We start from the raw sequence: 57,488 nt of genomic DNA, 5'->3' as shown, positions 1-57,488 counted from the left end.
ATGTGTAAATAATAGAACGATAGAAGAAGATAATGATAAAAGGGTAACGAGCGCAAATAGTTGTACACTTGAATTACTCGTAAACTCTTTTCCATTTTCGAAATTAATAAAACCGTTCGGGGCCGCATACGCTGGATTTACAAAAATAATTGAAAAAACGATAGAAAATACGAAAATAACGGCTAATAATGATAACTGTTTCTTTATTCTCATGATGGATCCTCTACTTTTTTCGTTTCAGTCTTCACCGCGTCTTCTAGTGCTTGTTGAAACTGATTTCCTGTTCCGGTTAATTGCACAGACTGCACACCGTTATTACTAATAACAGTGAACACTTGCTTTCCGTCCACTTCAAATAAAAAGGCACTCGTTTGATGATTTAAATACACGCCGTCTTTTACTTGAATATGGCCATTTTCACCCTGCTTAAAAAACTGCTGTTTGCGCGTCTTTTTCGTCATATAATATGCACCGTAACCGAGCGCACCAAACAGTAAAACGACTTGAAATAAGGTCGTCATATACGACATATGACTCCTCCTTTACTCTTTATCTTGCATTTGACTTTGCGCTTTCATAAGCGCCGCTTGTTTCTTGTCAGCTTCAATTTCAGAAATGATAATACCGAATTTCTCGTCCATTACGATTGCTTCACCGATGCCGACTTTCATATTACTTAAATACACATCTACTTTATGTCCTAAGTTTTTCTCTACTTCCAGAACATCGCCAACTTTTAACTGCTTCACATCACCAAGCGTAATAGATGACTTTCCAAGCTTTACACCAAGTTCAATCGAAATATCTGAAACAGTATCAATATGTGCTTTACCTGCTTCATTTCGCTTTCCTGCAAAATCTTCTAATCCCATTAATGACACGGGAGATACTTCATGCTTCATATGGATCCTCCTACTCTACAAAACTTTTAAATAGGAGCGCCTTACGCGTTCCATCTTTTCCAATAAAACAATTAAATTTATGCTTTCCATCTACATAACCAAGTAATTCATCCGAAACTTTCGTATGAAGCGGAATAATATCGCCTTCTTCAATTTGTTCAATCTCACTCATTGTCATTTTCTGCTCACCAATTGCAACGTGAACAGGTTTGTACACTTGATTTACTTTCACTTCCACTTCAGACGTATACTTCCTACGTTTGTCCGAAGAATGTTCGACAATATTTTCAGACGTTAACTTATCCATAATTTCTTCAACAGATAAGAACGGAATCCCGATACGCACCGTCGTATTCCAAAAATCTGTTTTCATATTTACATTAAGTAATGAAATGATATCGCTCGCTGTCGTAATCTTTAATGCATTCGGATCTGTTTCCGTCGTTACAAATTTCGGTTCAATCGCAACAACACTTTCAAATGATTGCTCTAAATTTTTACAAAGAAGCAAGAATATATTATCAAGCGTTAAAAACTCAAATGCTGTTAACGGTCTGCGCATCGTAAAGTTACGCTTACTATCTCCGCCAAGCCAACATTCATGAATATAAATAACGAATGCTAAATCAATCTCAATAACAATTTCTCCAAGCTCTGGTAAACCGAGATCAATTACGCAATATAAATAATAATCTTTCGGCATTTTCTCCACATACTCACTCGTAAATGGAACTTGTTCAACTGTTGAAGGCTCTAGTTCAATTGGAATACGCATACGCGCTGATAACGTCTGTGACGTCTGTTTTCCAAACGTAGAAGCAATCGCTTGCAAACTCCGTAAATGCTCAACACCGAACTTCTCTGGTCTATTAAAATCATACTCTTGAAATTTCTCTTGCTTTCCTGCTTCTTGTGCGAAAGCTGGCATTTCCTCGCCTTCATTTACCGCCTTCAGCAGGGCATCAATTTGCTCTTGGCTTAATTTTTCGCCACTCATGACAATCCCCTTCCCTACCTTTTCAATTCAACGATTTCAACGTACATCTTCCCATTCTTCGTCAAAATCTTTCCGGTTCCAATCTCTTCATTCTCAAGCATAAGACGCACCGTATTTTTCGTTGAATTTTCAAGACGATACAATGTACCTTTCGTAATATGAAGCAGATCTTCAATTTTCTTTTTCGTATTTCCGATTTCAAAATAAATTGTTAACGGAATATCATCTTGTAATTTCAAATCTAGCCAACTCCCATATCATGTTCACGAAAATTTCATGTTCTCTCTATATATGAAACTTCTTATTTTGAAACGTCGATATTTAATATTTTTTTAATATATCCTTGCGTTTCTTTAAATGGCGGTACGCCTCCGTACTTCCTCACATTCCCAGGACCAGCATTATAAGAAGCAAGCGCCAATACTAAGTCGCCGTTATTTTTCTTTAAATAACCGCTTAACTCTTTTACGCCACCTTCAATACTTTCAGCTGGTGAAAATGGATTCTTCACACCCATCTCCTTCACATTCGCTGGCATAAGCTGCATAAGACCCATCGCACCGGCATGTGACACCGTTTTCGGATTAAAATTAGACTCTACTTCAATCATTTTTTGAATTAACGTTTTCGGAATTCCGTATGTACGGCTAGTGCGATCAATAATATCCTCATACTTCCCTTCATTGAAAGAACGTATTTTTTGAATATTATACTTCTTCGTTAATTCCCACGTATCAACAGCCTCATTTTTCGTTTCTGGGAAACGTCGTTCAAACTCTTTTTGCGCAACTTGCACTTCATCTGCTTTCTTCGCTTCAGCCTTTTCTTCAGACTTACTCGCTTCCTCTACTTTATTAATAGTTTCTACCGGCTTATTAACAACCGCTTCTATTTTCGTAGATTGTACCGGCTGACTCATATCTTCTACTTTTGCCGGCTGCGTAGTTTCTTTCGTCTCCTTCGCAGGTTCACTCTGCAACTTCTCTTGAAAACGACTACTAACGAATGCTTGTGGACTACTTAGCTTTTGCTGAATTTGCCCTTTCTTATATGCAAGCACTTCTTTTACTATATTTCCAACTATCATAATATCACCTTTTCGGTAAACAAAGATAATCTAATATTAGAGTTTTTTTTTAAAGTTTGCAATAATCCTTTTAATAATTATGTAATAAAAAAATGAATATATTGTTAAACTGTTATTTTTTTATATTTATTAATTCGAATTTTTAGTTGACACCCGTTGTAGCAAGGATTACAATAAATCTCGAAATTGATTTTTTCGCATATTACCGTTTTTCAATTTGCAGAAAAGTCAATATAAAAAAATGGGGGTTTCTTAACATGAGAATTAATACAAACATTAACAGCATGCGTACGCAAGAGTACATGCGCCAAAACCAAGCTAAAATGAGTACTGCTATGGACCGTTTATCAAGCGGTAAACGTATCAACAACGCTTCTGACGATGCAGCAGGTCTTGCAATCGCAACTCGTATGCGTGCACGTGAAAGCGGATTAGGTGTTGCAGCTAACAACACACAAGACGGTATTTCTTTAATCCGTACAGCTGATTCAGCAATGAACTCAGTATCTAACATCTTACTTCGTATGCGTGACCTTGCTAACCAATCTGCAAACGGCACAAATACAGATAAAAACCAAGGCGCACTAGACAAAGAGTTCGCTGCGTTAAAAGAACAAATTGATTACATCTCTAAAAACACAGAATTCAATGATAAAAAATTATTAGACGGCAGCAACAAAGCTATCGCAATCCAAACACTAGATTCTGACGATAAAGGTAAACAAATTGACATTAGCTTATCTGACTCTTCTACTACTGCATTAAAAATCAACAACCTGAGTATTGCTGCTAATGGACTTGGTATTGGTTCTGGTAACAAGTTAGTTGGTGTTGCTGATAACACTATAGCTAACGCATCTGCAGATGCACTATCAAAATTAGATGGTACTACTGGTGATACTGATACTAAAAGAACTGCTGCAGTAAAAGCATTCACTGATCAATACAAAGATCTTAAAGTGGCTATGAATGCTAAAGATGTTGAAACAATTGATGCTGCAATTAAAAAATTCGAAGGTGAAAACACTCTAGAAAACGCTAAAGCAATCGGAGCCGCTTTCAAAGGAGCTGCTAAAGCTACATTAACAGCAGACATCACTACTGCTGATACTGCATCAAAAGCTTTATCTGATTTAGATACAAATTCTACTACTGATAGTAGAAAGACTGCAATGAAAGCTTTCGTAGCAGAGTTTGATAAAGTTAAAGGTTCTATGAATTCAAGTGATGTGACAAGAATTTCAGATGCGATTGATCGTTTCAGTAAAACTGATGATTCTGGTAATACATTAGAAGCTGCTCGTGCAATTGGTGATGCATTTAAAGCTGCTACTACAGATGGTAAAACTTCAACAGCTACTGATGCTAACTCTGCAATCAAAGCAATTGACGAAGCTTTAGAAACAATTGCTTCTAATCGTGCAACTTTAGGTGCTACGTTAAACCGTCTTGACTTTAATGTAAATAACTTGAAAAACCAAGCATCAAGCATGGCATCTGCCGCTTCTCAAGTAGAAGATGCTGACATGGCGAAAGAAATGTCTGAAATGACTAAGTTCAAAATCTTGAACGAAGCTGGTATCAGCATGCTTTCTCAAGCAAACCAAACTCCACAAATGGTTTCTAAATTATTACAATAAGCCATTTGAGTTAGTTTCCTGAATAAACCTCTCTGCTTGCGGAGAGGTTTATTTTTTCTATATAGATAGATTATTTATAAAAGCTTTCTTTTTTTATGTGGAAGAGAGCATCTGCGACGCATAGAAGCGGTTAGTGCTTATCTTGACCCCCTCTTATTCTAAAACACAAATAGCAAATAAGCATAAGTCTTTTTTTCTTTTCATGACCTTTTATTAGCTTTAGAACACTAACTATATCAATCTATAAGGAGTGTCTATTATGCGTATTGGTACGAATGTTTTGAGTATGAATGCTAGGCAGTCGTTGTATGAGAATGAGAAGCATATGAATGTTACAATGGAGCATTTGGCGACTGGTAAGAAGTTGAACAACTCTTCGGATAATCCCGCTAATATTGCAATTGTGACTCGTATGCACGCGAGAGAAAGTGGTATGCGCGTGGCGATTCGTAATAATGAGGATGCAATATCGATGCTTCGCACAGCCGAAGCTGCACTTCAAACTGTGATGAATATTTTGCAGCGCATGCGTGATTTAGCCATTCAATCCGCAAACAGTACAAATTCAAATAAAAACCGTGATTCACTGAATAAAGAGTTTCAATCTTTAACAGAACAAATTAGCTATATTGGCGAGACGACTGAGTTTAATGATTTATCCGTATTTGACGGTCAAAACCGCCCTGTTACATTAGACGATATCGGTCATACGGTACATATATCAAAGTCTATTCCACCACCTTCCCCTACACAACACGACATCAAGATTTCAACAGAACAAGAAGCAAGAGCGGCAATTCTTAAAATTGAAGAGGCTTTGCAAAGTGTGTCACTTCATCGTGCTGATCTTGGAGCTATGATAAATCGTTTACATTTCAATATTGAAAATTTAAATAGCCAAAGTATGGCGTTAACAGATGCCTCATCTCGAATTGAAGATGCGGATATGGCGCAGGAAATGAGCGATTTTTTAAAGTTTAAATTGTTAACTGAAGTTGCCCTTAGTATGGTTTCACAAGCGAATCAAATTCCGCAAATGGTTTCTAAGTTACTACAATCGTAAAAATTCATCTTCCATCTTTGGAACGATTCCATACAAAACAAAAGGGAAATACATATAAACTATGTATCTCCCTTTTATTTTGTACCCAAATTTTATTACTGTGTTACCGTCATAACTTGTCCGCTACGGTCAACCATTATTTTCATTTTTCCGTCTTGTGCATTATATAGCCCAAGTTTATGTAATTCCATTTTACAATCTTGTACGAAAGTTGGTAATTTACGAATTTGATCAATATCAGAACTTGTAATGAAATGAATTAAAAGCTGCGTCATACCTTTAATATCTTGTACAAGCTCTTCTTTCTCTCGTTTTAGCCTTTCATTTTCTAGTTGTAACGACTGCAATTCACCTTCTAGACTACGTGTATTCTTTGCTTCTCTAGAACGCCCTGCTGCCATGCTAGAAAGCTTATAAATACCTTCCATAAACTGATGTAGTTCGTCTTCTTTCCTTTCACTACATTGATTAATTGTTTCAAAGTTATCAACGATACCAGATATAACTGTTACAAGATTTTTTTCATCCTCTTTATGCTGGATTTCTTCTTTTAATTCGTACTCGTTTTCTTGCTTTCTTGCAACGATTGTCTCTTTTACTGGTATATATTTTCGCTTTCGTCCTGGTTTTTGTTTTTCAATATTTTCAAACGGTATTTCACGTTTTTTCAATTTATAATACGTATTTTGCAATTGACTTTCTGTTTTCGGAAAAAGATTTAGTTCATTTTTACTTACGTATTTTGAAATATTTAAAATGTTTAAACCGTGACGTTGACAAAATTGATACACTTCATAAAGTAGCTCTAGTTCAGACTTCAGCCATGTAATTGCTGATTTTTCATATGCTCGCATCCCGCCATTTTTTTCTATATCTATTTGAAATAATACCATTCTATTATGTAAATCAACTAACTCTTCATACTTTACTTGGAATTCTTTTTCTATTTTTTTTAATTCCACCTCTAGTTGCATATCGTTCATTTTATTATTTGACATGTTTTGTAAAAGACCTAATACATTAATTGCTGTGTGGTGATACATAATCTGTGCCACTCCCCCTCATCCTTTCACAATTCTCATCTGACTCCCATGTCTTTTAAGAAAATAGCAATTTTTACATATCCATATTATAACAGTTCGAAATTATCTGTCAAATAATAAACATACAAAAATATATAGAAAGTATAAAAATTTGGAAAATGTTTTTTATTAATATGTAAAATTGCATATTAATTACATTTAATTATATTATATGGTATTTTGAATATTTTTTCACCGAAAAAATTTGCGTTACCACGAAATATAACTAAAATAATCCCAAAAATACGTTCACTTATATTTTTAAATCAAAAATCTTCAAATGAAGATTTTACTTACATACAGCGACAAACACCTCAGAAACCTTTCATTTTTTTGCCAGCTTAAAGTATAGAATACTAAAAAGGAACTAACCAATGCTTACACATGGCTAATTCCTTCCTCTCTCTAACAGAATAGAGTTATAAACCCAGTCTTCAAATCCTCAATCGAAGTCTCGCTTCTTCTTACCTAAAACTACTTCATACCTCTGAACTCACATCGCATAAGACTCTATTAAGCACTGAAAACTTCCTTACATAAGTAGTTCCTCTATTCCTACTAAATAGAAACATGTTATACACCAGCTCTTCTACTTACCTATAACCATTCCATATCTCTGGTCTCAACATCGCATAGGACTCTATTAAGCACTGACCCGCTCAACACTTGGCTAGAGCTTCTATTCCGGCTAAATAGAAGCTTTTAAAGTACTAACTTATCAACTAAACCAATTAGCTCTTGAATATCTGGCTTACTTACTTGAGCATTTGCTCCTACAGCTTCACCTTTATGGAATAATTCATTTGTAATTAATGAAGAGAAAATAATGACAGGTAAACGATTCATTACTTCACTATCCTTAACCACTTTCGTTAAATGATGTCCATCCATTTTTGGCATTTCAATATCCGTAATTAGCAAGTGAATATGTTCAAACATTTTCTCGCCTTGCTCTTTCGCTAATTTTTCAATTTGCGCTAACGCTTCTGCCCCATTGCTGAAGAAGTTCATTTTCGTATATCCAGCTGATGATAATGTTTCTTCTAATATTTGGCGAAGCATCGCTGAATCTTCTGCAATATAAATTACTTTTTCAGCTCGATCTGTTTTTTGTTCTAACCCTGCAATTGATTTATTGTCATAACCAGTGCCGCTAATTTCACATACAATTTTTTCATAATCTAATAGTAAGATGATTTTTCCATCTAGTTTTACAATACCAGATGTCGTTTCTTCTAGTCCCATAGATAATGAAGCTGGTTCATCAATTTGTTCCCACGAAATACGTTGAATACGATGCACCTCATCAACGCGGAAAATAACTTTCATTTGGTTTAATTCTGAGATGATAAATTTCGTTTGATCAAGTGGCTTTGTTGACTTTAAATTAAGAGCCATTGCCAAGTTAATAACAGGTAAAATTTCACCACGTACTTGAACAACACCTTCAACTGCATGATGAGATTCTGGCACAGTTGTAACAGGGAATGGATTAATGATTTCACGTACTTTCATTACATTAATACTAAATAGGTTTTCACCAACAGTGTACGTAACAATCTCTAATTCATTTGTTCCGCTTTCTAATAAAATACTTTGTGCTTGTGACATAAAGGTGTCGCTCCCCTTCCATTAATTCCGTATATCTAATTATTAAGCTTTATAAAAGCGAAAAAGTCAACTACCTATATAAAAAATATAGATAGTCGATCGATTCATTTTACAAAAAAAACAATTAATCTTGTATAAACGAAGCAAGTGCCTCTAATAACACTTCTTGTGCTCCTACAACTTCCGTCGGCATTGCTTCCCATTTTTTCGAAAGCTCCGTCTCTACTCTTATTCTCAGCTCAGAATTCATTTCTGCTAGCACATATTCTTTCGTTGCTATATCAACATCAAGTAGCGCGAGTGCATATAATTCCGGGTCATTTATTTTTTCGAATAATCGTTTTAATACCACCGGTGCTATATGTTTTAATTTTTCAATATGAATTTCCTTATCCGAAAATAGTAACTCATATTGAATAAACGTAACATTTTCTTTAATCACTTTAAAATAGCAATTATTTTTTTTATCATTCACAAAATAACCGTTTGGATCGGCAATAATACTCTCTACTTTACGGATTAAATCTGGCAAACTATTCGCCGCCATTACAGTCCGCTGCTCAACCTCACTCGGCGAAATGAATGTAACGCGATACTTATTTTGCGCCATCCTCCTCACCTCTCCTTTTATAGAAATTCAGTCTAATTGTATACTACAACTACCTTAAATTAACTTAAAGCTATTTTATATTACCACTTCTTACACTACCACACTACTCTAGTAACGCTACATATCTCTGGTCTTACACATCGGTCGGGACTCTATTAGGCACTAACCGCTCCAAAACATCGCCAGGTCCTCTCTCAAAACCTAAAAAGTGCTTTTAAGAACCTTTCAATAACTCTATGTTATTAAACCAAAACGCTATCTGCTGATCCGTAATATTTGGCAACATAACAAAAAACTCACGACACTTCATCTCATCCTTAAACAGTTGATACTTCCAAACGCTATCGCTACCAACACTTATGAAATAAAACTCATGGATACGGCCAATGATTGCTTGTTTTTCGCCAAATGAATACGGAGGCACTTGCTTAATTTCAAATTGATCTGGTAAATATACATGCTCTTCTCGTTCTATTTTTAATACTTGCTCGGCAAGTTCACGTTTATTTTCGAAAAAAGGCAATTGTAAAATTCGCTCTTGTCTTGTCATACGAATAAAAAACCCTTCCTACTCCATTACATTTTTTCCATGCGATATATTATCGAATTAAGTTTACAACTTCATTTAATACTTCATCTGAAACTTTAATTACTTTCGCATTTCCTTGGAATCCGCGTTGGTATAACATTAAGTCAACGAACTCTACAGATAAATCTACGTTTGCACCTTCTTGTGCACCACCGCGTACTTTACCTGCACCATTTTGACCAGATGCACCAAGTGCTAAAATACCTGTTGTATTCGTCGCTGTATAGTTACCATTACCTGTTTTCATTAGTCCGCCTTCGTTCGGGAACATCGCAACAGCTAATTGACCAGCTGATTTCATACTTCCATCAGAATATTTTACCATTACATATCCACCGTCAGCAATGAAGCAATCTTTAACCGTCGCTGCTGCTCTACCATCTACGTCTGTTACTGATAATGTTTTATCTGTTGGATGGTTTGTTAAATGACTTAAGTCTAATTTTATAGAGCCGCCATCAAATGGAATATTGGCCCCTTGCTCTTTCGGATTTGGATTTCCAACAGCATCAAATGTCATATTACCACCTGCACCTGGAACATCCTTAAACTCTGTTTCTTTTTTCGAGTCATTACGCATTTGTACTTTATATGTATAATTATGTTCGCTCGTTTGTTTAAACTCGACACGCATTGTCCATGTATTCCCCGCATTATCATATACAGGTAAATCTTGTGTAATTTGTTTTTCACCAGTTGGAATATTACCTTTAATTGTCCCTTTCGATGTTCGAATACCACCAATTGCTGTTCCCATTGGAATTTGCAACGGTCCTGGAATTCCAGATAAATCAACTTCACCAGTTGCCTCATTCGCAGGGTATGCAAATACATATTGACCTTCAGTATTCGTAATATAGTAATCTGAAGATATCCCAAACGTACCTTTACGAGTAAATTCCATATTTCCGCCTTTTGAATCACCTACAACGAAGAAACCATTACCTTCCATTGCGGCTTGTGTTTTGCCACCTGTTAACGTAATTGTACCATCACTATAATCCGTAACTGTACCACTCATTTTCACACCGTTACCAATACTTTTCGGATTTGTTCCTGCGTATTTACCGTCACCTTTTGCACCAATCGAATTGTTATATAGTAAATCATCAAACATTGCTTTTTGTTTTTTATAACCTACTGTTTGTGCATTGGCAATATTATTTGAAGTTACACTTAATGCATTTTGTGTTGCATTCATCCCTGTAATACTTGTATATAACGCTTTAATCATAACGTATGGACACTCCTTATGAATTTGTAGTTTTTACTTCTTCAGTTACTTTTTGATCGTCTTTCTTTGCGTCTTCTGGGTTCGTTTCCCCAATCGGTTTATCAGACACTCTCTCAACGAAACGAAGAGATACAACCTTATTATTAATAACGAGCTGTACATCGTTATTTTCCGCAAGGCGAACTGTTTCTACTTGACCGGTTACTTTGTTTCCGTCACCGTCAACACCTCTTACGTATTTACCTAAAAACTTCATTCCACCATCAAGTGCTGTTGAATACATCGTTGATTGCAGCTTATCTACTGCTTTCGTCATATTCTGTACTTGTTCCATAAGAGATAACTGCGCTGTCTGATTCATCATTTGATTCATATCCATCGCATTAAATGGATCTTGATGTTGGAAACTTGATAAAAACAATTTTAGGAAATCATCTTTCCCCATTACCCCAGGAGTCTTTTGCGCTCCTGCCGAAACTCCATTACTTTGTTGCACTGGCGATTGTACACCATTAACAGGTACATTACTTTTTTGCGCTCCTGCTTGTAACGGAATATGATTTGTACTCGTTGTATTTAATCCAACTGTTGGCACGCTTTATTCCTCCAATAATCCCGCAAATTCTGTTGATTGTTGTTTTTCATGATTTGTATTTGCTAATTTCTGTTTTTGCCTTTGCTCTTGTTCTCGCTGTTCTTTACGATTTTCATCTTTATCTGAATAGCTAATTTGAATATTGATTTCTTTTTCTTTTAACTTTAATTTCAATTCATCAAAAATGATTTCAACACGTTTTTTCGCATCGTGTTTTTCCATTTCTACGTGAACATCAATTCGATCTCCGTGTTTTTTCATAAACACTGTTAATGTACCAAGTTTTTCTGGATTTAACTGAAATAAAACACGTTCTTGTTTCACTACAAATTTTTGCAGCGCTTCTACTTGTGCTTCCATTTTCTTTCCTAAGTCAGGTAATGAAACTTTCTCAGCACCACTATTTGATTTCCCTACTTGTTCGGTACTCGTCGTTTTATTTAATAACTCTGCACCTGTAGAGCTCGAATCATTTAATGCATCAACCTCTGGCAACTCTACCTTTGCATCATCGCTCTCACCTTTCGGAAGATCTACGTCTTTAAACTCTTCTTGTTTCTTTGCAATATTACAAGTTTCTGTTTCTACAACCTTCAATGCTTGCATCGTTTGCTCCGGCATCTTCATTTTGTCTAATACCATTTGCATTGTATCTTCTAAACATATAGCATTTTTGATATTCATATTTGAAAGAAGTTCTTGTAATTGTTGTAATTCAGCTGCAGGTAATTCATTAAGTTTAATATTGCCATATTCTTTATATAGCTCTTGTATTTTTTGTATGTATTGATATAACAATTCCGGCTGCACATGTAATTGCTCAATTGCAACCATTTGCTCAGATACAGCTAATAACAACTGTTCTGTCTCTTTTTTTTCTTCTTTCTTTACATTTGGTTCTTCTTTCGTTACCGATTTTTTAGAAAGAATATAATCTTTTTTCTCTTCTGGTGGTGCTTCTTCTCGTTTCGTTTTCTCCGTTTGCGGCTGTTTTTTATTTTCCATTCTCATCGTACGATCGAATGAAGAATCTTCATTTTTTGATTGTACTTCTAGCCCTTTTTCTTTTTGCGGAGGTAAACTTTGTTGCACCGGTAATACAGACTGTATCACTACATTCACCTCATCCATTCATACACATTTTCAAATCCAGAAGCATTTTTTCTTCCAGCTTTTCTTGTGCTTTCGCAAGCTTTTTACAATTTTCTTGATACATCTCATCAATGACACGTTCTTTTTCTTTTACTTGCTCTAAAAGGCTTTCATTTTTTTGAATAAAACCTTCCGTTTTTTTAATTTTTCGATTCCATTCTTCTATTCTTTCAGGTGAAAACGTATGTGAAGAAAGCATGCCCGCCATAATACGTTGCCCAGTTTGTACGACTTTACTACGCGATTTCACAACATATAAATCATATTCTTTTTTTTGTTCTATTTTTCTTTTTTCAGCTGTTAATTCATACACTTCTTTTAAAATATGTTCTTTTTCTTGATTTATTTGCAATTTTATTGTGTCGTACTGCTGTTTATCCACCTGTTTTCATAGCCCCTTCCTATTATAACGTTCTCTTTTTCTATTATATAGTTTTTTTCCAAAAAAATCTGTGAAATATTAAAAAACAAAAAAATAAGACCTCTTAGGCAGAGGCCTTATACTATATGGTGTATCGCTTCAACGATATCATCAAATTGGAAACTATCCGATCGACCTTGCTTTAAAAATGTATTTATACCTTCTACTTTATTTTTACATTCAAAAATATAAGCATTTTCTTCATTTTCTTGAATCGTTCCTAACTTAAAATACAATTCATTTTCTTTATAAATTGATAAAATTTTCCTCATTTCATTTGCAAGTTGCCAATGATGTGGCGACACGATTTCTTCCATAATCCTACTTACTGAATCTAATACTGAAATTGCAGGATAATGACTAAGCGTTGCAAGCTCACGCTTTAATACAATATGTCCATCTAAAATACCACGTGCTAAATCTGGTACAGGGCCATTTAAATCGTCCCCATCAACAAGCACCGTATAAATACCTGTTATAGATCCCTTTTGTGTTTTCCCGGACCGTTCTAACAGCTTCTTCATATAACTTTCCATTAACAGTGTTTTACCACCAATCGGTAACTCTTTAACAGCAATATCAACACTTCTTCGTGCATCGGCGAAACGAGTAACAGAGTCCATCATAAGTAATACGTTATTGCCTTGATCACGGAAGTATTCAGCAATAGACGTTGCAAGCTTCGCTGCACGAAGTTGCATAAGATGACTTTCATCTGACGTCGCTACAACAACGACGCTTTTTCGCATCCCTTCCTCGCCTAACTCTTTTCGAATAAAGTCTTTTACTTCCCGGCCACGTTCTCCTACTAAACTAATAACGTTTATATCAGCTTTTGCATTTTTTGCTATCATTCCAAGTAAAGTAGATTTACCAACACCTGACCCAGCAAAAATACCAATCTTTTGACCGATACCAATTGTTAGCATAGAATCAATTGATTTTATTCCTGTTTCAAATACATCGGTAATCTCTTCACGTTCAAATGCATGTATAGGCGGTGCATCTAGTTTTATTTTCTGTAATGGAATGTTTTCAGCTTCCTCATTTAATACTTCACCATTTGCACTTAACACTTTTCCGAGTAAGTGATTACCACGTGGTACAACAACATCTTCTGAAATTAAAGTCACTGAATCTCCATAACATACTTTTTCTGTCTGTTCAAATGGAAGTAGCATATTATTTTCTTTTTCAATGGCAATCACTTCACATAAGACCTTATGTTCTCCAACGAAGCAAACATCTCCAATCTTCGCTTTCGGCCCTTTTGCTACGAAAAACTGTTCTTGTACACTATGAACTTTGCCTACTTTCGTATACAGTGGTGTTTCAATGAACTTATTCCATTTTTCGTTCTCATTCATTAACAGACGGCTCATACATTTTGCTCCTCAAATAACTTCTCTTCTTCCCATTTCTGACGAAGTTTCGCAAATATAGGTGCAAATTTAAATTCAAAGAACTCTTTCTCTTCTTCCAGAACAAATTCACCAAACTGCAAGGAGAAATCATATTTCCATTCTACTAATTGTAGTAACCAATATTCTTTCGTATTTTCCTTCTCTTCTTGAATACGTTCAAACGTTTCTGGATGTACTGTAATGATTAATTTTTCAAATGAAGTTGGCAATGTTTGCACGATGCCAGTTAAAATAGGTAACACATCAAGCGATCGTGAATCTACCGCTTGATTCACGATTTTTTCTGCTAGATGAAAAGATTGATCCCATAATAACTCTGTCCATTCATATGCTGTTTCTTGTTGTTCTTTTTGAAACTGCACACGCGCTGCTTCCATCTGTTCCATTTGTTCATGAATATGCATTTGAAATTGTTCTTTATCTTGTAATAACTGCTGCCGCTCTCGTTCTAGCATTTGCTTCTCTTGCCTTAGCTGATTCATTTCCATATGTAATGACTCTTGCTGGGCGCGAAGCTCTGCATGATCAGCTTGTAATTCTTCCTCTTCTATTTGAACTGAAGCTGGTTTTGGAAATTGTAATTCATACGTTTCTTCAGAAAAAGAAACAGAATTCTTCGGAATTCTGTTTTTAAATAAGGACATCCTCTTCACCTCTTTGAACGATAATTCTTCCTTCTTTCTCTAGCTTTTTCACTGTACCAGTGATCGTTTGCTGTGCTTTTTCAGCATCCGTCATCTTAAGCGGTCCTAAGCCATCTAATTCTTCTAGAATCATCTCTTTACGGTTTGAAGACATACATGTAAATAGTTTCTCTTTAATTTCTTCTTTTGCAATTTTAAGTGCTTTCGCAAGAACACCGTTATCTGTAATTTCTTCTAATACACGGCGAAGCGCAAGATCTTCAAGACCAAGTAAGTCTTCAAAGACAAACATATTTTCTTTAATTTTCTCAGATAACTCATAATCGACTTCATCCAGCTTTTGAAAGACTGTTTTTTCAACACCACGTGAAACATTATTTAAAATGTTTACGATTGTTTTCAAGCCATCAGTTTTATTAATTGCACTGAATGCCATATTATTTAATTTCGATTTTAACAACTCACCAATTTGATTAATTAATTCACCATCAACTTGTTCTAACTTCGCAATACCCATTACCGTCTCTACTCGTTTATGATCTGGCAATCTCTCAATTAATTGAGAAGCAAGCTGCGGTTTAATATAAGAAGCGATAATTGCAATTGTTTGTGGTGATTCATCATTAAGCACTGTAAGAAGTGGCTCTAAATCTGTAAGTGAATTTAAGAATTCAAATGGATTATCTTTGTTATACCAAAGGTCTTCCAATAATTTTTCCAGTTCGTCTTCTGGCATGTTTTTAAATATGCGACGAATGTATTCTTTATCTGGAGTGACTAAGTTCAATTCTTTTACATTTAGTTCATATAAGAACTCTCCCAGTACATTTTCTAACGTTTCTGGTTTATATACACGAAACTTCGCGATTTCACGAAGTAATACTTCTTTTTCCTCAGCTGTCATATATTCAATGACTTTTGCTGCCACCCCTTCTTCTAATGTACGAATAAGGATGGCAGCTTTTTCTTTGGAGGAGATTTCATCTAACATCGTTGTTCCTCCCTTACTGTCCGTTTAGCCATTTTTTAATTACTTTTGCAGTACCTTCTACATGTTCTTTCGTAGCATCCTGCACTTGTTCATCTAACGTTGGTTCTTTCGGTTCTTCTGGTTCAGGTTTTGGCTCTGGCACTATTTTTTCTTCAGGAATTTCCAAGATACTTTCATTACTTGCAGCAATTTCATCTTCTGCTAAGTATTCTTCATATTCCTCTTCTTCTTCTTTCTTTCTCTTACGTCTTGCTAATAAGAACCATACTAGACCACCGATCGCTAATAAGCCAGCTGTAATTCCACCGAATAACCACCAGTTCATGCCACTTTTTTCTGGCTCTTTCTCTTTTTCGACTTTCGGCTGATCGAACTGAACAGTTACAACGTTAACTTGACCATTTATAAAGTTACCGTTCGGATCAGCTTGAAGTCCTGCCGCTGTTCCGATTGCTTCTTTAAAAGTTGTCATATCCATTCTACGTTTTACTAGCGTATCATTATCTACCCATACAACAACATTTGTTTTCGTTAATTCTGGGTGTTTCTTAATTGTTTCAACTGTTTTATCTATTTCATAGTTTTCGATTTTGTTACCATTTTTATTATCATAGACAACTTTACCATTTTGATTATTGTTCGTACCGTAGTTTGGCACTTCACCGTTCGCTGTAATACCAGCACCTTGCTTCGGATCTGCCCCTTCTTGCGCAGTAGAGCTTTCCTCTTGCTCTTGTTTACTACGAAGTACACCTTTATCACCATATTTCTCTGACTGACGTGTAACTTCATCGTAGTTTACAGATACTTTCGTATTCACTTTATATTCATTCGGTTTAAACATCGTCATTAACGTTGCATCAATATCTTGTTTTAATTTACCTTCAAGTTGGTGCTGCATCTCTACTTCTTTCTCATAAGAAGAAGAACTACTAGAATGTGCTTCATCTGTCCCTTTTGAGATAACACCTTTTTTACTATCAATAACGCTTACTTCTTCTGCCTTTACACCAGGAACTGCTGCACTTATCATTTGCTGTATACCTGCAACTTGATCAGCTGTTAACAACTGGCCACGCTTCACCCCAATTGTAATCGCCGCTGTTCCTTTTGCTTTTTCTTCATCAAAAATTGTCTCTTTTTCAGGCAATGTAATTTGAACATTTGCCGTTTCAACTGTCGCAAAGTTTCTTACAATATCTTGCTCCAATTGCTTCTTCGTACCGACAATTTGCTTCATTTTTTTATCTTGCTCACTTGAACCGAGCGAGCTTTCTAATAAAATTTCCTCACCGCTTTTAGAATTAAACGGTAAGCCCATCCCATTCATTTCTTTTCGAACCCATGGAGCATCATTCTTTTGCACACGAATCGAACCATCGGCCGCTAATTGATAATCGACACCTAACTTCGATAATTCTGCTGTAATCTCTTGTTTATCTGTATCATTTAAATTTTGATATACAACAACATATTTATCTGGCAAGGTGAAGTATAAAAGTGCTCCTGTTACAATCGCTAAAAGCGCAGCACCAATTACTAACTTATGCCACGTTTTTAACGATTGGATAACATTTTTCATCTTTTCCATTTAAACACACCCGTCCACTTTCCTAAATTTGCATATTAATTAGTGACTTATAATTTTCAATAAGATTATCACGTACGAGAGCAGCCGTTTTCATTTGAGACTCAGCTTTCTTTTGCTGAATTAAAACGTCATGTGTTTCTCCTACCCCTTTAGTTAGTAAATCATATACTGCTGTTTGCGCATTGTTTTGCGTTTGATTCATATCTTCCAATAAATCAATAAACTTTTTCCCCTCAACTACAGATGTTTGAGAAGTTTTCGGTGCACCAATTGACTGAATTGCTCCAAATGGTTGTGTATGTAACATTGGTTGGATTTTCATATTACTATCTTCCCCCTTATCCTCGGCCGATTTCTAAATCTTTATCAAGCATTTTTTTATTCGCATTTAATACACTCGTATTTGCTTCATACATTTTTTGAGCAACCATAACATTCGTCATTTCAGCAGTTACATCAATATTTGGATAACGTACATATCCTTCTTCATTTGCGTGCGGATGCGTCGGATCATACACTAAATTTTCCGTTTTGTCTGCTTCAATACTTTTTATCTTTACTCCGTTAGTAGGAGCCCCATCTAACATACTTGCAAAACTATTGTTTGATTCTAGCACCACACTACGACGCTCATATAAATCTGTCCCCGGAGCCGCCGTCGTATTTGCATTTACAATATTGTTAGAAGTAACTTCCATCCACTTTCTCGCTGTCGTTAGCCCTGAGCCACTTGCATTAATTGCCTGAAACATCCGTTGTCTCTCCTTCTACCTTTAACGTCCGCGTGCCGCTTGGTTAATTGCATATTGTGTATTAATTGCGTTAACTGAAATACCGTATAACTGATTTGTTTTCATTAAATCTAGCATTTCTGTCGTTACATCCACACTATTTCCGTCTTTATTCGTTTGCATTGATTTTGTTTGAATCTTTGCATATGTATTTTTCGTATTTACTGTCGGCAAGTGCATTTCATTCGTTTGATATAAATCTGGATTGCTCTTTAAATCAGCCGCATTGTTTTTATATAATGCACTACTTTTATTCATCTGCTCAGCAAATGTTACATCTTGTGCTTTATAGCCAGGTGTATTTGCATTTGCAATATTACTAGAAACAGTATTTCGTTTCGTCACTAAATAATTCATATAATGGCTTACATCACTCACTAAATCTGGCATATTCCACACCCTTTCTTTTCTAAATTAATGATCCACTGATAGAAGTTTCACTTCATTATTTATTTTCTTATATGCATTTATTAAAATATTTACTTTTATGTACCCCTACATATTTTATTCCATTTTTCCATTGTTGTCTTTAGAAAAATACAAAAATATAAAAAAGAATGCAAAAAACTGTATACACACAGTAATCTATACAACATTTCAATATATGAACTATAAACTAAAGTCCATTTTTCTATTATTTAGATTACTATTATTTTTCATCACAGTCATAAAATGAAACCTCAATCAGCGGAGTTCTTTATGTAAACGAAGGAATAGACCCCCTTTTAAAAGGGGAATCTGTTTCCAAACGTTATTATTAATATTTACCGTAAAATGAATTAGCCTTCATTCGTCCATCATTTGTCATAATCATTTCTTCCAAAATCTTTTGCTTATCCCGAATATGCTGTGCTGCCTTAATAATAAATGGGCTTACTTCTGCTGCAACTTGCGTACGCGTTTCTTCATCCAATGTCATCATCCAGCGATTTAACATCTCACTCTTCTCAGCAAACTCTCTGTCTGACACTTGCAATTCACCGATTTCATTAAAACAGCTGACAAACGTCCGATAAATATCATTGTTCATTTTCAAGTGCTCCGCGGTAACCGTCTATTAAATCTTGCAACACTTTCACAATTGCATCAATATCTTTCGCTTCACGCGTTACTTTCATCGTTTGAATTTGAATGCTAATCCAATCGTATAAACCATATAAGCTATCATATAAATCTTTCGTAATTTCAGGATTCAATTGAAGTTTTAATTCTTCAAAAATACGTTCTAACTTTTCAAGAAGTGCGTCCCCTTCTTGTAAGTTAAAAGTATGTAAAAGTTCTTCTAAATTACGAAACTCTACAATACACCTTTCATAAATAAAAATTGTATTTTTAATCGGATTACTCGTCATAATATCATTTTGCATATAACGTTGCCATGCTTGCATATGATCACTTCCTCAACTTTCATTAATCATCACTTTTTTGTTTTGTCATTGCTTTAATTGTTTTTAGTTGGCTATCAAGCGCCGCCAATGTACTTTCTAGCTTTTGATACTTCTTCACAATTTCATCTTGCTTTTGCAAGTTTTGCGTCTCAATATCTTTAATCTTTTTATCTAAATCACTTACACGTGAATCAATGTTTTTAACTCTCTCGCCCACTACGCCTTTATCACCGAATAGTTTATCAAGCGGTTCTTCCATCATTTTTCCTAAACCGTTAGAACTAAAGAAAAATTGCTTCGCTGCATCTGGCTTCTCTTTTAATGCTTTCGTTAACTTTTCGTCATCAATTTCCATCGTTCCATCTTGCTTTAATTGAATACCAAATGTGAATAAATAATTACCATCTTGAGAAAATGTTACGACATTGTTCATCGCTTGACGTACACTTTGCATAATAGCTTGACCTTGGAAAGCTCCACCTTTTCCAGCAAAGATATCTACTGTAGAAACAGCTTTATTATAATCAGCTACCATTTTTTTAATAACATTCGATGCATCTGTTACGTTTGAGTCATTTACTGTAAATTTTAGGTCTATACCTTTTGTTTTGGAATCTGTTGTTGTACCAGCATCTGGCGCTCCTTCTACTTTCGGCTCAGTTACCTTTAACAACTCAATTTTTACACCAGGAAGAGCTTCAATTGTATTAGTAGAACTTTCATCTGTAATACCATTAATACTATATTTAGCATTTTGTGCTTCATTGATTGTATTGAGCGCTTTGCCATCCGCGTTAGCTAAACCAATATCTTGAAATAGCGTAGATGTGTTCGCCTCAAACTTAATCTGTCCATCTGTTCCCTCTTTTTTCGAGGTCATGAAAATTTTATTTCCAAGTGTATAAGCTGATACGCCATAATCTCCATCATTAATCTTATTAATTAAATCTTTATATGTCATATCTGTTGTTACTTTTAATTCTTTACCGCCTAGTTTTAATGTTTCATCTTTAGGAAGCTTTGCATTTATATCTTTAATTTCATTAGAAGCTATTTGATGACGTTGCGCGAGCTGTGTAATTGTCATATTAAAAGTTCCTGCAATTGCACCACCATCAGCTTTTACATTAATATAACCGTCTTGTGATGTTGTTACTTTTTTCTCATTCCCTTTAAAAGCCGCTAAGTTTTTAAAAGTTTGCGTGAAAGAGCTAAATTCTGATTTCAAACTTGTATATAATAATTTATCATTTGTAAGGTCGTTCTTTTCTTTCGTATACGGTGTCTTTTTCATATCTAACGCATTCATTTCTAATTCAACGAAGTGAGAAGTATCGATCATATTATTTCCAAGATTCCAAATCTGTTGTCTACCACCAATGCCTGTCATCGTTCCTGCCATATTTATCACTCCTTATTATTTACATATAATCTAAGATGCTCGTTTTACTCATCGTACTAACAGCTTTAAGCGTCGCTTCATACGTTGCATTTATATATGCTAAGTCAGAAATTGCGACCGCTAAATCAACATCCTCAATTTCTTTACGGTTTTCTTGAAGCGCTAAGTTTTGCTCGCTTAAAATTGTTTTAAACGTCTCCATTGTATTCATTGTTGAACCAACTTCAGTTGTACGGTTAATGATGCCATCTAAGTTTGTCTTATTTTCTCCTAATAACGGTTGTAACGCTTTTTGATCACCTTTTTGCATCGCTTCGCTCATCTGTTTTAACGTTTTTATAACCGGAGATAATAATGCTTCTCCGTTACGAAACGCTTTTAATTCATAACCGTCATTTAGTTGCCAATTCACATCATCTTTTCCACCTTGATATGTACCATCTTCTGTAAATGGTTGCTTCTCCGCGCTATCACCACCGAAAATATAACGGCCTTGCTCTTTCGTATTCGCTAAATATACAACTTGTTTTAAAATTTGATCAATCTCTGCACCGATGGCTTTCAATTCTTTTTCACCATTTGGCTCATTTAATGCCTGTACCGTTAATTGATCTGCTCTCGTTAAAGATTTAAAAATACCTTGTAAAGTATTTTCAGTTTGTGTTAATACATTTTTTGAGTCAGCTAAATCTTTTTGCATTTGTTCAATATTCGCCAATGAATGTTGAATCGCAAATGATTTACTCGCTGCAAGTGGATCTTCACTCATAAGAAGGTTTTTCTTCCCTGAAGTTACTTGGTTTCTATGGTATTGTTGTTGCACATTCAAATCCATTAACTGATTCTTTGCCCAGTTTGCATTTTGAAATGTAGATACTCTCATTTCTATCTCCTCCTTATATATTTCCAATCAATTATTATCACTTATCGAATAATCGAAAATAGACTATCAAACACTTCATTCATCGTAGTAATAGCTTTAGAGTTTGCGACAAAATATTTTTGGAAGGCCATTAAATTTACCATTTCCTCTTCCATATTTACACCTTCAACGCTCATTTTTTCTTGTTGAATACCTTCTAGTAAGTCGCCATGAATTTTTTGATAACCATTTACTGCACTTTTATCAGATGCAACACGAACTATAAATTGATCTAATGCTTGTTTATAAGAAAGACCTTCTTTATAATCGTCTTCTGTAACTGCTGCTAGTTTATTTGCTGTTTCAGCAGATATTTTCATTTTCGAAATATCTTTTTGGAATTCTGGATTTAACTTCATATCTTTCGCATGATCTCCAACGAAGAAATCTTTTCCCATCACTGTATTCACTTGATTTTTCATCGAACTCATTAAGTCTTCAAGATTTTTTTTATACTCAACAATCTTCGCTTTCGTATCAATCGCTGATTTTATCGCCCCGCTAGTTACGGAGATTTCTGAACCGTAAATCTCAACTGACATTGGGTCTTTTTCTTTATTTAATTGAAGTGGATATGTATCTTGTCCATTTACTGTTAAAACACCATTCATTCTAACACTCGCGATATTAGGATTCATAGATTCATAAGATACTTCTATATTTGCATACTTAGACATCTCTGTAACGATACGATCTCGTTCGTCTAAAAGTTGATTCGGCACTTGTGTACCTGCTTGTCCAATTTTATGATTCGCTTCTGCTAAACTAGCAGCAAGACGATTAAATTCATTAACATGCGCTTCAATATCTTCTGCCGTCTGTGCTTCCACTGTATCTAAGTTTTTCGCAAGACGATTCACTTGACTTGTGAACTTCCCAGTTTCAGAAATTAATGTATCGTAGTAGTTTGGTTGTTCTGGATTTTTTGCCACTTCACGAAAGGCATTAAAGAAACCGTCCATTAAACTAGATAATGAATTCTTTCCTGTCGTTCCAACCATAGACTCTACACGTGATAAAGTCGAATTCATGTAGTTATAGTAAGAGAGCTGAGATAATTGATCATTAAACTGCTTCGTCTTTACCTCATCAGTAATACGGTCAACACCTAGCGTTTGTACACCGTAACCAATTCTCTGTTCTGGCGTATGACCATTACTTGCTCCAACAGATCCGTAATTCACCATTTGACGCACATAACCCGGTGTATGAATGTTAGATAAGTTTTGTTTCGTTGTTTGTAATCCCATTTGAGCCGCTAGCATCCCTGATAGCGGTGTATTATAATCAGATAATCTCATAAAGCTTCACTTCTCCTTTACAATAGTTCATTCATAAAGATTTGCGAATTATTGTTTCGCTCTAAATTATATTCAGAAACAGAATCCACAATACTTTCTGTAGTTTTTAATAGTACGTTTAAGTAATATTGATTTTTCAAAAGAATCATTTTTACATTCTCTTCTAATTCAGTTACGTTTTTTTGTAATTCTTCCATTTTTTCAATTTCTTCTTGAGAAAAATACGAAAATAACGCACTTACACGAAACGATTCAACTCCTTGTTCTTTACAGAACTGAACAACCATTTCTTCAAATGAGCTTGATAACCCTTTTAAACCATCAATGTACTGCAATTGTTCTACTTGTAACTTTTGAACTGCATTTATATCTTTATTTTTTAAATTCTCATATATTTGCTCTCCAAGCGCTTGAATATTTTCATACGCCTTTTGTATAATAACGAGCTTTTCATATAATTGTATGTACATATAGCTTCCTTCCTTTTACAAGACTAAATTCACAATTAAACCATGGATTTCTCCAATTTGATTTAACATTTCTAAATGTCCTGTTTTCGTATTAATTAAATTCATAACATCTTCTAATTCATTCAATCCCATTTCTGCCTGTTTCACAATCGTCATTTTCTGTGAATATCCGTAACGCGGGTGACGAGACATGACATCTTTATACTGCAATACATTATCAACGTAAAAATTCAAAAATGATTTTACTGTATTTTTGTATTCCATTACATTATCAAGCGTTAATTCCATTTCAATTTTTTCTTTAATTTCTCCAATATTATCGACAAACGCTTCCATTTGTTCTAGTAATTTATCTTTTTTCGGATCTGCATGCAAATTATCCGAAAATGCAAGTCCTGTCCTGACATTTGCATCTTTCGGCATTTGAGTAGCAGGCGGTATATGCGATAAAATTGGATTATGCGAGATAGAACGTAGCATATATATCACCTATTTATTTTTTTATTTCTTCCTAAACTTAATCGTAAAATCCAGTTATTTATAATTATACTCTGAACAGTAATATTTTGCAGTTATTTTTTATAAAAGATATGTTACAATTTAGCATGAGGTGGCACAATTCTATGAATATTTTCCTTTGTGGTTCAAATCAATTAACAGCATTAGATCAAGAAGAAATTAAAAAATTTTTAACTGACTATGCTCACAAACATAAAATTTACATATTATGTTATAAATCTATTGAAAATGAGGTTCTTCGTTTTTTCGTTGAGAATGAAAGACTCGCTCAAAATTTATGCCTTTACACGCTGCAACCATTGCAAGCAATAACAGATGAATTTCAAGAAGTCGTTGATTACTTAAAAAAACACGGAGCCGAATATGTTGCTTTCGATCATCCTTCTGACTCCATTTACCGATCAGATTATATGTTTTTTGTTAAACAAATTATTGAAGACACTGATCTAGTTCTCTGTTTTTATAATGGGGACAAACATACATCTGTCATCCCTGTCGATGTTGCAAAAGAAGCAGGTATTGATGCTGTCATTTATGATTTACCAGGATTACATGAAAAGCAAATGAAAAAAAGCTTTGAACAAAAAATTCGTATGATGTAAAGGGGGCGGCACAATATCATTATTGTGCCCATTGTAAATATGATAATTGAACAAGATTATGATCATTTTATCGCGAGTTTTAAACAACAATTCAATATGGATATCGCTTCGTATAAGCAAGATAGAATGCGCCGTAGAATCGATGCTTTCATTTCGAGAAAAGGCTTTGAAAACTACACTAATTTTTTAAACAAATTACGTGCTGATCAAAATTTATTTTTAAATTTTATTGACTATATTACAATTAACGTTTCAGAGTTTTTTAGAAATAAAGAACGATGGCAAACTTTAGAGTCGAAAGCACTACCTAAATTACTCGAACAAAATAGCGGAAAATTAAAGGTATGGAGTGCCGCTTGCGCTGCTGGTGAAGAACCGTATACACTTTCTTTAATTTTATCAAAGCATCTAGCTCCATTTCGTTTTGAAATTCAAGCAACAGATCTTGATTTTCATATTTTAGAAACTGCAAAACGCGGTCAATATACAGAACGTTCGTTAAAGGAATTACCTAATGATTTGAAAGAACGTCATTTCACAAAAGAGAATGATCTATATTCATTGCATCAAAACATTAAACAAAACGTCTCGTTTAAACAACATGACCTTTTAATGCAGTCGTTCGATACAAATTATGATTTGATTATTTGTCGCAACGTAATGATATATTTCACAGAAGAAGCAAGAGTAAAACTTTACGAAAAATTTAGTCGTTCTTTACGAAAAGGCGGTGTACTATTTGTTGGTAGTACGGAACAAATTTTAACACCCGAGCGTTACAATCTTCAGCGATTTGATACATTCTTCTACGAAAAAATATAAAAAAGGTCGTCACAATGAAGTGACGACCTTTTTACATAACTCGAATTAAAATAATACCGACAATCCATATGAAGAGAAAAAGAAACGTCATAGACCATTTATGTTCTTGCATCGTTTGTTTCAATGCCTGTGATAATTGTGTCATGTTCATTTCCGCAAGCGCTCTCCATACACTTACATCCCGATCTTTAGCAATGCGGTCTGTAACGCTAATTAAAATTGTTTCGTTAGACAATTTCGTTATATAAGCAGTAATAACCGTTACCATCAAATTTATATTTCCTTCTGAAGAATCACTTTCCACTCTAGAAATAAGTGCGCTCACATCTAGTAACGGAATATGTACTTTTCTACCAAATGATAGTTGTACTTCAGCGAAATCATATGTTCCATCTAACAAAGGAAGGTCTTTTATATGCGCCTGCTTAACAAGCCCTTGTAGGCTTCTAATTACTTGTTCAAATATTTTTTCTGTTTGCTTACCTTCTCCAGATAACGTATGTAGCTTTTTAAAAAGTTGTAACACTGTATCCATCTCTTTAGAAAGCATTTCCTTCATAATCTTTCCATCACTTAAACTTGCAAGTAAAATACCTATTTCATTATTTTTCGAAATAATTTTAGACTGTCCAGTAAACACTAAATTGCTACGCTTTCGTTCTTTCTGGATTTCATGCTCCGAAATAGCTGCAGGCTGTTTTAATGGTTGTAGCGTCTTATCTTCAATTGTCGTACGTTTAATCTCCATTTAAGCGCCTCCACTACTATGAAATAATTAGCCCCATTCTTTATTACTCTTTAAAACTAAAAACAGTACGAATAAACCTGACATGATAGTAAACACATCCGAAGCTTGTACTCCCTGTTCACCTTTTTCTTCTTTCTTGTCTTTTGATTCTTCTTTTTGTTCTTTCTTTTTAGAGGCAACTTGTTTGTTATTTTTCTCTTTTTGGTCCTTCGCCTTATGTACTTCCTTGTTGTCTTCGAACGGCTCTTTTATGACGTAAGTAAATTCCTCTTTCTCTTTCAACGGTTCTTTTATAAACTTATTTACTTTCTCATCTTGCTTCGGAATTTGAACAACTGGTAATTTTTCTTCTGGAAGCGGGTTTTTGACTTTCAAATCCTCTTGCTTCTCATTTTCTTTCTTATCTTCTAATTCATTTTCTAGTTTATTATCTAATTTATCTTCTTTCTCTTTCTCTTCTATCTTTTTGTCATCTTCGTTTTTTGGCGCCAAAATAGAAATGGTATATTCACTTTCCTCAACAAGTTTATTACCTGCTGCATCTATTATCTCTACAAGTAATTCATATGGCCCAGCCGGCAATGCTTCTGTTATTTCAAATACTTTTTGCCAATCCATATCATGCTTGTTGTAGTCTAATAAAAAGGAAAGCTCTTTATTTTCTTTCCCTTTTAATGTAACGCGCACTTCTTTTACAACCGATTCTATATCTGACGCTTTTACTCGTATATGTATAGAATCTCCCTGTTTTCGTTCAACTAAGTTCTCTTTTACTTCATCAATAGTAACTTTCTGTAACTTTGGCAATTCTTTATCTATAGTTGGCGTTTCATTTTTAATACGAATGAGCGGGACTTTCACTTCATTTTTTATGAGCTCTTCTTTCTCATTCTCTTTGTAACTTTGAACGAGCTGAAGATTCCAATCACCTTGCAAATCAAAATCCCCTGCTTTATAGTTAGCAACCCACCTCTTCGTTTCTTCATCATACTCAAAAGATAGCATTCTTTCTTGCGCATATTGCTCGCCATTTTTTTGTAACTGCAATATACCTTTCATGCTTTGAATGTTTTTCCCATTTGGTTCTACAGCAATTCGCACTTCTTCGCCAACTTTAAGCTCCGGCTTATTTACTGTAACAATTCCTTGTTCCGTTTCTATCTTTCTTTCACCCAATTGTTTATTTACTACTTCTTTTTGTTCTACTTCTTTTTGTTTCTCTTCATCTTGTTTCGTTTCCACTTGCTCTGACTTTTCTTCTTGTACATTCACTTCATTTATTTTTTGATCTGGCTCAATTTGTTCCTCAGCCTGACTTTGCAAGGGGAAGAACAAGCACACATGTATGCATAGCCAACTCATTAGAAAAAACTTTACGTTTTTCATCTACTAGTTCAAACTCCTATTTCATTGCCTTATAGTGATTTCGTCACTTTTACTCCGAAAAATCCATCTACATTTACAAGTTCACCATACGCCACTAATACATCATTTACATAAATACGAATCGGTTCATCAATATCTTCATCTAGTACAACTGCTTCATTTTCTTGTAAACTTAATATATCTTGAATCGTTTTCACTGTACTTCCAAATACAAATTTCACGTTCATTTCTACATTTTGTAGAATGGACGTGTCCATATATACTGGCTCCATTTGTTTTACTTCTTTAAATTCAATAGGTTGCACAACTGGTTCTACAATTTTTTCTTCTTCAATTTCTTCTGTTGCAATCTCTTCTTCCACCATTGGATACAGAAGTCGCCTTACCATTTCTTTCGCTTCATAAATTGGCAAGATTTGATACATTTTCGATTGAAGCAGATCGCCAATTTCAAGATTGAACGTAATTTGAACGAGTTCGTCCACTTCCATTGACTCTCCCAAATACTCCATTTCTTCTTTTAACGTTACAAATTTAACATTTGGCGGCGTCATGTCCATTTTTTCTTGAAACATTTCTGACATCGCCGTAGCAGCATGCCCCATCATTTGGTTCATAATCTCTTTAATACCGCTCAGTTCTAATTCAGTCAACTCTTTTTCCGGATCAACTTCCCCTGTTCCCATCATCATTAAATCTACCATTGTTAAGGCGACATCTTTTGTAAATACGAATACATTCTCATTCTTTAGCCCTTCAACAAAGTCGACATTTAAAATAACAAATGGTACTGGTACTCCATCATAATGCCGAACATTGATTGCTTCCACATTTGGTGTACTAATTGTAACTGGCTGATTTAAAAGCGTCGACAATACTGTTGAAGCGGAACCAATTGAAATATTTGCAATTTCACCAAGCACATCTTTCTCTTCTTGTGTTAAATGCTCTTTTTCAACTTCTTCTACAATCTCAGTTTCCACTACTTCTGCTGTCTCGTCTTTTTCTTCTACTCCACCAGATAATTGCATTAATTTATTTACCATTTGTTTCGCATGCTCAACAGAAACAATTTGTACAAGTTTAGAGTTTACAAGATTATCTATCTTTAAATCAAACGACACTTTAACAATCGTATGATTTCCATCGATTTCAGAGATTTTCTCCATTTCTTCTGATAACTTTACAACTTTAATCGTCGGCGGAGACATATCTACTGTATCTTGGAAGAATTCCGACATAGATGTAGCTGCGAATCCCATCATTTGATTCATCGCTTCTTGTACAGCACTTAGCTCTAATTCACCAAGTTCTTTTCCGTCCTCCACCTCGCCTGTTCCCATCATCATTAAATCAGCAATAGACAATGCAACATCTTGCTTAAGGACAAGAAGGTTTTCCATATCTAATCCTTTTGTAAAGTGAATGTTTAATACAACATGTGGAACTTCGACATCTCTTGAATCATATAAATCTACCAACTCTATGCGAGGAGCAGTAATGCTTACTTGCCTATTTAAAATTGTTGATAATACAGTCGAAGCTGAACCAAATGATATATTTGCAATTTCGCCAAGAATATCGCATTCTTGAGGCGTTAAATGCTCATTTTCTTTTTCTAGCACAATCGTGCTCGTATCCCCTTTTGTGTGTTGCTCAGGCATTTTCCCTGCCTCCTCATTTCTGTTTTTCTATCAAATGATATAAACTCTCATTTGATTTTAGCAAACTTATTATATAAAACGTTAATATGTATTTATTGCCATTATTAGAGTAGTAACGATTAGTCAAAAAGCTCCCCAATTGTATACAAGTGGGGAGCTTTCCTTCATTCCTATTATAAACCTTCTGGGTTTAAAATGAGGACCACTCGTCCATCACCGAGAATCGTCGCACCAGAGAAATAATTAGAACTCTCTGCAAAGAAGTCACCTAATGACTTTAAGACTATTTCTCTTTGACCGATAATTGTGTTTACAATAAGTCCATAGCTGCGATGTGTATTACGAACAATTAACACAGGAACCATTTGACCATCATATGACGCAAACGCCTCATCTACTGTTTTTTCACCAAATACAGTACTTAAATGTTTCACTTCAATAATTTGATTACGATAATTTAACACATCTTTTCCTTGTAAGGATTGGATGTCTTCTTTCTTAATTCGAATTGCTTCAACGATATTTCCAAGAGGTAAAGCATAACGCTTATCATTCGTTTGAATAAGCATAGATTGAATAATAGACAACGTTAACGGAAGTTCAATTCTAAATGTACTTCCCTTTCCTTCCTCAGAATCAATAATTAAATGTCCACCTAAACTATGAATCGTATGTTTTACAACATCTAATCCGACACCGCGTCCAGAAAGATCTGATACAACTTCAGCTGTACTAAATCCTGGTTGGAAAATAAGATCAAACACTTCACGATCTGTTAATCTATTCGCATCTGCTTCAGTTACAACGCCATTTTTAATCGCTTTTTCTAATACTTTCCCTTTATTAATACCGTTTCCATCATCCGTAATTTGAATAACGACATGATTTCCACTATGAAAAGCTTCTAATTTAATAGTACCTGTCTCATTTTTACCTGCATCACGTCGTTTTTCAACAGTTTCAACACCGTGATCGATTGCATTTCGAATTAAATGAACGAGCGGATCACCGATTTCATCAATAACAATTTTATCTACTTCAGTATCTTCACCTGTAATTTGTAAATCGATTTTTTTCCCTAAATCTTTCGCTAACATACGTACCATACGCGGGAAACGATTGAACACAGTTTCAATTGGCACCATACGCATATTTAATAGTACATTTTGAATATCTTTTGAAATATCGCCTAATCGATTTAAATGTTCAATTAGTTCCTTGTTTTGAATCGTTTGAGCCAATTCATCAATGCGCCCACGTTCAATTACACTTTCTTCAAACATATTCATTAATCTTTCAATTTTCTCTAATTGAACACGAATTGAACGATTCTCCACTTTAGCATTTTTCGTTTTTGTAGTACTTTTAGCTGGCTGATTCGTTGCCACTATCGGTGATTCTACCTGCGTAGCCACAGCTGGTTGTAGCGTTTCTTCTACTTGCACAACTTCTTGTGTAACGACTTTTTTAGAAGCTACTTCCCTCGATATAGGTTCTCCTTGCTTTACTTCCACTTTCTCAATTTCAGAAACATGAAGTACTACTTGTTTCAATTCTTCTATACTACAATCCGTATCCATAAATACTGTAAATTCAAATCCGAAAGCATCTGCTTCAATTTCTTCAATACTCGGAGCTGTTTTTTGTATATTCCCCACATTTTGTAATGCTTCAATACACATAATGGCACGTACTGCTTTTAAAATTGCTTGCTGTTCAACTGTTATATGCACTGCATGCGAAACTGCATCATCGTTGTCTATATGATTTTGCTCTATATGTTCCGTAGTAGTTTCTACATTACCGTTCAATAATGCTTCTAATTTCTGTTTAGTTGAGACTACATCAATATTGCCCATTCCACCTTGTTGCACATCTGCAACCATCTTCTCCAAATTATCAATGCACTCAAAAATCACATCAATAATATCCGCATTTACAACTATATTCCCATGACGAATTTCATCTAACACATTTTCCATCTTATGTGTTAAATCAGCCATCTCCGTAAATTCCATACTCGCAGACATACCTTTGAATGTATGAGCGGAGCGGAATATTTCTCCTACAACATCCATATCAGCAGGATTTTGCTCTAACACTAGCACATTTTCATTTAGCGACTGTAAATGTTCTTCTGACTCTTCAAAAAATATATTTAATAGATCTGTTTGCATTTTTATCCCCTACCTGTCTAACAAACATTTCATTTATGTATAACAATTTAGTGTTTTATAATGAGAAAAAAGGGGGCCACACGTCGATCCGCTATCACTGTTTTGATTCCTTGTGGCACCCCTTCTATATTAACTATTTGCTACTTTTGTTAAAGCTTCAATTACACGATCCGCTTGGAATGGCTTTACAATAAAGTCTTTTGCCCCGCCCTTAATTGCATCTAATACCATACCTTGTTGTCCCATTGCAGAACAAATAACAACCTTTGCACTTGAATCAATTTTAATAATTTCTTTTAATGCTTCAAGCCCATCCATTTCTGGCATAGTAATATCTAATGTTACAATATCAGGTTGAAGTTCTTTATACTTTTGAATTGCTTCTACCCCATTCTCTGCTTCGCCAATAACTTCAAATTCAGCATTACTTTTTAATAAGTTTTTAATCATCGTTCGCATAAACATCGCATCGTCTACTACTAAAATTTTATGTGCCATTCTTTTTAATTCTCTCCTTCTATGTATAAATATATCTTAATATTTCACCTTATCATTCTCACTCATTATACAAAATAAAATGATAAAATTTAATATTTTTTTAAAAGAATTTTCGTATTTTTATTATTTTATTATTAAAATAATAATATACTACTCTTTTATATAAATAACAACGCGACGGTTTTTTTCCCAGTTTTGCGGTGAATCATTTGGTACAATTGGCTTTGTGTCTGCATATCCTACCGCAGCTAGCCTTTTATCATCCACATTATACACTTCAATTAAATGGTGAATCATATTTGCCGCTCGTGCTGAAGATAACTCCCAATTTGAAGGGAATTTCTCGTTATGAATAGGTCTACTATCTGTATGTCCCTCTACAACAATTGGGTTAGGTACGGATTGAAAAAATCCAACTAATTGACTTATTATCCCTTTCGCTTCGGGCTTAACGTTTGCATCGCCTGTATCAAATATTAAATTATCTACTATAACGACGCTTACCCCTGTATCCTCTCGATATACATTCACTTGACTAATACCGTTATTATCTACATACGCTTTTAACTTCTTATATAATTCATCCATTCTCTTTTTTGAGATCATCTTTTCATCATTTTTTTCATGTGAAATATCCGGTATTGTATTTTCCATTACTTTTGCATCTACTTGCCCCGTATCACTAAACTTTTCAAGCATCTTTGACAATTTTACTGCATCTTGCTTTGATGTAGCAACTAGTAATACAAAGAAAGTTAATAATAACATTGTTAAATCTGTAAAAGTCGTCATCCAACGAGGCGATCCCTTTTGCGGTCCTTTACTCATCATACCACTCCTTGAAATATTAGGCTGCTCCTTTTACCTTTTTTACCTTTGTTTCGTATACGTATGTATCCAGTTTCAACTTTAATTTAGAAGGGATTTGTCCACGATACAATTCTGAAATTGCTTCTATTACAAACTTCTTCTCTGTATATAAATCTTCAATACCACGATATACTTTTTCCGCAAGAGGGATTGCAATCATATTCGCAAGTACGGACCCATATAATGTCGTTAACATCGCAACTGCCATCCCTGTACCAATTTGCGATGTATCTTGTAAGTTTTGGAGCATAATGATAAGACCGATTAACGTACCAATCATTCCCCAAGCTGGAGCAAAATCACCAATTTTATCTAATAATGCTGCTCCTTTTCTTAACTCATACACTTCCGTTTCAATATCTTTCAGTAACACTTCTTTTAATTCATCTTCATCGTAACCGCTTAACATTAATCGAATTCCTTTTTGAATAAAAGGATTGTCTACTTGCTCTCCATCAACCTCTAAAGAAAGCAAGCCGTGCTTTTTAGACTTTTTCGAAAAATCGACAAACAAATCCGTTAACTGTTCTAAATCTTCTTCTCTTCTATGTAAAACAGTAAAAATGCTTTTCGTATATTTTTTTATTTCTCCAAATCGATATGCCACAACAATTGTCGCTGTTGTTCCCCCTATGACAATTAAAATAGATGAAACATCTAAAAAGTTTTTAAAAGCTTTTATTCCACCGCCGCCAAGCATAATTGCCGCTATCACTATAATGAAACCTACTATAATGCCCACTGGGCTAGAAATATCAAACTTCCTTTTTCTTCTTTGTGGTCTAGCTAATACTTGATTTTTCTCTCCCATATTTCTGCCCTTTCCTTTCCATTTTTATATAACATTTTTTTATTTTAATAATACGTTTTCACATATAACATGTATTATACGCTTATCATCTGTTTATCGCAATATACTCATGAAATTGACACATTTCATTTCTATATTAGAATTATAGTATGGATAAATGAGGAGGATCACGATGGAACACAACATTTTACAAGTCATTGCATTAGCAGAAAAACTAAAATATGAAATGCGACATAGCTGGCTTTCTAACGGACGTCAAGAAAGTGTTGCCGAACATACATGGCGTATGTCTCTAATGGCTATTTTAGTTGAACCTTATTTGGATCAAAAAGTAAATATTGAGAAATTACTTAAGATGGTTATTATTCACGACCTAGTCGAAGCCGAAGCTGGTGATATCCCTGCTTTTGATACGATGAATAGTCACGAATTACAACTACAAAAACAAAAAAATGAACTAGAAGCTATTTTAAATATTAAACAAACATTAACAAGTTCTCTCGGTGAGGAATTATATGACTTATGGATGGAGTTTGAAGCGAAAGAAACGTACGAAGCAAAAGTTGCTAATGCACTCGATAAACTTGAGGTGAAAATCCAACATAACGAAGCTGATATTGATACGTGGTTACCAATTGAACATAAAATGACATTCCAAGTAGCAAAGCATACAAACTTTGATTCTTTCCTATCTAAATTACAAAAAATTATTGAACAAGATGGAGAAAAGAAGTTAATTGCTGCCGGTATTGATGTTGAGGCATGCAAGCAATAATGAAATAAGACACTCAACAAGAGTGTCTTATTTCATTATTGTTGATATAGCCTGCTTATAAATAAGCTGTTGTTTTCCATCCACTAATATTAAAACTGTAAATTTATCTACTCCAACAACTTTTCCTACTATTCTAACGCCACTCTTTAAGAAAATTGTAACTGTACCTTTTTCTTCTTTTATTTGTTTATACAATTCTTCCTGTAAATGTTCCAATTACTGTCCTCTCCTTCTCGTGAAACATCTTAATATAAAAAACTATAAATTTTTTATTTATGCACTTTGTCTTTTCCATTCATAAACTTATTAATTAGTATATCTAAATCTCGGCTAAATAACAAAACTTTATCATGATCCAATCCGTGTCTCGCAACAAGTTGAATTAACTCTTTCTTTTTGTTTTCTATTTTATTTTGTAATTGTCCCATCTCCATCTCTATACTAAAACTCCCTTTTCCCATAATATTACTTGTAAAATTATAGTACATATTCTCTCATAAAAAAATAAAAAAATGGTTTTTTTTACAATTTTTTATTTTTTTATGCCTAAATTACGAATCACGTAAAGGTTCATTTACAAATCACTAACATACAATCCTAATGAATCTACAGGCATTTGTCTAATTATAAATGAGACTGGCTCGTTTTCTATACAAAAAACATACTGTATATAGTAGTCCATGAACCATATAGATTAACTTACTAAAAAGGAGGAAAACATATGAGTTATGGTGGAAGTTGCGCTGGTTTCGGCGGTGGATTTGCTTTGCTTATCGTACTATTCATCCTTCTAATCATCATCGGATGTAGCTGTTGGGGTGGCGGCGGATACGGATATTAATATATCCTATCCTTGACAAATGAACTAAAAACTATAGAAAAACAGCTCATATTTGAGCTGTTTTTTTCATACTTTCGTATGAATTTATATCCCTCTTATTTGCGATTTCAACTAACAAAATATCGTTTAATATGGAATAAGAAACATTTTTCACTGATATAAAAGATCGTTATACATACATATTACAAACAAAAATTATTTTAACATTAATTCTTGTCGGCATTTCATGGGGCATTATTGGAGGCGCTTATCAGCTACTCCTAACGATCTATGCCGAGAGAATTTTCCACACTAACATTGGAATTTTATATACAGTTCAAGGCATTGGGCTTATGATTGGAAGCCTTCTCGTTAATCTTTATATGTCTCATAATAAAGAAAAAATGAAAAAAGTATTCGGTTGAGCCTAATTATTACAAGGAATTTTCTTTCCCGGATTCATTCTATCCGATCAACTTATTATCGGTATCGTTACTTTATTCTGTATGCGCATAGCAGGAGGAATCCTCGTTCCACTTGATACGACATTACTTCAAACTTACACACACGAAAATATGATGGGTAAAGTTTTTTCATTCCATTATTCCGTTTACGGATCTCTTATTCAGTTATCTATGTTTTTTACAGGAGGGCTGTTAGAAATTCTTTCTCCTCAAATAATTGGCAGTTTATTAGCTACATGCTGTATTTTTGTAAATTTTATATGGCTTTTCTTGTTTATCGCGGGGATCTCAGTGAATAATCTAATGATAATCAATAGATTATTCACTGAGATCCCATTCATTATTTGTTTCCCAATAATAAAATTGCTTAAAAATGTCAGTCTAATTTTTTAGTTAATGATCCTTATATGGCAACACTATTTGAGAAAAAACTAGATATTTATGTTAAAATATAAATAAGTTTGTGAAAGTTTGCACTTAAATAAGAGACTTCAACTAGTTAAACTTGATTAAAGAGGAGGGCTGTTTTGGGTATCACATTCATTTTCATATGTATTATATTAGTGGCTTCTATTCTGCAAGCAAGTACAGGTTTTGGCTTTTCCATAATGGCAACCCCTTTCTTACTTATGTTATTTTTACCACAAGAAGCTATACAAATAAACATTATTTTATCTTTAATTATCTCCATTTCACTCATTTGGAAAATAAGAATGGACGTTGATTTTGTTCTACTGAAAAGGTTTATTTTGGGAAGTATAGTTGGTGTACCTTTTGGTATTTTAATCTTCATTTCCGTTAACATAAACACTTTTAAATTAGCAGTTAGCATCCTACTCTTACTATTAACATTGTTGCTAATATGCAAAGTTAAGGTTAGATCAACACAATCTAGAGATTTCATAGTTGGTGGATTATCTGGTCTTTTAACGACAAGTATCGGTATGCCAGGTCCTCCCCTGTTACTTTATTTTACAGGAACTAATACTGAAAAAGAGAAGTTAAGAGCAACTACATTAGCTTTTTATCTGTTTATATATTTCATTAGTCTAGTAACTCAAATACTCTTTACTGGCACAAACAAAACCATTTGGGAATCAAGTTTTTATGCCATTCCAATTTTATTTTTAGGTTTGTTTATAGGTCAAATTATTTTCAAATGGCTTAATCAACGGATTTTCAAAATATTTACGTATATCCTTTTAAGTTGTACAGGTATGTATCTTCTTATTGAAAGTTTGCATTTATTATAGAAGTTGCTTTAGGTTATGCATTAAGAATTAGGTTTCGAATGAAATATCATGATATATTTTTAAACGTGATAACGATAAAAAGCGGCTATTATGCCGCTTTTTATCATTATCAAATTGGTCGATATTAAACCAAATGACAGTAAATACATCGTTATAACAATCATCCACATATTGTTTTTCAATAGGGGTACTTAATGATTTATGAATAATGTACAAAATTAATTTTCCATATTGATCAATCACTTCTTTCAAAGCATCTTGATCATGTTTTTTCATAGCTATAATTAAATCCTCTTCAGAATTGAAAATCATAAGCATCTTCCTTCCTCAGTTCCCCTTTAGCAGCTGCTTTTACTTACTATTGGCATTTCATTCTCTTTTTCTATCACTTTTGTAAAAAATTATTAATTTTTATTTCTATGTATATGATAACAAACAAAATACCTAAGTTCAGAAAGAATAAAGAACTTTCTAGCCTTAGGTATTTCTCCTTCCAAAAAAGGCAAACCCACATCACAGGTTTGCCTCTTTACTCACTTCTTATTTAAACCTTTTTCACTTAAAAACTCTTTCATATGCATTCTTTTTTCTTTGGACATAAATGAACTCATTGATTCCGTCCACGTTACGTTTTTTTGATTTGATGATCTTTCTTTGTAATACGCGCTCATCGTTTCATCATATTCATTTAGTAATTCATCATATTTCTGTTCATTATATCCATTTTCATGAAGAACTGCTGCTACTGGTAAACGTGGTTTAACTCCATGTTCTTCATCTGGTACACCGACTGTCATTCCGAATACAGGATATACTTTATCCGGTAAATGAAGCAATTCGCTCACTTCTCTCGGATTATTACGAATACCACCAATATAACAAATACCGTAGCCTAATGACTCTGCCGCTAGTGCTAAGTTTTGCGCAAAAAGTGATGCATCTACCGTCGCAACGATAAAGTCTTCTACTCCCTCATGCTTTATCTCTGTACCATGTTTTTCACATGCAATTTCAAGTCGTTTTAAATCTGCACAACAAATAAAAAATGCTGCACAGTCTTTCACATGGCGATTTCCGGATAGCTCTGCTAGTTTAGCTTTTAATTCCTGATCTGTTACATATATAACAGAATACGCCTGTACAAAATGTGATGAAGCTGCATGTTGTGCAGCGTGCACCATCTTTTCTACTACATCTTTCGGAATGGATTCTTCTTTATATTTACGAACTGAAACATGTTGCTCCATCTTATGTATCATCTCATTCATGAAAATCACTCCTTTTTTCTCTTCATAATGAAAAATTAACATACCTTTTTCAATATTCACAACTTATAAGCACAAAAAGAGCAATTCTTTTTGAATTGCTCTTTTTTAAAACGTTTATCAATACGGTAAATGAAATTATACTTATCTTATTACGCCGTTCTCAAAACCTTAATACCTCTGACGATATTCCAAATAAAGTAATAAATTCCTACAAGAATGAACACTGCATATGTGATAATCATTCCAATTCCAGCACCGTCAGATTGATCGAAACCTAAACCGTACATTCCTGATACTGCTAGTCCTCCAAATAAGATTGCGTATGGGAAAACATGTGACCAAAATGCTTTTTTCGCGTGATACTTCACTTCATCTTCTGCAACAAAGTACACGATAATTGGTAGTAAAAATGGTGCAAAAAATATACTAAAGTAACATAACGAAGATAAAATATTATTTCCTTTCATCCGATTCACCTCTAAATAGTTTTTGTTACCTTCATTATGTCAGGAAACCATTCTAGAAACTATCGCTTTACCTTTCACGAACGTGACATATTTGTAAGATTTCCCTCTAAAATAATCCCGCCTGAAATTTCAGGCAGGATTATTTTCTCTATATTCGATTCATAAACCAATATTGTGTAATTGCTAAATATTCACGTACATTCGATGGAATGATAATTGGTTTCGGTGTTTTTGCCGGAAGACCTTCTAATTGTAAACCTTGTTTGGCCGCTATTTTTTTCGCTCTAAACATATGAAAATCGTTTGTTACGATCATACCTTTTTTCATATCGGCTGGTATTAACGGTTTTGAGAATGTAATGTTCTCATCTGTGCTCGTAGATTTGTCCTCCATTATAATACGGTCTTCTGCGATGTTTTGTTTTATTAATCCTTGTTTCATTGCTAATGCTTCTGAAATGTCTTCACCTTTTCCTTGTCCGCCAGATACAATAGCAATTGTTTTCTCATGTGATTTTAAATATTCAGCTGCTTTATCAATACGATATTGCAATGAATAAGATGGTTTCGTCCCATTTACTTTCGATCCTAGTACAATTATGTAGTCAGCATCGTAGGTTGCATTCATATGCCCATGCTTATAAATGTGATATTGTAAAAAAACCATATACACGGCGCAAATCATTATGACAACTAAAATGCACTTCATTATTTTCTTCTTTCTCATATTCATATACTCCTATTTTCTTTTACTTCCTTCATGATAATATCCATTTATTTGTTTGTATACAGACAGATTTCAATAAACCCTAATTTATCCTCTGAAAGGTAATATTTATATTACTTTCGGGAATAGTAAGTACAACTTTACACGAAGGAGTGTCTCTATTGCTTCTCTTTTTATGTAACGTGTCGTTCTTTTTTATCTTATTTTTACTATCGCTTAAGTTACTCGGTAAATCCGCGTTAGCACAACTAACTCCTCATGATTTTGGGGCTATAATTTTTTTATCTTATTTAGCTTTCCAGGCCATACCCGTCTCTGGTGCTTTACAAGCATTTCTCGGTATGGTTGTTATCACATGTTTACATTTACTCCTTACAAAATTAAGCCTATTTAACAAACTAAATCGCTTTATTCTCGGACACCCTATCATTTTAATTAAACATGGTGATATTATTTTTGAGAACTTACAAAAAAGTAGATACCCCATTGCAGAACTCCTTTCTAATCTTCGCGTTGCAGGTTATCCAAGTGTTCATGAAATTGAATACGCTATTTTAGAAGCGAACGGCGCTATTAGTATTTTACCAAAAAGAGAACTTGTACCATTAACTCCAAAAGATTTAAACATAGATGTTAAGTATGCTGGGTTACCAATTGCCCTTATCGTCGATTCACAAATTCAATATGATAACTTAAAGTTAATACATAAAAATGAAAAATGGTTATATAAAGAATTAAAAGAAAAAGGAATTACAAATATTAAAAACGTTGCCTTTGCTTCTGTTCAAGAAACGGATGGATCTTTTGCGATTAGTTTAAAGGAATAAAAAATCCCCTTAATTGCTTAAGGGGATTTTCTTCATCATATCGCTTCTTTCTCTCCTGCCATATTTAATGGAACAGGATGTTTTATACGATTCATCGTAAATAAGATAATCGCTGTCATTACTTCCGCAACTGGCATAACGAGCCAAATTCCGTTTATCCCAAATAATTTTGGCATAATCCATAACAATGGAAGAATAAATAGTAATCCTCGGCTCATTATAATAAGTACTGATTTCTTCGTTTGTCGCACTGATTGGAAGTACTCTCCATACACAATGTTATAACCTAAAAATACGTATTGGATAAAGAATAAACTAATACCTGTTAAGGTTAACTCCAATAATTCTGGAGATTGAACATCAAATAAACCAATGATATATTTCCCGAAGAATAATCCGACAATTATCGCAACGCCTCCGAGGACAACTGCAATTTTCACAGCAAACTTCAATCCTTCACGCAATCTTTCTGATAAGTTTGCACCATAATGGAAACTAGCAATTGGTTGCAATGCAGCACCTACACCGAAGAATAGTAGTAATGTCATTGCATGAATACTATTCACCATCGCATAGGAAGCTACTCCTACTTCTCCTGCATATTGGACGAATGCGATATTAAAACCAATCGTTACGATTGCAACCGTACTTTCTGCTGTAAAACTTGGGAAACCAATCACCATAATTTGTTTGACAGTATCCCATTCAAAATGGAATTTCGTCCACTTTAAGATACTACTTTTTCTAAAGAAATGAGTTAATAATACAAGGAAACCAATCGCTGCCGAAAGAATAGTCGCTGAAGCAGCACCTGTTACGCCCCATCCAAAAATAAAAATAAAGATGTAGTCAAACACGATATTTAATACAGCCGTTACAACAAGACCTGCCATCGCTAAATTAGGATTTCCATCATTTCGAATAAATGTACTTAAAATATTTTCTAAAACGTATATCATTCCAAATGTTAATAATACGTGTAAATAGTCTAATGCATACGGTAAAATCACTTCATTTGCACCAAATAAGTATGCTAAATCTTCTATTCTCCATAAGCAAATAGCTGCTAAAACACCTACGATAACAACTGCTACCGTCATTGATTGAGTAAAAATAGACCTTGCTCTCTCTCGTTTATTTTCACCTAATGCAATGGAATATAACGTTGCCCCGCCCATTCCAATCCATAATGAAATAGAGAAGAAAATCGAAAAGGCTGGAATAGCCACGTTCACTCCTGCTAAACCGTTCGCCCCAACTCCTCTACTAATCATAACCGCATCAATTACAATATTCACTGACATTAATACCATTCCGAGGACGGCTGGTATTAAATATGAAATAAATAAGCTTTTTATCGGTTTTTCTCTTAACTTTTCTGTTGCTTCCATACTCTAATATGCTCCTTTTTTTCAACTCTCTTTTCTTAGTTTAAACCTTCAAGTAACTTGAAGGTCAATAGAGAATTAAAAAATAAGTAACTTAATTATCGTGTTTGATCCTCATTTGTAATTATACGAGTCTTACAACTTATTGCTTTATTTTTTCATTATAGGAATTTGAATTTCTGTTACTTGCTCCTCAGGATCTTCTGTTACAGACCAATCAATCAATCCAATCTCAATCGAATCTCCATGTACTTCGTAACCTTCTTTATCAATGTATGTAAGTAACTCCTTGTACGTTGCATCTGTTTCTTCATATGGTCCATGATGATAAGAACAAGCATATAAACCTTCTTTAATTTCATCTGAAGTATGCACTTCATACGGCATATAATCCAAAAGAATAAATACACTGCTATATGCTTGAAACTCATTTTGCATTAATCCTTTTTTCGCAACAGTTACACCAATATCTCCAGAAAATAAACTATCATCCATTTGCCTCATATTTTTTTGCAACGAATGGATGTAGTACTCAAACATATCATCCGTCGTATTCGGGGCAACCGCAATTGCTGTAATTTTCCGCTGCGGGATCTCTTTAATTACCATTTGTTCAGCTTTTGCTTTTGTTGCTTCCTTAATTAAATGAATTCTATGCTCCATTTTCGCCAAAGCATACTCAATTTCTCTTTGTTTTTTCAACATCATTTCTTGTTGTTTTTCCAGTAAATTGAGTGCGTATGCTGGATTTCTTTCATCAATATATTTCTTAATTTCCTTTAACGGAATATTTAACTGGCGTAAAAATTTAATCGTATCTAATAGTGAAAATTGATCGATTGTGTAATAACGATAATTTGTTTGCGGGTCCACAGTGGACGGATGAAAAATTCCCTTCTCATCATAATAGCGTAAAGTTGATTCCGCTATATTATGCATTTTTGCCATTTCTCCAATTGTAAAGCGTTTATTTAATAACATCTTTTATTTCCTTCCATTTCTATTTATTTCATTATATGTTCATTTTGTCTTCAAAACAAAAAAGAATTCCCATACGAGAATTCTTTTTTTACTATTAAACCTCTATTATTATAGGAAGAATCATCGGCTTTCGTTTTGTATTTGTATATATATACCTCCCTAACGCTTCTCTTACCTCCCTTTTCAAAATACCCCAGCTATTCACATTCTCTTTCTTTAAATTATTAATTGTAATAACAGCTAATTTATTTAATTCTCTTAAAAATTCTTCTGAATCACGAACATAGACAAATCCACGAGAAATAATATCAGGACCTGAAATTATTTCTCCATCCACTTTATTAAAAGTAATAACTATAACGAGCATTCCATCTTCTGAAAGTTGTTTACGATCACGTAATAATGCATTTCCAACATCTCCAATTCCTAATCCATCTACATATATATTTCCTGCCTGTATTCTTCTAGATTGAATTGCCACTTCATTACTTATATCTACAACATCTCCATTACGTACGATAAAGATATTTTCCTTTTCAATACCAATTGATTCTGCTAACAAACTATGGTGATGTAGCATTCTAAACTCTCCATGAATTGGAATAAAATATTTTGGCTTCATTAATGTAAGCATTAACTTCAACTCTTCTTGATATGCATGACCGGATACATGCACTCCAGTAGAACTACCTGATCCGTAAATCACCTTTGCTCCTAATGCAAATAAATTATCGATAATTCGAGAAACGTTACGTTCATTTCCTGGGATAGGGGTCGCGGCTATAATAACCGTATCTTCTGGTAAAATATCCACTTGTCTATAGTTTCCACTAGCTAAACGCGCTAAAGCTGCCATTGGTTCTCCTTGACTTCCTGTACAAAGTAATGCAACCTGCTTTGGATCTAAACGATTTACCTCATTTGCTTCAATTAACATACCTTCTGGAATATGTAAATAACCTTTCTCTAGAGCAACCTCTACTACATTTACCATACTTCTCCCTAGCAAAGCTAGTTTTCGATTTGTTTTTATACATGCTTCAACTATTTGCTGAACACGATTCACATTAGAAGCAAACGTAGAAATAATTACTTTTCTATTTGCTTTCATAAATATTTCCTCTATCCGTTCTCCTACTGACCTTTCTGATGGAGTAAAACCTGGGCGTTCTGCATTTGTGCTTTCAGATAATAAAGCTAGTACACCTTCACTTCCTATTTTAGCCATTTTATGAATATCAGGATGTTGATTGTTTACTGGTGTTAAATCAAATTTAAAATCACCTGTATGTACTACAGTACCTTCTGGTGTATGAAAAACAATACCGAGACAATCTGGAATACTGTGGTTCGTTTTAAAAAAGGTTGCCTTAATAGAACCACAATCAATTTCTGATTCTGAATGAATAACGATTAATTCCGTATCATTTTGAAGATTGTGTTCCTTTAATTTAATTTCAATTAAACCTAACGTTAACTTTGTTGCATAGATTGGTACATTTAGTTGTTTTAAAAAATATGGTATTCCGCCAATATGGTCCTCATGCCCGTGCGTTACTACTAAACCGCGAATTTTTTCTTTATTTTCTTGCAAATATGTGACGTCTGGAATTATTAAATCAATCCCTAATAAACTTTCATCTGGAAATTTAGACCCACAATCAATGACGACAATATCATTTTCATATTGGATAGCATACATATTTTTTCCTATTTCATTTACTCCACCTAAAGCAACAATAGACAAGTTATTTTTTAATGAATTCAAATGATAAAACCTCCTTTTCACATTTATAATTCGTGAAATAGCATTTAGGCTTTATTATTTGTAATGAAAAAGGACTTCATACTATTTTATACATATAAAATTCACACGCTACTCTTACACCTATATCTCAATAAGACAGCTTCTTCCCCAAAAAGCTCCCATTTTTTCATTGATTTTTTATAAAATCTATTATATATTAATTACAGGTTCAAATTACGAGTTCAAAAGAACTTGTAATCAGACCCTTTTGTTTAATGGGTTTTACATATTTTCATTAGGCAAATTCCGAGAAATCGTATGATAAAACTAAAAATGATGAGGAGAGGATCAGATGGAATTCGAATTTTTCTTTCAAATTGCACTTATTTTATTAAGTACAAAGCTTGCTGGTGATCTTAGTGTTAGATTAGGTCAACCTTCTGTGCTAGGTAAATTAATTGTCGGTATCGTTATCGGCCCAGCTATATTAGGTTGGATTGAAAATTCAGAGCTTCTAACACAATTAAGTAATGTCGGTGTTATTCTTTTAATGTTTATGGCAGGACTTGAAACAGACTTAGATGAATTAAACGCAAATCGCAATTCTTCTTTAGCAGTTGCACTCGGGGGTATCATTCTTCCATTCGTAGGTGGTTACGTTTCCGGTCTTGTTATGGGAATGGAACAAGGAAACGCTGTATTCTTAGGGTTACTTCTGTGCGCGACAAGTGTTAGTATTTCCGTTCAAACACTTCGTGATTTAGGTAAAATGAAAACACGTGAGAGTACGACGATGCTTGGAGCCGCTGTATTTGATGATATTCTTGTTGTTATTTTATTAGCATTCGCAATGAGCTTCTTAGGCACTGATGATGTTAACTTAACAATGATTATCTTGAAGAAAGTAGTATTCTTCGCTTCTATTATTTTAATTGGATGGAAAGGTGTACCAGTGATTATGCGTTGGTTATCACCACTACGCGTATCTGAGTCTATCGTGAGCGCAGCTCTTATCATCTGTTTCTCATTCGCATATTTCGGCGAATTATTAGGAATTGCTGGTATTATCGGTGCTTTCGCTGCTGGTATTGCAATTTCTCAAACAAACTACAAACATGAAGTAGAAAAGAAAGTAGAACCAATTGCTTACGCTATGTTCGTTCCAGTATTCTTCGTTAGTATCGGTATGAATATTACATTTGACGGTATTGGCAATCAAATTTGGTTCATCCTAGCATTAACAGTAATCGCTGTATTAACAAAACTAATTGGTTGTGGTGTTGGTGCACGCATGACTGGATTTGATGCAAAGTCTTCTGCAATTATCGGTTCTGGTATGGTTTCTCGTGGTGAAGTTGCACTTATCATCGCAGGAACAGGACTCTCTTCAGGTCTATTAGCACAAGATTACTTTACAGCAATCGTTATTGTCGTTATTTTAACTACAATGATTACACCACCAATGTTAAAATATACTTTTGGTGCTAAAGATAAAGCAATGAATGAAAGCAAGTAAATAAGTTTACTATAATAAAAGGAGATTGCTATCTTATAAAATAGCAATCTCCTTTTTGTTTTACCCTTAAACAATCTCGTTCTTTTTTAACCATTTTTCAAAAATAATTCGTGCTTCTTCATCATCGATATCATTACTAAATGAATACACCTTAATGCCATAATCATCTATATATTCGCCTAGTTTCATTTCCTCCACTTTCTTATAAAAACCGTCTACCTCATAGTGCGGAAGATAAGCATCCCAAACTGGTTCATTTATTCTTTTGTACGCCGTCACTTCTAAATCATATCCATCTTCATAATATCCGATGTGATAATGTTTGTTCGGATCATATTTCTCCATTAAAAGTCCCCTCCTACTAAACAAAAGCGAGCCTTATATTACAGCTCGCTCCTCTCTCTATTTATTAAATACGTTCCATCGCCGTCTTCAACGTTCCAACAACAAAGGCAATTTCTTCACTTGAAATAATAAGCGGCGGTGCTAATGTTAAGACGTTATTATATCCTGCTGTTGTCATACCGTTGCGTCCTATAATTAAGCCCTTTTCTTTACAAGCATTTACGACACTTGCAATTTTTTCGTTATCAATTGGCTCTTTCGTCTCTTTATCATTTACTAGTTCGATTCCAACTAATAGACCTTTTCCTCTAATATTCCCAACAAGCGGATGTTCTCCAATTTCATCTTTTAGTTGCTCTAATAAAAGGGAGCCCATTTGTGCAGATCGCTCGATCAAATTTTCATTTTCCATAATCTCTAAATTTTTAAGTGCTAATGCACAAGCTGCTGGATTTCCACCAAATGTATTAATATGGCGGAAAAATTCATATTCTCCTTTACCTTTAAAAGCCTCATATATTTCTTTTTTCACAGCCGTTGCAGATAATGGTAAATATGCGCTCGTAATGCCTTTTGCCATTGTAATAATATCTGGCTTCACATCATAATTCATAAATCCAAATGCTTTTCCTGTACGCCCGAAACCGCAAATCACTTCGTCACTAATAAGCAAGGCACCGTGTTTTTGACACGTCTCATGAACAGCTTTCATATAGTCTTGTGGTGGCATTAATATGCCACCGCCTGTGATAATTGGTTCCATAATAAAGGCGGCAATTGTTTCACTTAATTCCCACGTCATAACACGATCGACTTCTTTCACACATTCTACATCATAAATATGCTGCCCTTCAATCTCAGGCATACGGTAACAATCCGGTGGTGTTACATGTAAAAATCCTGAAGCAAACGGCTCATATTGATATCTACGCTGCGCTTGTCCCGTTGCTGCCATTGTCGCCATTGTATTCCCGTGATACCCGCGATAACGTGACATAAATTTATAACGATGTGGTTCACCTTTTTGAGCATAGTATTGCCTCACTATTTTAAAAGCTGTTTCGTTCGCTTCTGAACCACTATTTGAGAAGAAAATAACATACTCTCCCCCAAGCCACTCATTTAACTTTTCAGCAAGCTTTATAGCTGATTCATGAGATTGTGACATCGGAAAGTATGATAATGTTTGTAATTGCTTATAAGCCGCTTCTGCGAGCTCCTTTCTTCCATATCCACTATTCACACACCAAAGACCACTCATACCATCTAAATATCTTTTTCCTTGTATATCTTCAACCCAGCACCCTTCAGCTTTTGCCCCTACCATTGTACTATTTGGACTAAAGGGACGCATTCCGTGCCAAACATATTGCTCATCTTTTGCTAATAATTCATCAGTTTGCTTCGTTTTCATCATTACTTCCACCTTCCATAACAACTTATTTTTCAAAAAAGCTGCGCTGGTGCCATGATGACTTAAATTTCTCCCTGCTATTTTCATTCCACAAAATTAAGACAAATCCTACTTACAAATCAGTAATATTTACAAGAAAATGACAAAAGAAAAAAGAGCTTTTCTTATCTATCGAAAAGCTCCTCTTTTATTTAATGTGAAGACGCATCACTAATACCGTGACCAGTATTAGATTTCACAAGAATTTCATCAAATTTCGCTGCATCTTCTTTCTTACTAGATAAAACAGTTCCTAAATATGCTGCAAGAAATCCGAGCGGAATTGAAATAATTCCTGGTGTCGTATATGGGAATATCGCTTCCCCAACAAAAATAGCTTTTCCAGCTACAGGGTTCCAAACATTCGGACTCAACGCTACGAGAACAATTGCTGATACGAGCCCTACAATCATACCGGAAATAGCACCCGTTGTATTAAAACGCTTCCAATATATTGTAAATAAAATCACTGGTAGATTTGCACTCGCTGCAACTGCAAATGCTAAAGACACTAAAAATGCTACGTTTAATGTTTGGGCAAATAATGCAAGTATAATAGATAGTATCGCTACTCCAATAGATGCATAACGAGCCATGGATACTTGCTCTTTTTCCGTTGATTTCCCTTTGCGAATGATCTCATTATAAAAATCATGTGCAAATGCTGATGCTGCTGTTAATACAAGACCTGCCACTACAGCCAAAATCGTCGCAAAAGCAATTGCTGATACGAAAGCAAATAAGAAATCTCCACCTAACGCTTTTGCTAATAAAGGTGCCGCCATATTACCAGCTGGGTTCGCTTTAATAATCGCTTCATTTCCTACAAAAGCCGCCGCACCAAATCCTAAGAAAATCGTCATAATATAAAATGCACCAATTAACCACGTCGCATATACGACAGATTGACGTGCAGTTTTTGCATCACGTACTGTAAAAAAGCGGACAAGTATATGTGGTAATCCAGCTGTACCAAGTACTAGTCCTAAATTTAAAGAAAGTGTATCAAGACCATCCTTATACTTTACACCTGGATTTAAAAATGAATCTTTTAATGGTGTAGCTGTTTTCATTTGAGCGAACATTTCAGTCACGCTGAAGTTGAATTTTGCGAAAACGATAACAGAAATAATAAACGTACCAGCCATAAGTAATACAGCCTTTACAATTTGTACCCAGCTCGTTGCTGTCATACCACCAAAAATAACATACACCGTCATAAGTGTTCCAACGATTAATACAGATGTCGTATATTCAATTCCTAATAATAATTTAATAAGTGCACCCGCGCCAACTAATTGTGCAATCATATAAAAGATAGAAATCGTCATCGTATTAAGAGCTGCGACTCCGCGAACTTTTTTCGCATCAAAGCGTGCTGCAATCATATCCGCCAAAGTGTACTTTCCTAAATTTCTAAGCGGTTCTGCAACAAGATATAGTACAACTAAATAAGCAACTAAAAAACCGATACTATAAAAGAATCCATCAAACCCAGTTAATGCGATTGCTCCGGCTATACCAAGAAATGAAGCAGCAGACATATAATCTCCAGCAATGGCCAGACCATTTTGCCAACCAGTTAATCCCCCTCCAGCCGTATAAAATTCACTCGCATTTTTCGTTTTTTTCGATGCAAAATAGGTTATGACAAGCGTACCAAGAACAATAATTAAAAATAGTGCAAACGCAGTAGTATTCAAGTTCAGCCCCTCCCTTTTTGCATATCTTGCAGAATTTTTCGGGAGATTTCATCAAATGATTCTGCTTTTTTGCTATAAATCATACATAGTGCCCATGTCATGATAAATTGGGAAAAAGCAAATACCCACGCCCATGTAACGTCACCAAATGCAGGTGTATTGAGCACCTTTGAATACGATGTTAAAATAGGTAATGCGATAAAAAAACTAAAAAAGAAAATACTCATTGGAATGATAAACTTCTTTTTCGTATTTAATAACAATTGAAATTCTTCCGACTGAACGACCTCTGTATAATTCACCTCATTTTGCAACTTACGTGCTGACGTATCATCTCGTTTCATTAACCGATCCCCTCTCTTACTTGAAATGCAATTCCCCCTTGCATACCTAAAGACTAAATTTTATAAATATTCAGAAACTTATACTTATTGTAGACAATCCGTGCATTCATGCAAAGATTTTTTGATAGACATTTTTCGGCAATTTCCCCTAAATTTTTAATATACTTTTTCAACATAAAGTGACACCTTACTTATTTTTTCCTCATTAAGACAAAAGCAGTGCTTAACGCACTACTTTTGTCTTTTTTTCCTTTTCTAAATTACGAGCTGTTTCGCTTAACTCAACCTCTTTTCCGTCTTTAAGTGTTCCAAATATAAAATCGAATACTGGATTTGAAACACCGAACCAAAACTTTTCGTTTTTATAATGGTGTAATATATGTTGTTTTTTTAGCCATCTTCCAAACTTAGTGACGGGACGAATCGGTCTATGGGCAATATAATGTTTCCATTCGTAAACGAGCAGCATAATAATCATTCCGATTCCAAATGAAAGTGTAATAGTAAGACTTTTTGTAATACCATATGCTATAAGTAAATATATAGTAAAACTAGGTATACTAAACCATACAGGTAAAAACAAAAGTTTTAAATCATCTGGATATACGTGGTGATCATAATGTAATCTTCTTAACATTTTTAATAGAAATGTGTTTTTAGGTGGCTTTATATGGAATAAAAAACGATGTGTCATATATTCATTCAGTGTATAGAAAACAATTCCAAACATACATGCTAACATACCAAACCACGTTAAAAATTGCATTTTTAAAATAATAATGAAAATAAATAGAATGCTATACATAATGACGATATCATATTGTAAAAAGAACTCTTTCCCCACTTTCTTCATCTTGTTTCCCCCTTTTCCAAAAAAACAGCCGCAACATATCGTTACGACTATTTCTTTTCTATTCTTATTCTATTCACTTTACAAATTTGCCTGCTGTTCTATTGTCGAGAAAAAATTGTTTGGTCCAAATATATTTTGCTTTGGAATAATATGTTCCACTGCAAACACTGTTACTTCTCCTCTTTGCACTTCTCCAATAATGAGACCAAATATTTGATGATTTACTGCAAACGTCGGTTGCTTTGTTTGTAGCAATCTTGCAGCATTATGAAATACTGCTTCATATAGTGGATTTCTATCAGTAATTTCTTTTCGGATTTTTGGCGCTAACGTAATTATAATTTCTTTTCCGTCAATATTGGTTCGATACATAAAAATCTCCCCTTCAATCTTATGTGAACAACTGTAAAGCTTTGTATGCAAAATGTATAGAGTAACCTACTAAAATAATACCTGCTCCGGCTGTTATGTAGCCAAGCGCTTTTGGTTTTAATAAAGTTCTTCCAAAATGTACAGAAAAAGCAATATTTAAATTCCATAAAATAATACCTGCAATAATGCAAAGACTGTACAAAAAAGCTTCTTGTTTCGTTACCTTCGTAAGTAATGAGCTAAGTGTACTTCCGTATATACCAAACCAAAAAACAAGATTTAATGGATTGGATATCGCAATTAAAAATCCTGCCATAAACGATTGCTTAAGACCACCTACCTCTTCTTTTTTATATTCCATGTTTGAGTGGGAAATTCCTTGTTTTACACTTTGAAATCCTAAATAAAATAACAAGAAAAAACCCGTGCAATACATGAAGGCTTGTACATATGTATACATAAACACAGAAGATAAACCGAAATAAATGAGAAGCATAAATAAAACATCTGCAGTCATTCCACCAATTCCAACAACCCAAGCATGCCAAAACCCACGTTCAATTCCTCGTTTTAACATTTCAATATTAATCGGCCCTACTGGCGCAGCTAATGAAATACCTAATACGATTTGCTGAATAATTGCTCCAATCATCGCTCTATCCTTTCTACTCTCTTTACTACTAGTTAATGATGTAATTTGAAAAAATAGACTAGCTTTCATAATAAAATACCCTTTTTTATCCAAAATATACAAAAGAGCCATCTAGGTGATGGCTCTTACTTTTCTATCCTATGAAGAAAAGGACATTTCCCTTTTATTGGTTCTACATCGTCTCCTATAAAATATTGTTTCCATTCACGATGCTCTGGGTCACCATAATGACTAATGTTAGGATGTTTCGGCAATTGATCCCACTTTTCAACTCGCTCACGGACCATTTGTCTTGAATATGCTCCTTTAGGACGATCCCCCTCTAATCCATCAAAAATAGTGCGTGGCTGAAACCCAATAACGAGAGAATTCCCTAAATGTCTAGTTTTTCGCTGTTTATAAGCTGGCGCGTTTCCAAATGCGAATATTGGCTCACCACAAAATGAAAATTCCCATAAATAATGGTCTGGATCTTCAGGAATTTGCTTTGGCCATGCTTGATTATCGTTTTCATGTAAATACTGTAACACTTTCCAAAAGGAATCACGGTAATATTCGAGTGATCGTTCTTCACATTCCGGTTCTACAAAAAGGAAAAAGCCCCTTCTTACAATCGGCCTCTCTTTCATTAACTCTAAAAAAGATAACATTGTATGCGGCAAATGACTCCAATCATTATGAGAAAGAAATGAATAACGAAGTTCATTCTTTTTCAAAGCTGTTAAACCGAAATAACATGGAAAAGTTGGTTCTAACACGACACTTGAAAAAATCTCAAATTCTTTTGCAACCCAATCCGGTATGTCGGTTCTCGTTCTCATTCCTTCATTATCTAATAAGTACGACCTATTCATTCTTTCACCTCGTTATGTATAGCATTCAATTAAGAATATTACATACTCGGCCTGTCCTATACCTATTTAAAAATTTGATTGGAAAATTATTTAAAAATATAAAAAATAAAACCGCTTACTTGACTAAATTCTCCCAATTCGTGTATATTTAAATTAATCATTTAGCAGAATATTCAAGAATATAGCATTTTTAGTTTATATTATTTCTTTAAATGAATTTCACTAAATGAAAATAGTAAACGCTTTTAGGAGGAATTGTAACATGCAAGGAAAAGTAAAATGGTTTAACAACGAAAAAGGTTTTGGATTTATCGAAATGGAAGGCGCTGACGATGTATTCGTACATTTCTCTGCTATTCAAGGAGACGGCTACAAAGCTTTAGAAGAAGGTCAAGAAGTATCTTTCGACATTACTGAAGGTAACCGTGGACCTCAAGCTGCTAACGTAGTAAAACTTTAATCCAACATATAACAGGAGGTTACCTTACTTGGTAACCTTCTTTGTTATTCCTTTGTATATTTCCGTTTTACAGAGCAAAAACTATGTAAAATGCGCACTATACAAAGGAGGAATTATTAATGGGATCAGAAGTAAATGATTTTGAAGAAGTAAAATTCCGTGTAGAAACAGCACAAAAGATGGTAGGTTCTGCAACAATTTCAATGGATCCAGACACATTAGAGCATGCCACTACTGCAGTAGAAGCAGCTCGCTCACAGCTTGAAATTATGAAATCTGTTGCAGTAGATTTAGATGAACCATTTTTAATGAACGAGGAAAAGAAACTAAGCAAATGCGAGCAGCAATTAAACGAAGCAAAGCACTAAAAAACATCCAGAGAATTTTCTCTGGATGTTTTTTTATGACAACTGTTCTCCATACTTTTTCAATGTTTCTCCAACTGTACATTGTCTTATACAAAATGAATGTGCATAATATTTACTATTTGTCTTTCGATTATGTTCTCGCAAGAAACATCCTTCACAATATGTTTCTAATAAGTCATTTACCTCTGTAATGAGTTGCTTTTTATCCACCTTTGCACCTCTCTATTCGGTTATTTCTTTATGACTATCAATGACTGTCCCTTCTAATGCTTGCGTTGCTAATTGATGTGCTTCTTTATTTTGTTTTCTAGATATCGGATCACATACAAGTTTTAATTTCATTTGCTTCGCCTTTTGTTCAATTTGATCTAAATAATGGTTTAAATGCTCATCATAACAAGGCCATTCTCCCGCCAATTGCTGCAATACAACTTGAGAATCTCCGCGAAGTGTAACTGCTTCATATTTAATCCCTAATTCCTCGAGTATATTCATACCGTATAATAGTGATGCATATTCCGCTTCATTATTATCATCTATACCTTCTATATATGCATTGCGGCGAATGCGGTAGTTTGTATTTCCTTTTTTATAGTACACACATATACCAACGCCAGCTTCTTTCGTTTGCACATCATACCCCCCATCAAAATAAACGAGTATTTCTTGGGGCTCTTCCTCTACTTGTTTACTCAGTTTTTTCATTTCCTTTAATGACCATTCTGCATCCATTTCATCGTAAAATAAAAGTTCCTTAGCTCTTCCTGTTTTCTCAAAATCCTCTGCAAATTGAAGTATTTCTTCTATGTTCATATAATCTGTTGTTAATTCCGTCTGCAATCCTCGCTTCGTTTTATACAACCAATGAATTTTATATTTCATACTAGATTCCCCTTATATAAGACTTCTTATATGTAGCCAGCTAATGAAAGCCTCACTTTATTTTATTATATTTTATCTAGAGTCACAGCATTATATTCAATATGATTACATACAAAAAGAGCTATCCCTATAGGAATAGCTCTTTCATCTATTACATAAATCTTTCAAATTGTACTCGCTTATTAATCCAGTACATTACAGGCATACCAATGGCCATTACAACAAATTCACCGACTGCACATGTTAACCAAGACAACATAAATGGTAAACCCAATGCAAGATGAAGTTCAATTGCAATCATAAACATTGTAATCGTAAAGATAACCGTATTAAAAATCATACGAGCCCAAACACCTTTAATAAATCGCATAGAAATAATCGTTGCAACTAATGCAAGAATAGATTGCCCTACTCCAAATACTAAATCATAAGCGATCATAGGTGAGAAAAAGAGATTCGTTAAAAATACACCTAATACAATTCCGTAAATTGCTTTCTTGTTAAATACAATGAGATGATTAAACATCTCTGAAATACGAAATTGTACATTCGTAAAGCCAAATGGCTGAATAAGCATAGAAACAGCAATATATAATGCCGCTAAAATACCATTGCCGACTAAAGTTCTAATATTCATGACAAAATCTCCTTAGTTTTTTTACGTGGGATGGTTTCGAACCACGTTATTCTTTTTTTAGCAACAAGATTATATTTTACGTGGTAGCCCCTCTTTCGTCAATAGATTCCTATCATGAACTACCTTTTTTCTTTTAGACAACGTATAATGAAACATATGAAAGATTTAGGAGGTTTCACTTCATGATAGCAACAATCCAAAATGAAAAAGTGATCGTTTCCATTTCTGACAAAGGTGCAGAATTACAAAGCGTTCGCTTAAAAGAAGACAACACAGAATATTTATGGCAAGGTGATTCTACATATTGGGGACGTCGCGCACCAATTTTGTTCCCAATTGTCGGCCGATTAGTAGATAATACATACTACGTAGACGGTAGACCATATTCATTAACACAACACGGTTTCGCTCGTGCTCTTACTTTCTCTGTGAAAGAACAAAGTGAAACAAAGATCACTTATATCGTTACTAATAATGAAGAAACGTTAAAAAAATACCCATACGAATTCGAATTACTCATTTCTTATGAGCTAGAAGGACAAAGCGTTCATGTAACATATGAAGTAAACAATCCTACTTCTAAAGAGATGTTCTTCTCAATTGGGGCACATCCTGGATTCAACTTCCCTTTATTGGATGGTGAATCATTTACAGATTATCACTTATCGTTTAATGGTTCGGAACGCTTAGAAACAAGCGTATTAGAAGGACCTTACCTTTCAAACAAAAAGCAATTAATCGCTGAAAATACAACTGAATTGCCACTTACATATGATTTATTCAAAAATGATGCGCTTATCTTTGAAAATATGAATACGAATGAAATTTCGATTCGTTCTCATAAACATAATAAATTTGTAAAAGTAGAATTTGATGGCTTCCCATTTGTCGGCGTATGGACACCAGGGGATAACGCACCTTTCTTATGTATTGAACCTTGGTATGGAATCGCTGATGAAGTAAATCCAGCAAAAGATTTCAAGGACAAAAAGGGAATTCAATCTTTACAAGCGAATGAAACATTTACATGTCGTTACAGCATCACAATCGGATAACTACTCTATCCCCTACTTCAAAAAAATATTTAAGTAGGGGATAACCTTATAATTTGGAGGTTTCTCATTTTGATTGAAGTATATATTGATGGTGCATCAAAAGGAAATCCTGGTCCTTCTGGTGCAGGAGTGTTTATTAAAGGCGTTCAGCCACCTGTACAATTATCATTACCACTTGGAACAATGTCCAATCATGAAGCAGAATACCGCGCTTTACTTCTAGCATTAAAATATTGCATCGAGCATAATTATAGCACTGTCTCTTTTCGTACAGATTCCCAGCTTGTCGAACGGGCTGTTGAAAAGGAATACGCAAAAAATAAAATATTTGCACCTCTTTTAGATGAAGCACTACAGTACATAAAAAACTTCGATCTCTTTTTTATTAAGTGGATTCCAAGTAGTCAAAATAAAGTAGCTGATGAATTAGCTAGAAAAGCTATATTACAAAATTAACGGGGGTATGAGTGTGAAAAAAGATTGGATTGCTCCTCTTGCTTTATTATTTGTCTCTTTTATTTGGGGAGCTACGTTTGTTGTCGTTCAAAATGCTATGTCTTTCGTTGGTCCATTTACCTTTAATGGTATTCGCTTTTTATTCGCTGGAATTATTTTATTATTCGTTCAAATGATTTTCTCAAAAAACACTTCAAAACAAGATATAAAACAGAGTAGCCTCGCTGGATTAATCGTTGGGTTCTTTTTATGTGTTGGCTATGTATTACAAACATTTGGCTTACTTTATACAACTTCTTCAAAAGCAGGTTTCTTAACAGGGCTTAGTATCGTTATGGTACCAATTTTGTCTTTTATCTTTTTAAAACAAAAAGCTACCATTTTTATCGTACTTGGTATTGCTGTAGCAACAGCAGGTTTATACTTATTAACAGTTGCTGATTCTTTCCAATTAAATATAGGAGATATACTTGTTCTCGGTTGTGCAATCGCTTTCGCTGCCCATATTCTTATTAACGGCTTCTTTTCTAAGAAAATATCACCTTTATTATTAAGCACATCTCAAGTATTAGCTGTTGGTATATTTTCTTCTATTTGCGCTTTCTTGTTTGAAGATTGGGAAAAATTATTTTCAGTATCACTATGGACGAATCAATCTTTTTTATTCGCACTCTTTCTAACTGCCCTGTTTGCAACATCTATTGCTTTTTTCATTCAAACATCGGCCCAAAAGCACACTTCTCCAACGAGAGTAGCAATTATTTTCGCAATGGAACCCGTTTTTGCTGCATTAACAGGCTTTCTCGTTGCGAATGAA

Annotated in this window: 69 protein-coding genes, 1 pseudogene and 1 riboswitch (2 of these 71 cut by a window edge); of the genes and pseudogenes, 15 read left to right on the top strand and 55 right to left on the bottom strand. The window is 34.3% G+C overall.

The genetic code is table 11. The annotated features are described in order from the left end of the window. From DOS87_RS08545 to DOS87_RS08520, 6 genes are all read right to left on the bottom strand, one after another. On the bottom strand, positions 1–213 hold the 5' portion of the coding sequence (locus DOS87_RS08545; RefSeq protein WP_001220582.1) for a flagellar type III secretion system pore protein FliP. The gene continues 546 nt to the left of window position 1, outside the view; 213 of the gene's 759 nt are visible here — the first part of the coding sequence; it begins with the start codon at positions 211–213; its stop codon lies beyond the left edge, outside the window. Then, positions 210–530, bottom strand: a complete 321-nt coding sequence (locus DOS87_RS08540) for a hypothetical protein (RefSeq protein ID WP_000121178.1) — start codon at positions 528–530, stop codon at positions 210–212. Before DOS87_RS08540 ends, DOS87_RS08545 begins: the two co-directional genes overlap by 4 nt. A 12-nt stretch (positions 531–542) precedes the next feature. Further along, positions 543–902: a flagellar motor switch protein FliN gene (gene fliN / locus DOS87_RS08535; RefSeq protein WP_000680010.1), complete on the bottom strand. Its 360-nt coding sequence runs from the start codon at positions 900–902 to the stop codon at positions 543–545. 10 nt (positions 903–912) lie between these two features. Further along, a complete protein-coding gene (gene fliM, locus DOS87_RS08530; protein ID WP_000012361.1) occupies positions 913–1,899 on the bottom strand; it encodes a flagellar motor switch protein FliM in 987 nt (328 codons plus the stop codon). A gap of 14 nt (positions 1,900–1,913) precedes the next feature. Further along, positions 1,914–2,138, bottom strand: coding sequence for a flagellar motor switch protein FliN (locus tag DOS87_RS08525; protein WP_000775712.1), 225 nt, complete (start codon positions 2,136–2,138; stop codon positions 1,914–1,916). A gap of 62 nt (positions 2,139–2,200) precedes the next feature. Further along, positions 2,201–2,986 carry a lytic transglycosylase domain-containing protein gene (locus DOS87_RS08520; protein WP_098578222.1) on the bottom strand — a complete coding sequence of 262 codons (786 nt, stop codon included), beginning with the start codon at positions 2,984–2,986 and terminating at the stop codon, positions 2,201–2,203. Positions 2,987–3,243: 257 nt separating this feature from the next. On the opposite strand from DOS87_RS08520, the gene DOS87_RS08515 reads away from it, so the two are divergent. Together DOS87_RS08515 and DOS87_RS08510 are read left to right on the top strand one after the other, a co-directional pair. Next, positions 3,244–4,626, top strand: a complete 1,383-nt coding sequence (locus DOS87_RS08515; protein WP_098577913.1) for a flagellin N-terminal helical domain-containing protein — start codon at positions 3,244–3,246, stop codon at positions 4,624–4,626. Between the two features lie 259 nt (positions 4,627–4,885). Further along, positions 4,886–5,689, top strand: a complete 804-nt coding sequence (locus DOS87_RS08510) for a flagellin N-terminal helical domain-containing protein (protein WP_098577912.1) — start codon at positions 4,886–4,888, stop codon at positions 5,687–5,689. Positions 5,690–5,784: 95 nt separating this feature from the next. Here the strand turns inward: DOS87_RS08510 and DOS87_RS08505 are convergent, their stop codons facing one another. The 22 genes from DOS87_RS08505 to DOS87_RS08400 form a co-directional block, all read right to left on the bottom strand. After that, the gene (locus tag DOS87_RS08505) at positions 5,785–6,732 is read right to left on the bottom strand and encodes a DNA-binding domain-containing protein (protein ID WP_136997003.1); all 948 of its coding nucleotides are present in this window, start codon (positions 6,730–6,732) and stop codon (positions 5,785–5,787) included. Positions 6,733–7,473: 741 nt separating this feature from the next. Next, complete coding sequence (locus DOS87_RS08500; protein ID WP_000075943.1) at positions 7,474–8,382, bottom strand: chemotaxis protein; 909 nt, start codon at positions 8,380–8,382, stop codon at positions 7,474–7,476. 124 nt (positions 8,383–8,506) lie between these two features. Continuing rightward, positions 8,507–8,992, bottom strand: coding sequence for a hypothetical protein (locus DOS87_RS08495; protein WP_000068302.1), 486 nt, complete (start codon positions 8,990–8,992; stop codon positions 8,507–8,509). A 214-nt stretch (positions 8,993–9,206) separates the two neighbouring features. Continuing rightward, complete coding sequence (locus DOS87_RS08490) at positions 9,207–9,542, bottom strand: DUF3964 family protein (RefSeq protein ID WP_000198166.1); 336 nt, start codon at positions 9,540–9,542, stop codon at positions 9,207–9,209. A 49-nt stretch (positions 9,543–9,591) separates the two neighbouring features. Further along, positions 9,592–10,815 carry a flagellar hook protein FlgE gene (locus DOS87_RS08485; RefSeq protein WP_000588320.1) on the bottom strand — a complete coding sequence of 408 codons (1,224 nt, stop codon included), beginning with the start codon at positions 10,813–10,815 and terminating at the stop codon, positions 9,592–9,594. A 16-nt stretch (positions 10,816–10,831) separates the two neighbouring features. Next, the gene (locus tag DOS87_RS08480) at positions 10,832–11,410 is read right to left on the bottom strand and encodes a flagellar hook assembly protein FlgD (protein ID WP_001143462.1); all 579 of its coding nucleotides are present in this window, start codon (positions 11,408–11,410) and stop codon (positions 10,832–10,834) included. Positions 11,411–11,413: 3 nt separating this feature from the next. Then, entirely contained in the window at positions 11,414–12,523 is a 1,110-nt protein-coding gene (locus DOS87_RS08475) for a flagellar hook-length control protein FliK (protein WP_142330493.1), read from the bottom strand. A gap of 10 nt (positions 12,524–12,533) precedes the next feature. Continuing rightward, positions 12,534–12,944 (bottom strand): hypothetical protein, encoded by a 411-nt coding sequence (locus tag DOS87_RS08470; protein ID WP_000360860.1) that lies wholly within the window; start codon positions 12,942–12,944, stop codon positions 12,534–12,536. 116 nt (positions 12,945–13,060) lie between these two features. Next, positions 13,061–14,365, bottom strand: coding sequence for a flagellar protein export ATPase FliI (gene fliI / locus DOS87_RS08465; protein WP_016077906.1), 1,305 nt, complete (start codon positions 14,363–14,365; stop codon positions 13,061–13,063). Beyond that, entirely contained in the window at positions 14,362–15,051 is a 690-nt protein-coding gene (locus DOS87_RS08460) for a FliH/SctL family protein (RefSeq protein ID WP_016082179.1), read from the bottom strand. The genes fliI and DOS87_RS08460 overlap by 4 nt, the downstream gene beginning before the upstream one ends. After that, complete coding sequence (fliG, locus tag DOS87_RS08455) at positions 15,038–16,042, bottom strand: flagellar motor switch protein FliG (RefSeq protein ID WP_000883364.1); 1,005 nt, start codon at positions 16,040–16,042, stop codon at positions 15,038–15,040. Before fliG ends, DOS87_RS08460 begins: the two co-directional genes overlap by 14 nt. Before the next feature lie 13 nt (positions 16,043–16,055). Continuing rightward, positions 16,056–17,633 (bottom strand): flagellar basal-body MS-ring/collar protein FliF, encoded by a 1,578-nt coding sequence (fliF, locus tag DOS87_RS08450; RefSeq protein ID WP_000413949.1) that lies wholly within the window; start codon positions 17,631–17,633, stop codon positions 16,056–16,058. Between the two features lie 22 nt (positions 17,634–17,655). Next, complete coding sequence (gene fliE, locus DOS87_RS08445; RefSeq protein WP_000701672.1) at positions 17,656–17,955, bottom strand: flagellar hook-basal body complex protein FliE; 300 nt, start codon at positions 17,953–17,955, stop codon at positions 17,656–17,658. Positions 17,956–17,971: 16 nt separating this feature from the next. Then, a complete protein-coding gene (gene flgC / locus DOS87_RS08440; RefSeq protein WP_000484685.1) occupies positions 17,972–18,385 on the bottom strand; it encodes a flagellar basal body rod protein FlgC in 414 nt (137 codons plus the stop codon). 21 nt (positions 18,386–18,406) lie between these two features. Then, the gene (gene flgB / locus DOS87_RS08435) at positions 18,407–18,814 is read right to left on the bottom strand and encodes a flagellar basal body rod protein FlgB (protein ID WP_001113110.1); all 408 of its coding nucleotides are present in this window, start codon (positions 18,812–18,814) and stop codon (positions 18,407–18,409) included. 367 nt (positions 18,815–19,181) lie between these two features. Beyond that, a complete protein-coding gene (locus DOS87_RS08430) occupies positions 19,182–19,454 on the bottom strand; it encodes a hypothetical protein (protein WP_001058090.1) in 273 nt (90 codons plus the stop codon). Continuing rightward, entirely contained in the window at positions 19,444–19,812 is a 369-nt protein-coding gene (fliS, locus tag DOS87_RS08425; protein ID WP_016077910.1) for a flagellar export chaperone FliS, read from the bottom strand. Before fliS ends, DOS87_RS08430 begins: the two co-directional genes overlap by 11 nt. A gap of 22 nt (positions 19,813–19,834) precedes the next feature. Beyond that, a complete protein-coding gene (locus DOS87_RS08420) occupies positions 19,835–21,214 on the bottom strand; it encodes a flagellar hook-associated protein 2 (RefSeq protein ID WP_098577910.1) in 1,380 nt (459 codons plus the stop codon). A gap of 19 nt (positions 21,215–21,233) precedes the next feature. Then, a complete protein-coding gene (locus DOS87_RS08415; RefSeq protein WP_086389885.1) occupies positions 21,234–22,097 on the bottom strand; it encodes a flagellar hook-associated protein 3 in 864 nt (287 codons plus the stop codon). Between the two features lie 41 nt (positions 22,098–22,138). Continuing rightward, positions 22,139–23,437 carry a flagellar hook-associated protein FlgK gene (gene flgK, locus DOS87_RS08410; RefSeq protein ID WP_001239718.1) on the bottom strand — a complete coding sequence of 433 codons (1,299 nt, stop codon included), beginning with the start codon at positions 23,435–23,437 and terminating at the stop codon, positions 22,139–22,141. 17 nt (positions 23,438–23,454) lie between these two features. After that, the gene (locus DOS87_RS08405; protein ID WP_098577909.1) at positions 23,455–23,907 is read right to left on the bottom strand and encodes a flagellar export chaperone FlgN; all 453 of its coding nucleotides are present in this window, start codon (positions 23,905–23,907) and stop codon (positions 23,455–23,457) included. Positions 23,908–23,922: 15 nt separating this feature from the next. Further along, positions 23,923–24,387 carry a YaaR family protein gene (locus DOS87_RS08400; RefSeq protein ID WP_000946318.1) on the bottom strand — a complete coding sequence of 155 codons (465 nt, stop codon included), beginning with the start codon at positions 24,385–24,387 and terminating at the stop codon, positions 23,923–23,925. 143 nt (positions 24,388–24,530) lie between these two features. Here DOS87_RS08400 and DOS87_RS08395 point away from each other — a divergent pair, with 143 nt between their 5' ends. Both DOS87_RS08395 and cheR read left to right on the top strand, forming a co-directional pair. Further along, the gene (locus DOS87_RS08395; RefSeq protein ID WP_001020110.1) at positions 24,531–25,028 is read left to right on the top strand and encodes a flagellar motor switch protein FliG; all 498 of its coding nucleotides are present in this window, start codon (positions 24,531–24,533) and stop codon (positions 25,026–25,028) included. 39 nt (positions 25,029–25,067) lie between these two features. Next, positions 25,068–25,850: a protein-glutamate O-methyltransferase CheR gene (gene cheR / locus DOS87_RS08390; RefSeq protein ID WP_000582876.1), complete on the top strand. Its 783-nt coding sequence runs from the start codon at positions 25,068–25,070 to the stop codon at positions 25,848–25,850. A 31-nt stretch (positions 25,851–25,881) separates the two neighbouring features. On the opposite strand, the gene DOS87_RS08385 is transcribed toward cheR, so the two are convergent. The 7 genes from DOS87_RS08385 to DOS87_RS08355 form a co-directional block, all read right to left on the bottom strand. Continuing rightward, entirely contained in the window at positions 25,882–26,598 is a 717-nt protein-coding gene (locus DOS87_RS08385; protein WP_000403964.1) for a hypothetical protein, read from the bottom strand. 27 nt (positions 26,599–26,625) lie between these two features. Continuing rightward, a complete protein-coding gene (locus tag DOS87_RS08380; RefSeq protein WP_208730238.1) occupies positions 26,626–27,984 on the bottom strand; it encodes a transglycosylase in 1,359 nt (452 codons plus the stop codon). 29 nt (positions 27,985–28,013) lie between these two features. After that, positions 28,014–29,648: a flagellar motor switch protein gene (locus tag DOS87_RS08375; protein ID WP_001115008.1), complete on the bottom strand. Its 1,635-nt coding sequence runs from the start codon at positions 29,646–29,648 to the stop codon at positions 28,014–28,016. 173 nt (positions 29,649–29,821) lie between these two features. Further along, positions 29,822–31,825: a chemotaxis protein CheA gene (locus DOS87_RS08370; protein ID WP_001192626.1), complete on the bottom strand. Its 2,004-nt coding sequence runs from the start codon at positions 31,823–31,825 to the stop codon at positions 29,822–29,824. Between the two features lie 129 nt (positions 31,826–31,954). Beyond that, on the bottom strand, positions 31,955–32,323 hold the full coding sequence (locus DOS87_RS08365; RefSeq protein WP_000940568.1) for a response regulator: 369 nt from the start codon (positions 32,321–32,323) through the stop codon (positions 31,955–31,957). Between the two features lie 150 nt (positions 32,324–32,473). Next, entirely contained in the window at positions 32,474–33,151 is a 678-nt protein-coding gene (locus DOS87_RS08360) for an OmpA family protein (RefSeq protein ID WP_000033627.1), read from the bottom strand. Between the two features lie 19 nt (positions 33,152–33,170). Continuing rightward, the gene (locus tag DOS87_RS08355; RefSeq protein ID WP_000504191.1) at positions 33,171–34,004 is read right to left on the bottom strand and encodes a flagellar motor protein MotP; all 834 of its coding nucleotides are present in this window, start codon (positions 34,002–34,004) and stop codon (positions 33,171–33,173) included. 172 nt (positions 34,005–34,176) lie between these two features. Here DOS87_RS08355 and DOS87_RS08350 point away from each other — a divergent pair, with 172 nt between their 5' ends. Next, complete coding sequence (locus DOS87_RS08350) at positions 34,177–34,779, top strand: HD domain-containing protein (RefSeq protein WP_000400770.1); 603 nt, start codon at positions 34,177–34,179, stop codon at positions 34,777–34,779. A gap of 27 nt (positions 34,780–34,806) precedes the next feature. Here DOS87_RS08350 and hfq read toward each other — a convergent pair whose 3' ends face one another. Further along, complete coding sequence (hfq, locus tag DOS87_RS08345) at positions 34,807–34,995, bottom strand: RNA chaperone Hfq (protein ID WP_000400667.1); 189 nt, start codon at positions 34,993–34,995, stop codon at positions 34,807–34,809. Between the two features lie 53 nt (positions 34,996–35,048). Then, a complete protein-coding gene (locus DOS87_RS08340) occupies positions 35,049–35,267 on the bottom strand; it encodes an aspartyl-phosphate phosphatase Spo0E family protein (RefSeq protein WP_000291690.1) in 219 nt (72 codons plus the stop codon). Between the two features lie 233 nt (positions 35,268–35,500). Here DOS87_RS08340 and DOS87_RS08335 point away from each other — a divergent pair, with 233 nt between their 5' ends. From DOS87_RS08335 to DOS87_RS08325, 3 genes and pseudogenes are all read left to right on the top strand, one after another. Next, the gene (locus DOS87_RS08335) at positions 35,501–35,620 is read left to right on the top strand and encodes a YjcZ family sporulation protein (RefSeq protein WP_000120179.1); all 120 of its coding nucleotides are present in this window, start codon (positions 35,501–35,503) and stop codon (positions 35,618–35,620) included. Positions 35,621–35,760: 140 nt separating this feature from the next. Further along, positions 35,761–36,348 (top strand): annotated as a pseudogene (locus DOS87_RS08330) (MFS transporter); the annotation flags it as partial. A 242-nt stretch (positions 36,349–36,590) separates the two neighbouring features. Further along, on the top strand, positions 36,591–37,316 hold the full coding sequence (locus DOS87_RS08325; protein ID WP_000513088.1) for a sulfite exporter TauE/SafE family protein: 726 nt from the start codon (positions 36,591–36,593) through the stop codon (positions 37,314–37,316). A 27-nt stretch (positions 37,317–37,343) separates the two neighbouring features. On the opposite strand, the gene DOS87_RS08320 is transcribed toward DOS87_RS08325, so the two are convergent. The 4 genes from DOS87_RS08320 to DOS87_RS08305 all read right to left on the bottom strand — a co-directional run bounded on the left by DOS87_RS08320 (position 37,344) and on the right by DOS87_RS08305 (position 39,778). Next, the gene (locus DOS87_RS08320) at positions 37,344–37,628 is read right to left on the bottom strand and encodes a hypothetical protein (protein WP_000577072.1); all 285 of its coding nucleotides are present in this window, start codon (positions 37,626–37,628) and stop codon (positions 37,344–37,346) included. Between the two features lie 221 nt (positions 37,629–37,849). Beyond that, the gene (gene nfsA, locus DOS87_RS08315; RefSeq protein ID WP_001004528.1) at positions 37,850–38,584 is read right to left on the bottom strand and encodes an oxygen-insensitive NADPH nitroreductase; all 735 of its coding nucleotides are present in this window, start codon (positions 38,582–38,584) and stop codon (positions 37,850–37,852) included. A gap of 149 nt (positions 38,585–38,733) precedes the next feature. Beyond that, positions 38,734–39,051, bottom strand: a complete 318-nt coding sequence (locus DOS87_RS08310; RefSeq protein ID WP_063675170.1) for a magnetosome magnetite crystal formation protein family — start codon at positions 39,049–39,051, stop codon at positions 38,734–38,736. Positions 39,052–39,199: 148 nt separating this feature from the next. Continuing rightward, the gene (locus tag DOS87_RS08305; RefSeq protein ID WP_151618781.1) at positions 39,200–39,778 is read right to left on the bottom strand and encodes a YdcF family protein; all 579 of its coding nucleotides are present in this window, start codon (positions 39,776–39,778) and stop codon (positions 39,200–39,202) included. A gap of 161 nt (positions 39,779–39,939) precedes the next feature. Here DOS87_RS08305 and DOS87_RS08300 point away from each other — a divergent pair, with 161 nt between their 5' ends. Next, on the top strand, positions 39,940–40,605 hold the full coding sequence (locus tag DOS87_RS08300) for a DUF421 domain-containing protein (protein WP_000923923.1): 666 nt from the start codon (positions 39,940–39,942) through the stop codon (positions 40,603–40,605). Between the two features lie 35 nt (positions 40,606–40,640). Here the strand turns inward: DOS87_RS08300 and DOS87_RS08295 are convergent, their stop codons facing one another. From DOS87_RS08295 to DOS87_RS08285, 3 genes are all read right to left on the bottom strand, one after another. Next, a complete protein-coding gene (locus DOS87_RS08295; protein WP_151618779.1) occupies positions 40,641–41,996 on the bottom strand; it encodes an MATE family efflux transporter in 1,356 nt (451 codons plus the stop codon). Between the two features lie 147 nt (positions 41,997–42,143). Beyond that, on the bottom strand, positions 42,144–42,974 hold the full coding sequence (locus DOS87_RS08290; protein ID WP_000925950.1) for a MerR family transcriptional regulator: 831 nt from the start codon (positions 42,972–42,974) through the stop codon (positions 42,144–42,146). Positions 42,975–43,068: 94 nt separating this feature from the next. Beyond that, positions 43,069–44,742 carry a ribonuclease J gene (locus DOS87_RS08285; RefSeq protein ID WP_001086702.1) on the bottom strand — a complete coding sequence of 558 codons (1,674 nt, stop codon included), beginning with the start codon at positions 44,740–44,742 and terminating at the stop codon, positions 43,069–43,071. A gap of 331 nt (positions 44,743–45,073) precedes the next feature. On the opposite strand from DOS87_RS08285, the gene DOS87_RS08280 reads away from it, so the two are divergent. Beyond that, a complete protein-coding gene (locus DOS87_RS08280; RefSeq protein ID WP_000393875.1) occupies positions 45,074–46,237 on the top strand; it encodes a cation:proton antiporter in 1,164 nt (387 codons plus the stop codon). 66 nt (positions 46,238–46,303) lie between these two features. On the opposite strand, the gene DOS87_RS08275 is transcribed toward DOS87_RS08280, so the two are convergent. The 8 genes from DOS87_RS08275 to DOS87_RS08240 all read right to left on the bottom strand — a co-directional run bounded on the left by DOS87_RS08275 (position 46,304) and on the right by DOS87_RS08240 (position 52,813). Next, positions 46,304–46,582, bottom strand: a complete 279-nt coding sequence (locus DOS87_RS08275; RefSeq protein ID WP_000417071.1) for a DUF3986 family protein — start codon at positions 46,580–46,582, stop codon at positions 46,304–46,306. A gap of 64 nt (positions 46,583–46,646) precedes the next feature. Continuing rightward, entirely contained in the window at positions 46,647–47,996 is a 1,350-nt protein-coding gene (locus DOS87_RS08270; protein WP_151618777.1) for an aspartate aminotransferase family protein, read from the bottom strand. Positions 47,997–48,187: 191 nt separating this feature from the next. Continuing rightward, positions 48,188–49,738 (bottom strand): solute symporter family protein, encoded by a 1,551-nt coding sequence (locus DOS87_RS08265; RefSeq protein WP_001098235.1) that lies wholly within the window; start codon positions 49,736–49,738, stop codon positions 48,188–48,190. A 2-nt stretch (positions 49,739–49,740) separates the two neighbouring features. Then, positions 49,741–50,082: a DUF485 domain-containing protein gene (locus tag DOS87_RS08260; protein ID WP_000817366.1), complete on the bottom strand. Its 342-nt coding sequence runs from the start codon at positions 50,080–50,082 to the stop codon at positions 49,741–49,743. A gap of 223 nt (positions 50,083–50,305) precedes the next feature. After that, the gene (locus DOS87_RS08255) at positions 50,306–50,935 is read right to left on the bottom strand and encodes a sterol desaturase family protein (protein ID WP_000755405.1); all 630 of its coding nucleotides are present in this window, start codon (positions 50,933–50,935) and stop codon (positions 50,306–50,308) included. Between the two features lie 78 nt (positions 50,936–51,013). Next, positions 51,014–51,307: a cytoplasmic protein gene (locus DOS87_RS08250; protein ID WP_151618775.1), complete on the bottom strand. Its 294-nt coding sequence runs from the start codon at positions 51,305–51,307 to the stop codon at positions 51,014–51,016. 19 nt (positions 51,308–51,326) lie between these two features. Then, complete coding sequence (locus tag DOS87_RS08245; RefSeq protein ID WP_001196842.1) at positions 51,327–52,070, bottom strand: LysE family transporter; 744 nt, start codon at positions 52,068–52,070, stop codon at positions 51,327–51,329. 14 nt (positions 52,071–52,084) lie between these two features. Further along, the gene (locus DOS87_RS08240) at positions 52,085–52,813 is read right to left on the bottom strand and encodes a YqcI/YcgG family protein (protein ID WP_001082150.1); all 729 of its coding nucleotides are present in this window, start codon (positions 52,811–52,813) and stop codon (positions 52,085–52,087) included. A 262-nt stretch (positions 52,814–53,075) separates the two neighbouring features. On the opposite strand from DOS87_RS08240, the gene cspB reads away from it, so the two are divergent. Beyond that, on the top strand, positions 53,076–53,273 hold the full coding sequence (gene cspB / locus DOS87_RS08235) for a cold shock-like protein CspB (protein ID WP_001161731.1): 198 nt from the start codon (positions 53,076–53,078) through the stop codon (positions 53,271–53,273). 119 nt (positions 53,274–53,392) lie between these two features. After that, positions 53,393–53,641 carry a DUF2564 family protein gene (locus tag DOS87_RS08230; RefSeq protein ID WP_000534400.1) on the top strand — a complete coding sequence of 83 codons (249 nt, stop codon included), beginning with the start codon at positions 53,393–53,395 and terminating at the stop codon, positions 53,639–53,641. Positions 53,642–53,674: 33 nt separating this feature from the next. On the opposite strand, the gene DOS87_RS08225 is transcribed toward DOS87_RS08230, so the two are convergent. The 3 genes from DOS87_RS08225 to DOS87_RS08215 all read right to left on the bottom strand — a co-directional run bounded on the left by DOS87_RS08225 (position 53,675) and on the right by DOS87_RS08215 (position 55,160). Then, positions 53,675–53,851, bottom strand: a complete 177-nt coding sequence (locus tag DOS87_RS08225; protein ID WP_000358801.1) for a zinc-finger domain-containing protein — start codon at positions 53,849–53,851, stop codon at positions 53,675–53,677. 12 nt (positions 53,852–53,863) lie between these two features. Further along, positions 53,864–54,523 carry a ribonuclease H family protein gene (locus DOS87_RS08220; RefSeq protein ID WP_000875533.1) on the bottom strand — a complete coding sequence of 220 codons (660 nt, stop codon included), beginning with the start codon at positions 54,521–54,523 and terminating at the stop codon, positions 53,864–53,866. A gap of 151 nt (positions 54,524–54,674) precedes the next feature. After that, positions 54,675–55,160 (bottom strand): QueT transporter family protein, encoded by a 486-nt coding sequence (locus DOS87_RS08215; protein ID WP_001026464.1) that lies wholly within the window; start codon positions 55,158–55,160, stop codon positions 54,675–54,677. A gap of 6 nt (positions 55,161–55,166) precedes the next feature. Continuing rightward, positions 55,167–55,211: riboswitch (PreQ1 riboswitch) on the bottom strand. 131 nt (positions 55,212–55,342) lie between these two features. Here DOS87_RS08215 and DOS87_RS08210 point away from each other — a divergent pair. The 3 genes from DOS87_RS08210 to DOS87_RS08200 all read left to right on the top strand — a co-directional run. Continuing rightward, positions 55,343–56,215, top strand: coding sequence for an aldose 1-epimerase family protein (locus DOS87_RS08210; RefSeq protein WP_151618773.1), 873 nt, complete (start codon positions 55,343–55,345; stop codon positions 56,213–56,215). A gap of 69 nt (positions 56,216–56,284) precedes the next feature. Continuing rightward, positions 56,285–56,671, top strand: coding sequence for a reverse transcriptase-like protein (locus DOS87_RS08205; protein ID WP_000573877.1), 387 nt, complete (start codon positions 56,285–56,287; stop codon positions 56,669–56,671). 13 nt (positions 56,672–56,684) lie between these two features. After that, a protein-coding gene (locus DOS87_RS08200) for a DMT family transporter (RefSeq protein ID WP_063675165.1) crosses the window boundary here: on the top strand, positions 56,685–57,488 show its 5' portion. 102 nt of this gene lie beyond the right edge of the window; 804 of the gene's 906 nt are visible here — the first part of the coding sequence; it begins with the start codon at positions 56,685–56,687; the stop codon falls past the right edge of the window.

The sequence above is a fragment of the Bacillus sp. CR71 genome (genome assembly GCF_003429245.1).
GTDB classification, from domain to species: Bacteria; Bacillota; Bacilli; order Bacillales; family Bacillaceae_G; genus Bacillus_A; species Bacillus_A thuringiensis_S.
Note: the sequence above shows the minus strand (reverse complement) of the source record. Positions and strands in the feature narration are given on the sequence as shown.

Bases quoted from the DNA above. Each gene is read 5' to 3' on its own strand.
- fliE (WP_000701672.1), bottom strand. From the start codon at position 17,955: ATGAAAATCCAACCAATGTTACATACACAACCATTTGGAGCAATTCAG.
- DOS87_RS08250 (WP_151618775.1), bottom strand. From the start codon at position 51,307: ATGTATCGAACCAATATTGACGGAAAAGAAATTATAATTACGTTAGCG.
- DOS87_RS08220 (WP_000875533.1), bottom strand. From the start codon at position 54,523: ATGAAATATAAAATTCATTGGTTGTATAAAACGAAGCGAGGATTGCAG.
- DOS87_RS08415 (WP_086389885.1), bottom strand. From the start codon at position 22,097: ATGAGAGTATCTACATTTCAAAATGCAAACTGGGCAAAGAATCAGTTA.
- DOS87_RS08430 (WP_001058090.1), bottom strand. From the start codon at position 19,454: ATGAACAATGATATTTATCGGACGTTTGTCAGCTGTTTTAATGAAATC.
- DOS87_RS08500 (WP_000075943.1), bottom strand. From the start codon at position 8,382: ATGTCACAAGCACAAAGTATTTTATTAGAAAGCGGAACAAATGAATTA.
- DOS87_RS08280 (WP_000393875.1), top strand. From the start codon at position 45,074: ATGGAATTCGAATTTTTCTTTCAAATTGCACTTATTTTATTAAGTACA.
- DOS87_RS08495 (WP_000068302.1), bottom strand. From the start codon at position 8,992: ATGGCGCAAAATAAGTATCGCGTTACATTCATTTCGCCGAGTGAGGTT.
- DOS87_RS08380 (WP_208730238.1), bottom strand. From the start codon at position 27,984: ATGAAAAACGTAAAGTTTTTTCTAATGAGTTGGCTATGCATACATGTG.
- DOS87_RS08360 (WP_000033627.1), bottom strand. From the start codon at position 33,151: ATGAGTAAAGGACCGCAAAAGGGATCGCCTCGTTGGATGACGACTTTT.
- DOS87_RS08490 (WP_000198166.1), bottom strand. From the start codon at position 9,542: ATGACAAGACAAGAGCGAATTTTACAATTGCCTTTTTTCGAAAATAAA.
- DOS87_RS08335 (WP_000120179.1), top strand. From the start codon at position 35,501: ATGAGTTATGGTGGAAGTTGCGCTGGTTTCGGCGGTGGATTTGCTTTG.
- DOS87_RS08255 (WP_000755405.1), bottom strand. From the start codon at position 50,935: ATGAAGAAAGTGGGGAAAGAGTTCTTTTTACAATATGATATCGTCATT.
- DOS87_RS08405 (WP_098577909.1), bottom strand. From the start codon at position 23,907: ATGTACATACAATTATATGAAAAGCTCGTTATTATACAAAAGGCGTAT.
- DOS87_RS08215 (WP_001026464.1), bottom strand. From the start codon at position 55,160: ATGAATATTAGAACTTTAGTCGGCAATGGTATTTTAGCGGCATTATAT.
- fliS (WP_016077910.1), bottom strand. From the start codon at position 19,812: ATGCAAGCATGGCAACGTTATATGCAAAATGATATTATGACGAGTAAT.
- fliN (WP_000680010.1), bottom strand. From the start codon at position 902: ATGAAGCATGAAGTATCTCCCGTGTCATTAATGGGATTAGAAGATTTT.
- DOS87_RS08305 (WP_151618781.1), bottom strand. From the start codon at position 39,778: ATGAGAAAGAAGAAAATAATGAAGTGCATTTTAGTTGTCATAATGATT.
- DOS87_RS08310 (WP_063675170.1), bottom strand. From the start codon at position 39,051: ATGAAAGGAAATAATATTTTATCTTCGTTATGTTACTTTAGTATATTT.
- DOS87_RS08320 (WP_000577072.1), bottom strand. From the start codon at position 37,628: ATGATTTTCAATTCTGAAGAGGATTTAATTATAGCTATGAAAAAACAT.
- DOS87_RS08485 (WP_000588320.1), bottom strand. From the start codon at position 10,815: ATGATTAAAGCGTTATATACAAGTATTACAGGGATGAATGCAACACAA.
- DOS87_RS08520 (WP_098578222.1), bottom strand. From the start codon at position 2,986: ATGATAGTTGGAAATATAGTAAAAGAAGTGCTTGCATATAAGAAAGGG.
- DOS87_RS08355 (WP_000504191.1), bottom strand. From the start codon at position 34,004: ATGGGAGAGAAAAATCAAGTATTAGCTAGACCACAAAGAAGAAAAAGG.
- DOS87_RS08290 (WP_000925950.1), bottom strand. From the start codon at position 42,974: ATGTTATTAAATAAACGCTTTACAATTGGAGAAATGGCAAAAATGCAT.
- fliF (WP_000413949.1), bottom strand. From the start codon at position 17,633: ATGGAAAAGATGAAAAATGTTATCCAATCGTTAAAAACGTGGCATAAG.
- DOS87_RS08505 (WP_136997003.1), bottom strand. From the start codon at position 6,732: ATGTATCACCACACAGCAATTAATGTATTAGGTCTTTTACAAAACATG.
- DOS87_RS08420 (WP_098577910.1), bottom strand. From the start codon at position 21,214: ATGGCAGGAACGATGACAGGCATTGGTGGTAGACAACAGATTTGGAAT.
- DOS87_RS08340 (WP_000291690.1), bottom strand. From the start codon at position 35,267: ATGTACTATAATTTTACAAGTAATATTATGGGAAAAGGGAGTTTTAGT.
- DOS87_RS08460 (WP_016082179.1), bottom strand. From the start codon at position 15,051: ATGTCCTTATTTAAAAACAGAATTCCGAAGAATTCTGTTTCTTTTTCT.
- DOS87_RS08400 (WP_000946318.1), bottom strand. From the start codon at position 24,387: ATGCTACGTTCTATCTCGCATAATCCAATTTTATCGCATATACCGCCT.
- fliM (WP_000012361.1), bottom strand. From the start codon at position 1,899: ATGAGTGGCGAAAAATTAAGCCAAGAGCAAATTGATGCCCTGCTGAAG.
- DOS87_RS08295 (WP_151618779.1), bottom strand. From the start codon at position 41,996: ATGGAAGCAACAGAAAAGTTAAGAGAAAAACCGATAAAAAGCTTATTT.
- cspB (WP_001161731.1), top strand. From the start codon at position 53,076: ATGCAAGGAAAAGTAAAATGGTTTAACAACGAAAAAGGTTTTGGATTT.
- fliI (WP_016077906.1), bottom strand. From the start codon at position 14,365: ATGAGCCGTCTGTTAATGAATGAGAACGAAAAATGGAATAAGTTCATT.
- DOS87_RS08510 (WP_098577912.1), top strand. From the start codon at position 4,886: ATGCGTATTGGTACGAATGTTTTGAGTATGAATGCTAGGCAGTCGTTG.
- DOS87_RS08365 (WP_000940568.1), bottom strand. From the start codon at position 32,323: ATGGCACATAAAATTTTAGTAGTAGACGATGCGATGTTTATGCGAACG.
- DOS87_RS08375 (WP_001115008.1), bottom strand. From the start codon at position 29,648: ATGCCTGAGCAACACACAAAAGGGGATACGAGCACGATTGTGCTAGAA.
- DOS87_RS08245 (WP_001196842.1), bottom strand. From the start codon at position 52,070: ATGGCTCTTTTGTATATTTTGGATAAAAAAGGGTATTTTATTATGAAA.
- DOS87_RS08275 (WP_000417071.1), bottom strand. From the start codon at position 46,582: ATGGAGAAATATGATCCGAACAAACATTATCACATCGGATATTATGAA.
- DOS87_RS08270 (WP_151618777.1), bottom strand. From the start codon at position 47,996: ATGAAAACGAAGCAAACTGATGAATTATTAGCAAAAGATGAGCAATAT.
- DOS87_RS08240 (WP_001082150.1), bottom strand. From the start codon at position 52,813: ATGAATAGGTCGTACTTATTAGATAATGAAGGAATGAGAACGAGAACC.
- DOS87_RS08260 (WP_000817366.1), bottom strand. From the start codon at position 50,082: ATGAAACGAGATGATACGTCAGCACGTAAGTTGCAAAATGAGGTGAAT.
- DOS87_RS08540 (WP_000121178.1), bottom strand. From the start codon at position 530: ATGTCGTATATGACGACCTTATTTCAAGTCGTTTTACTGTTTGGTGCG.
- flgC (WP_000484685.1), bottom strand. From the start codon at position 18,385: ATGTTTCAGGCAATTAATGCAAGTGGCTCAGGGCTAACGACAGCGAGA.
- DOS87_RS08370 (WP_001192626.1), bottom strand. From the start codon at position 31,825: ATGCAAACAGATCTATTAAATATATTTTTTGAAGAGTCAGAAGAACAT.
- DOS87_RS08385 (WP_000403964.1), bottom strand. From the start codon at position 26,598: ATGGAGATTAAACGTACGACAATTGAAGATAAGACGCTACAACCATTA.
- flgB (WP_001113110.1), bottom strand. From the start codon at position 18,814: ATGCCAGATTTAGTGAGTGATGTAAGCCATTATATGAATTATTTAGTG.
- DOS87_RS08395 (WP_001020110.1), top strand. From the start codon at position 24,531: ATGAATATTTTCCTTTGTGGTTCAAATCAATTAACAGCATTAGATCAA.
- flgK (WP_001239718.1), bottom strand. From the start codon at position 23,437: ATGAGATTATCTGATTATAATACACCGCTATCAGGGATGCTAGCGGCT.
- nfsA (WP_001004528.1), bottom strand. From the start codon at position 38,584: ATGAATGAGATGATACATAAGATGGAGCAACATGTTTCAGTTCGTAAA.
- fliG (WP_000883364.1), bottom strand. From the start codon at position 16,042: ATGTTAGATGAAATCTCCTCCAAAGAAAAAGCTGCCATCCTTATTCGT.
- DOS87_RS08515 (WP_098577913.1), top strand. From the start codon at position 3,244: ATGAGAATTAATACAAACATTAACAGCATGCGTACGCAAGAGTACATG.
- cheR (WP_000582876.1), top strand. From the start codon at position 25,068: ATGATAATTGAACAAGATTATGATCATTTTATCGCGAGTTTTAAACAA.
- DOS87_RS08350 (WP_000400770.1), top strand. From the start codon at position 34,177: ATGGAACACAACATTTTACAAGTCATTGCATTAGCAGAAAAACTAAAA.
- DOS87_RS08230 (WP_000534400.1), top strand. From the start codon at position 53,393: ATGGGATCAGAAGTAAATGATTTTGAAGAAGTAAAATTCCGTGTAGAA.
- DOS87_RS08210 (WP_151618773.1), top strand. From the start codon at position 55,343: ATGATAGCAACAATCCAAAATGAAAAAGTGATCGTTTCCATTTCTGAC.